This window comes from Rufibacter sp. JT20002, assembly GCF_056491185.1.
Genome location: NZ_JBSZJY010000001.1, coordinates 2247672 through 2305342 on the forward strand (window position 1 = coordinate 2247672; position 57671 = coordinate 2305342).

Annotated in this window: 50 protein-coding genes (2 of these 50 cut by a window edge); 25 read left to right on the top strand and 25 right to left on the bottom strand. The window is 50.1% G+C overall.

Features of this window, described 5'->3' with window-relative positions:
- Positions 1–405 carry the 5' end (the start) of an MBL fold metallo-hydrolase gene (locus ACW9SV_RS09005; protein WP_479556404.1) on the bottom strand. It extends 693 nt beyond the left edge of the window, so 405 of the gene's 1098 nt are visible here — the first part of the coding sequence; its start codon is at positions 403–405; its stop codon lies off the left edge, out of view.
- A gap of 18 nt (positions 406–423) precedes the next feature.
- A complete protein-coding gene (locus ACW9SV_RS09010; RefSeq protein WP_479556405.1) occupies positions 424–669 on the bottom strand; it encodes a hypothetical protein in 246 nt (81 codons plus the stop codon).
- A 259-nt stretch (positions 670–928) separates the two neighbouring features.
- Between ACW9SV_RS09010 and ACW9SV_RS09015 the strand changes: the two genes are divergently transcribed.
- Positions 929–1189, top strand: coding sequence for a hypothetical protein (locus ACW9SV_RS09015; protein WP_479556406.1), 261 nt, complete (start codon positions 929–931; stop codon positions 1187–1189).
- Between the two features lie 90 nt (positions 1190–1279).
- On the opposite strand, the gene ACW9SV_RS09020 is transcribed toward ACW9SV_RS09015, so the two are convergent.
- Entirely contained in the window at positions 1280–4834 is a 3555-nt protein-coding gene (locus tag ACW9SV_RS09020; protein ID WP_479556407.1) for a BamA/TamA family outer membrane protein, read from the bottom strand.
- A gap of 271 nt (positions 4835–5105) precedes the next feature.
- On the opposite strand from ACW9SV_RS09020, the gene ACW9SV_RS09025 reads away from it, so the two are divergent.
- Positions 5106–5657 (top strand): hypothetical protein, encoded by a 552-nt coding sequence (locus ACW9SV_RS09025; RefSeq protein WP_479556408.1) that lies wholly within the window; start codon positions 5106–5108, stop codon positions 5655–5657.
- A gap of 154 nt (positions 5658–5811) precedes the next feature.
- Here ACW9SV_RS09025 and ACW9SV_RS09030 read toward each other — a convergent pair whose 3' ends face one another.
- From ACW9SV_RS09030 to ACW9SV_RS09040, 3 genes are all read right to left on the bottom strand, one after another.
- Complete coding sequence (locus ACW9SV_RS09030) at positions 5812–6291, bottom strand: very short patch repair endonuclease (protein ID WP_479556409.1); 480 nt, start codon at positions 6289–6291, stop codon at positions 5812–5814.
- A 287-nt stretch (positions 6292–6578) separates the two neighbouring features.
- Positions 6579–6848, bottom strand: a complete 270-nt coding sequence (locus ACW9SV_RS09035; RefSeq protein ID WP_479556410.1) for a hypothetical protein — start codon at positions 6846–6848, stop codon at positions 6579–6581.
- A 112-nt stretch (positions 6849–6960) separates the two neighbouring features.
- Positions 6961–7233, bottom strand: coding sequence for a hypothetical protein (locus ACW9SV_RS09040; RefSeq protein ID WP_479556411.1), 273 nt, complete (start codon positions 7231–7233; stop codon positions 6961–6963).
- 195 nt (positions 7234–7428) lie between these two features.
- Between ACW9SV_RS09040 and ACW9SV_RS09045 the strand changes: the two genes are divergently transcribed.
- On the top strand, positions 7429–9045 hold the full coding sequence (locus ACW9SV_RS09045) for a hypothetical protein (protein WP_479556412.1): 1617 nt from the start codon (positions 7429–7431) through the stop codon (positions 9043–9045).
- 53 nt (positions 9046–9098) lie between these two features.
- On the opposite strand, the gene ACW9SV_RS09050 is transcribed toward ACW9SV_RS09045, so the two are convergent.
- Positions 9099–9698 carry a DsbA family oxidoreductase gene (locus ACW9SV_RS09050; RefSeq protein ID WP_479556413.1) on the bottom strand — a complete coding sequence of 200 codons (600 nt, stop codon included), beginning with the start codon at positions 9696–9698 and terminating at the stop codon, positions 9099–9101.
- Between the two features lie 436 nt (positions 9699–10134).
- Here ACW9SV_RS09050 and ACW9SV_RS09055 point away from each other — a divergent pair, with 436 nt between their 5' ends.
- The 3 genes from ACW9SV_RS09055 (at position 10135) to lpdA (ending at position 16135) form a co-directional block, all read left to right on the top strand.
- Positions 10135–12900, top strand: coding sequence for a 2-oxoglutarate dehydrogenase E1 component (locus ACW9SV_RS09055; protein WP_479556414.1), 2766 nt, complete (start codon positions 10135–10137; stop codon positions 12898–12900).
- Positions 12901–12987: 87 nt separating this feature from the next.
- A complete protein-coding gene (gene odhB / locus ACW9SV_RS09060; protein WP_479556415.1) occupies positions 12988–14625 on the top strand; it encodes a 2-oxoglutarate dehydrogenase complex dihydrolipoyllysine-residue succinyltransferase in 1638 nt (545 codons plus the stop codon).
- A gap of 106 nt (positions 14626–14731) precedes the next feature.
- Complete coding sequence (lpdA, locus tag ACW9SV_RS09065; protein WP_479556416.1) at positions 14732–16135, top strand: dihydrolipoyl dehydrogenase; 1404 nt, start codon at positions 14732–14734, stop codon at positions 16133–16135.
- Between the two features lie 93 nt (positions 16136–16228).
- Here lpdA and ACW9SV_RS09070 read toward each other — a convergent pair whose 3' ends face one another.
- Both ACW9SV_RS09070 and ACW9SV_RS09075 read right to left on the bottom strand, forming a co-directional pair.
- On the bottom strand, positions 16229–17710 hold the full coding sequence (locus ACW9SV_RS09070; RefSeq protein WP_479556417.1) for an OmpP1/FadL family transporter: 1482 nt from the start codon (positions 17708–17710) through the stop codon (positions 16229–16231).
- 19 nt (positions 17711–17729) lie between these two features.
- Complete coding sequence (locus ACW9SV_RS09075; protein ID WP_479556418.1) at positions 17730–18812, bottom strand: hypothetical protein; 1083 nt, start codon at positions 18810–18812, stop codon at positions 17730–17732.
- A gap of 202 nt (positions 18813–19014) precedes the next feature.
- Between ACW9SV_RS09075 and proS the strand changes: the two genes are divergently transcribed.
- The 3 genes from proS to ACW9SV_RS09090 all read left to right on the top strand — a co-directional run bounded on the left by proS (position 19015) and on the right by ACW9SV_RS09090 (position 21721).
- On the top strand, positions 19015–20493 hold the full coding sequence (proS, locus tag ACW9SV_RS09080) for a proline--tRNA ligase (protein WP_479556419.1): 1479 nt from the start codon (positions 19015–19017) through the stop codon (positions 20491–20493).
- A gap of 179 nt (positions 20494–20672) precedes the next feature.
- Complete coding sequence (locus tag ACW9SV_RS09085; RefSeq protein ID WP_479556420.1) at positions 20673–21254, top strand: LOG family protein; 582 nt, start codon at positions 20673–20675, stop codon at positions 21252–21254.
- Between the two features lie 116 nt (positions 21255–21370).
- On the top strand, positions 21371–21721 hold the full coding sequence (locus tag ACW9SV_RS09090; RefSeq protein ID WP_479556421.1) for a putative quinol monooxygenase: 351 nt from the start codon (positions 21371–21373) through the stop codon (positions 21719–21721).
- Positions 21722–21909: 188 nt separating this feature from the next.
- On the opposite strand, the gene hemH is transcribed toward ACW9SV_RS09090, so the two are convergent.
- Positions 21910–22938, bottom strand: a complete 1029-nt coding sequence (hemH, locus tag ACW9SV_RS09095) for a ferrochelatase (protein WP_479556422.1) — start codon at positions 22936–22938, stop codon at positions 21910–21912.
- Between the two features lie 494 nt (positions 22939–23432).
- Here hemH and era point away from each other — a divergent pair, with 494 nt between their 5' ends.
- The 5 genes from era to ACW9SV_RS09120 all read left to right on the top strand — a co-directional run bounded on the left by era (position 23433) and on the right by ACW9SV_RS09120 (position 26778).
- Positions 23433–24323 (top strand): GTPase Era, encoded by an 891-nt coding sequence (era, locus tag ACW9SV_RS09100; protein WP_479556423.1) that lies wholly within the window; start codon positions 23433–23435, stop codon positions 24321–24323.
- 178 nt (positions 24324–24501) lie between these two features.
- Positions 24502–25815: a ribosome biogenesis GTPase Der gene (der, locus tag ACW9SV_RS09105; RefSeq protein WP_479556424.1), complete on the top strand. Its 1314-nt coding sequence runs from the start codon at positions 24502–24504 to the stop codon at positions 25813–25815.
- 68 nt (positions 25816–25883) lie between these two features.
- Positions 25884–26078: a hypothetical protein gene (locus tag ACW9SV_RS09110; RefSeq protein ID WP_479556425.1), complete on the top strand. Its 195-nt coding sequence runs from the start codon at positions 25884–25886 to the stop codon at positions 26076–26078.
- 266 nt (positions 26079–26344) lie between these two features.
- Positions 26345–26539 (top strand): hypothetical protein, encoded by a 195-nt coding sequence (locus tag ACW9SV_RS09115; protein ID WP_479556426.1) that lies wholly within the window; start codon positions 26345–26347, stop codon positions 26537–26539.
- A 44-nt stretch (positions 26540–26583) separates the two neighbouring features.
- The gene (locus tag ACW9SV_RS09120; protein WP_479556427.1) at positions 26584–26778 is read left to right on the top strand and encodes a hypothetical protein; all 195 of its coding nucleotides are present in this window, start codon (positions 26584–26586) and stop codon (positions 26776–26778) included.
- A 137-nt stretch (positions 26779–26915) separates the two neighbouring features.
- Here ACW9SV_RS09120 and ACW9SV_RS09125 read toward each other — a convergent pair whose 3' ends face one another.
- The 5 genes from ACW9SV_RS09125 to ACW9SV_RS09145 all read right to left on the bottom strand — a co-directional run bounded on the left by ACW9SV_RS09125 (position 26916) and on the right by ACW9SV_RS09145 (position 30775).
- Positions 26916–27485 (bottom strand): hypothetical protein, encoded by a 570-nt coding sequence (locus ACW9SV_RS09125; RefSeq protein ID WP_479556428.1) that lies wholly within the window; start codon positions 27483–27485, stop codon positions 26916–26918.
- A 155-nt stretch (positions 27486–27640) separates the two neighbouring features.
- Complete coding sequence (murQ, locus tag ACW9SV_RS09130; protein ID WP_479556429.1) at positions 27641–28447, bottom strand: N-acetylmuramic acid 6-phosphate etherase; 807 nt, start codon at positions 28445–28447, stop codon at positions 27641–27643.
- Positions 28444–29295, bottom strand: a complete 852-nt coding sequence (locus ACW9SV_RS09135) for a BadF/BadG/BcrA/BcrD ATPase family protein (protein ID WP_479556430.1) — start codon at positions 29293–29295, stop codon at positions 28444–28446. The genes murQ and ACW9SV_RS09135 overlap by 4 nt, the downstream gene beginning before the upstream one ends.
- A gap of 54 nt (positions 29296–29349) precedes the next feature.
- Positions 29350–29580: a cytochrome b5 domain-containing protein gene (locus ACW9SV_RS09140; protein ID WP_479556431.1), complete on the bottom strand. Its 231-nt coding sequence runs from the start codon at positions 29578–29580 to the stop codon at positions 29350–29352.
- A 46-nt stretch (positions 29581–29626) separates the two neighbouring features.
- A complete protein-coding gene (locus tag ACW9SV_RS09145; protein ID WP_479556432.1) occupies positions 29627–30775 on the bottom strand; it encodes a formimidoylglutamase in 1149 nt (382 codons plus the stop codon).
- 155 nt (positions 30776–30930) lie between these two features.
- Here ACW9SV_RS09145 and ACW9SV_RS09150 point away from each other — a divergent pair, with 155 nt between their 5' ends.
- The 5 genes from ACW9SV_RS09150 (at position 30931) to ACW9SV_RS09170 (ending at position 39000) form a co-directional block, all read left to right on the top strand.
- Positions 30931–32697 (top strand): AMP-dependent synthetase/ligase, encoded by a 1767-nt coding sequence (locus ACW9SV_RS09150; RefSeq protein ID WP_479556433.1) that lies wholly within the window; start codon positions 30931–30933, stop codon positions 32695–32697.
- A 284-nt stretch (positions 32698–32981) separates the two neighbouring features.
- Positions 32982–33416, top strand: a complete 435-nt coding sequence (locus tag ACW9SV_RS09155; RefSeq protein WP_479556434.1) for a MarR family winged helix-turn-helix transcriptional regulator — start codon at positions 32982–32984, stop codon at positions 33414–33416.
- Positions 33417–33530: 114 nt separating this feature from the next.
- Positions 33531–35933: a 3-hydroxyacyl-CoA dehydrogenase NAD-binding domain-containing protein gene (locus ACW9SV_RS09160; protein WP_479556435.1), complete on the top strand. Its 2403-nt coding sequence runs from the start codon at positions 33531–33533 to the stop codon at positions 35931–35933.
- An 85-nt stretch (positions 35934–36018) separates the two neighbouring features.
- Entirely contained in the window at positions 36019–37197 is a 1179-nt protein-coding gene (locus tag ACW9SV_RS09165) for an acetyl-CoA C-acyltransferase (RefSeq protein ID WP_479556436.1), read from the top strand.
- 15 nt (positions 37198–37212) lie between these two features.
- Positions 37213–39000, top strand: coding sequence for an acyl-CoA dehydrogenase family protein (locus ACW9SV_RS09170; protein WP_479556437.1), 1788 nt, complete (start codon positions 37213–37215; stop codon positions 38998–39000).
- Between the two features lie 246 nt (positions 39001–39246).
- Here the strand turns inward: ACW9SV_RS09170 and ACW9SV_RS09175 are convergent, their stop codons facing one another.
- From ACW9SV_RS09175 to ACW9SV_RS09185, 3 genes are all read right to left on the bottom strand, one after another.
- Positions 39247–40698 (bottom strand): hypothetical protein, encoded by a 1452-nt coding sequence (locus ACW9SV_RS09175; RefSeq protein ID WP_479556438.1) that lies wholly within the window; start codon positions 40696–40698, stop codon positions 39247–39249.
- A 715-nt stretch (positions 40699–41413) separates the two neighbouring features.
- On the bottom strand, positions 41414–43510 hold the full coding sequence (gene recG / locus ACW9SV_RS09180; RefSeq protein ID WP_479556439.1) for an ATP-dependent DNA helicase RecG: 2097 nt from the start codon (positions 43508–43510) through the stop codon (positions 41414–41416).
- Positions 43511–44045: 535 nt separating this feature from the next.
- Positions 44046–44201 (bottom strand): hydroxyisourate hydrolase, encoded by a 156-nt coding sequence (locus ACW9SV_RS09185; protein ID WP_479556523.1) that lies wholly within the window; start codon positions 44199–44201, stop codon positions 44046–44048.
- A 230-nt stretch (positions 44202–44431) separates the two neighbouring features.
- Here ACW9SV_RS09185 and xth point away from each other — a divergent pair, with 230 nt between their 5' ends.
- On the top strand, positions 44432–45205 hold the full coding sequence (gene xth, locus ACW9SV_RS09190; protein WP_479556440.1) for an exodeoxyribonuclease III: 774 nt from the start codon (positions 44432–44434) through the stop codon (positions 45203–45205).
- Positions 45206–45337: 132 nt separating this feature from the next.
- Here the strand turns inward: xth and gldD are convergent, their stop codons facing one another.
- The 4 genes from gldD to mutY are packed head-to-tail and all read right to left on the bottom strand — an operon-like array spanning position 45338 to position 48904.
- Positions 45338–45937, bottom strand: coding sequence for a gliding motility lipoprotein GldD (gldD, locus tag ACW9SV_RS09195; RefSeq protein WP_479556441.1), 600 nt, complete (start codon positions 45935–45937; stop codon positions 45338–45340).
- The gene (locus tag ACW9SV_RS09200) at positions 45924–47279 is read right to left on the bottom strand and encodes a transporter associated domain-containing protein (protein WP_479556442.1); all 1356 of its coding nucleotides are present in this window, start codon (positions 47277–47279) and stop codon (positions 45924–45926) included. Before ACW9SV_RS09200 ends, gldD begins: the two co-directional genes overlap by 14 nt.
- A gap of 26 nt (positions 47280–47305) precedes the next feature.
- The gene (locus ACW9SV_RS09205) at positions 47306–47785 is read right to left on the bottom strand and encodes a single-stranded DNA-binding protein (RefSeq protein ID WP_479556443.1); all 480 of its coding nucleotides are present in this window, start codon (positions 47783–47785) and stop codon (positions 47306–47308) included.
- 45 nt (positions 47786–47830) lie between these two features.
- The gene (gene mutY / locus ACW9SV_RS09210) at positions 47831–48904 is read right to left on the bottom strand and encodes an A/G-specific adenine glycosylase (protein ID WP_479556444.1); all 1074 of its coding nucleotides are present in this window, start codon (positions 48902–48904) and stop codon (positions 47831–47833) included.
- Between the two features lie 192 nt (positions 48905–49096).
- On the opposite strand from mutY, the gene ACW9SV_RS09215 reads away from it, so the two are divergent.
- The 3 genes from ACW9SV_RS09215 to ACW9SV_RS09225 all read left to right on the top strand — a co-directional run bounded on the left by ACW9SV_RS09215 (position 49097) and on the right by ACW9SV_RS09225 (position 52172).
- A complete protein-coding gene (locus ACW9SV_RS09215; protein ID WP_479556445.1) occupies positions 49097–49402 on the top strand; it encodes an HU family DNA-binding protein in 306 nt (101 codons plus the stop codon).
- A 60-nt stretch (positions 49403–49462) separates the two neighbouring features.
- Positions 49463–50347, top strand: a complete 885-nt coding sequence (locus tag ACW9SV_RS09220; protein ID WP_479556446.1) for a tetratricopeptide repeat protein — start codon at positions 49463–49465, stop codon at positions 50345–50347.
- 220 nt (positions 50348–50567) lie between these two features.
- Positions 50568–52172 (top strand): Rne/Rng family ribonuclease, encoded by a 1605-nt coding sequence (locus ACW9SV_RS09225; protein WP_479556447.1) that lies wholly within the window; start codon positions 50568–50570, stop codon positions 52170–52172.
- Positions 52173–52287: 115 nt separating this feature from the next.
- Here ACW9SV_RS09225 and ACW9SV_RS09230 read toward each other — a convergent pair whose 3' ends face one another.
- The gene (locus ACW9SV_RS09230; protein ID WP_479556448.1) at positions 52288–52980 is read right to left on the bottom strand and encodes a porin family protein; all 693 of its coding nucleotides are present in this window, start codon (positions 52978–52980) and stop codon (positions 52288–52290) included.
- A gap of 62 nt (positions 52981–53042) precedes the next feature.
- Between ACW9SV_RS09230 and gldB the strand changes: the two genes are divergently transcribed.
- Both gldB and ACW9SV_RS09240 read left to right on the top strand, forming a co-directional pair.
- Positions 53043–54038 carry a gliding motility lipoprotein GldB gene (gene gldB, locus ACW9SV_RS09235; RefSeq protein WP_479556449.1) on the top strand — a complete coding sequence of 332 codons (996 nt, stop codon included), beginning with the start codon at positions 53043–53045 and terminating at the stop codon, positions 54036–54038.
- Between the two features lie 64 nt (positions 54039–54102).
- Complete coding sequence (locus ACW9SV_RS09240) at positions 54103–55305, top strand: glycosyltransferase family 4 protein (protein ID WP_479556450.1); 1203 nt, start codon at positions 54103–54105, stop codon at positions 55303–55305.
- Between the two features lie 64 nt (positions 55306–55369).
- On the opposite strand, the gene ACW9SV_RS09245 is transcribed toward ACW9SV_RS09240, so the two are convergent.
- Entirely contained in the window at positions 55370–56818 is a 1449-nt protein-coding gene (locus ACW9SV_RS09245) for a serine hydrolase (protein WP_479556451.1), read from the bottom strand.
- Positions 56819–57257: 439 nt separating this feature from the next.
- Positions 57258–57671, bottom strand: partial view of an endonuclease III gene (gene nth / locus ACW9SV_RS09250; RefSeq protein ID WP_479556452.1) — the 3' portion only. 264 nt of this gene lie beyond the right edge of the window; only the last 414 of its 678 coding nucleotides appear in the window; its start codon lies off the right edge, out of view — the gene reads right to left on this strand; it ends in the stop codon at positions 57258–57260.

Sequence of the window (57671 nt, forward strand, 5' to 3'; positions counted from 1 at the left end):
CTTAGGATACATGAACGACAGGTACGCCATGCCGCCGCCGCCCACACTGGAGTCTGGCGGTGGGTAGCTGGACAAGCCCGTAAGGTACGGCAGCTCCAACGGGTGCGCGTACACCGGCACCTGCCAGATATCGGCTAGGGTTTGCAGGGCGCCTACGTGGTCAAAATGGCCGTGGGTGAGCAGAATGGCCTTAGGCGGGTTGCCTTTGCCAAACTTGTCCTCGGCGGCCTTCCTGATCCTGTCGGCGGAGCCATACAATCCTGCATCAATCAGCACCCAGGATTTGTCTGGGTTCTCAATGTAATACAGGTTCACGAAAACAATTTCCATGCCCATGACACCTGGTGCCACCGTAAAGCAGGAGTGCTGCTTCTGCCGCAGGACATTGGTTAAATGATCTTGCATAGTGCTATCTAGGGGATATTAGCTATCCAGACGGCCAAATACGCTTAATTCGTCACCAGTGTCGTGCCTTGAGTTTTCATCTTCATCAGTAGATTTGCCGCCCTGGCCCCCTTGGCTGTTGCCCGGCTGCTGACCGCCTTGCTGGAAGCTGGCATTGCCTTTGGCCTCACCACCAGGCTCTTCAGAGGTTTTTTTTAAGTCGTCAGCAGATTGTTTTCCGTTCGGCAATTTCTCGTCTTCGTTATACTTATTGTCGTTTTCCATGGTGTAGTATGGTTAATGGTGTAAAAACAGATGTAATCCGGGTAAACCGGCTTGTGTTTGTACGAGTAGATAAAAAAGAGGGTGTCTTTCAGATGACAAATTCTGTTTAGCGAAGTTGGAAAAGTCAGAATTGGTGCGTAAACTAGTCATAACAATACACCGTAGGTACCTGTTATTTAAGCGAGGAGGTTGGGAAACCAGTGGCGAAGAGAGTCATGTACCGCCGGAATTTTTCTCACCTGTTTATAGTTATTAAGACATGGTAAATCTGATCTATCCACCTAACTATATGGCGGTTTACGCAAAATGCATTGACGCCACCCTGCCAAGCTTTGATCCGGAAGAATGGATTAAAGAAGGGCATGTTTATGTAGTAAAACATTTCACAGAGCCGTTGAATCAGGAAGAAGGCATGGCTGTGACCATTATTGACGAAGAGGGCGAAGAGATTCACCCATCACCGTCGCACTGGAGTTTCTCCTCAAGCCGTTTTGAGTTGTTCTCCATCTTCCTGAACTAATGTTTCATGGCTCTTTTCTGCAAAAGAGCGCAAAAACAGAAAGGGCTGGCCCATAAGGCCAGCCCTTTCTGTTTTTAGGAGCATATACGCTTAGAACTGGAAGCCGGCTCTCAGCAGGAACTGGCTCTGTTCTGGCGAAGTGGCGTACCCGGCAGAGATCACCACCTGGTTTAAAGGCGAAAGCCAAACGCCGCCCCCGTAGCTTTTGTGCCATTTGTTTGAGTCTTCATTTTCCATCCAAACCCGCCCAATGTCATGGAACCCGAACACGCCCAGAGAGGCCGGGAAGAGGTACGTGGTGAAGCTGAACAGGCGCAGGCGAGCCTCTGTGTTGTTATAGAAGCTGCTCTGCCCGCTGAAACGGTTACGGCGGTAGCCACGCAGCATGGTAGGGCCGTCCAGGAACTGGGCCTGAAAGAACTCAAATCCATCTCCAAAAGTATGGCCGCCGCCAAAACGGGTTGCCAGCGTGAGCTTCAACGGAATGCGCAAGGTCTGGTAAATGGCAAACTGCGAGTGCACCCGGGCCACATCAGAGGAGCCTTCGTTGAGTCCTTTTAAAAGATCGGCGGCAACCTGCAAATGGATTCCTTTGGCCGGCAAAGCTGCCACGTCACGCGAGTCTAAGGTGTACTCCAGCCTGGCACCCCCGTAAGATTTCGGCTCATAGAACCCCTCAAACTGATCGGTGCCTTCCAACTGTTGGGCCAGGAAACGACCAGGGATGTAGTCCACGTTCACGTTCTGGTAAACCGGGCCTACAAAGACGGTTTCGTATTGGCTCAGCTTTCTGCCTATCAAGGCATTGGCGTACAATTGCGAAGACTGGAAGCGGTAATTGTTGATGTCGATCTCCTGGTTGAAAGGAGTTTCGTTGCCTAAACCGAAGAAGTTCTCGGCGTATCCGGGGCTTTTCCAGTTCACGTTCAATTTCAGGTCAAGACCCATGCGCAGCCTTGGGAAATGCGCGGCATAGTCTACCAGAAACGACTTGGTGTTGAACGCGTAGCTGCCCACCAGGCGTTGCATCATGCCATACGGCTCTTTGTTGAAGCCTTGGGTTTTAAGTAAGGCACCACCACCTAGTAAGAAACCATCGTCACGGTTATACTCAATAGAAGCTAGTGGGCCCAGGTAGTTGTACACGAAACTCTTGCGGTTATACTCCGGTGTTTGGCGCAGGCGGGTAAGGTTGCGGGCTTCTGGCCCTAACTGTAGTTGAGCACCGTCCCGTTTGTCATAGACATAGGTTAGCCGGCGTAAGCCCTCCACGCTGGAGCTGTCGGTGATTTTGTCTTGCCCATCACCGCCAATGATCCTGACCCTAATGCCTTCTTCGCCATGGCCTTGTACCCTGAATTCGTCAGCACCACCTAACCCGTACAACCGAATTTCACGGGTTTCGCCAGGGATAAAGCGGCGTCTGTACAGCTCATTTTCCGGCGATGCGCCTTCCTTTTTGTAGATGGTAACTACGGTAATTCCACTGGGTTCGCGCTGTACCTCAAACCTTTCCTCAAGATCGGTGCCTACCACGTCTACTTTCTGGGCCAGGAACTCATAATAATCCTCAGCATCACGCCGGATGTAGGCACGGCGAGCTTTCAAGGTATTGGCCAAGCGTGCCCCGGAGATTTTCTGGATCTCGGGCGGAAGTTGGCGCACAGCTTCTTCAATGGCCTCGTCGGTGAGGCTGGCTCGTACAGAATCGGCCATGGCAACCCAGTGGGAGCGCTCCAGTCCGGTTAAGAAATAGCGGTCAAAGTAGCGGTTGTTGAAGTTGAAGCCTTTGATGTCGCGCAGGCTCTCGTCAAACCCCTGTACTTTTGGCAAAATCCAGCGCCGGCTGGCAATGTTAGGGATTACCCCTTGGTTCACGAAGAAGGCTTGGTCGCGGTCGCGCGGAACGGGCTTGTAGAGTTTGCCTTTGCCCTCTTTCTTGAACTCGGCCCAGCGCCACTGGTCATCATGGCGGTCCCAGTCGGCAATGAAAAAGTCTAAGAGGCGGGCCCGTAACAAGCTTAATTGGTCTACCTCGTCGTTCTGGTCTTCCAGGGTGTTTTCCAGGACTTTGTCAGTGCCTACCACGTTTTCGGAGTTCCCGAAGCTGGCGACGTCAGACACATCCTCATCTGGGCGTTCCTCAAACAACCCGATGGTGTTGGCAAACCCCTTCAGGTACCTGCCAAAGCGCGGATCATCTGGAATGATGAAGTACTGCGGATTGGTGTGGTACACGCCCACCGCATCTGATAACTTAGGAACCACCAGCGAACCATACGGGTGCGAAGCCGAAATTTGGTCTTTCACCACATCGGCGGCCAAGGTTTGGCGCAGCATGCGTGGTAAGGCAGCATCTGGGTATTTCTCCACGGAGCGTAAAACATACTGACGGCCGGTGCTGTCTTCCAGGCGCAGAGACACGGTCTGGAAACCACCACCGCGCTGTACTACTTTCAGGCCGCCGTGCTGGGTGCCAATATCAAAAACTGGTAACGTTACCGGGGTTTGCCACTCTGGGCGGTAGTTTTCTCCTAAAAGCCACTCCCGGAATCCACTGCCTTTGTACACTTCACTGGCGGGGAGTGTCGCTTTTTGGCCGGCAAAGCTTAGGTTCATTCGGCGGGTTTGCTCTTCTTGTTGCTTGAGCGTTGGTTTGCGGGAAAGCAGCGCCCGGTAGGCTACCTGCCCTTGGGTGCTTTGCGCATCTGGGGCAGTCCATACCTCCACCCAGGTTTCTCCGTTGGGGAAATACAGCAACTTCACAAAGCCCGCCGATGCTTTGGAGAAAGCAGGAGTGATTCTGCCAGGGGATTTGATTTTGTCCATGCCTACCCCAGTGCTCACGTAATGGATGCTGTCCTGCATTCCGTGGGTTAACCCCGCGGAGTTGCCCTCAGCGTGCACCAAGCCTTTGTGCTGCGAGTACATCTGGGAAAGCTGGCGGTGCATAAGACGATACTCCAAACCTGACATTTCTGGAGAGATGCTCATGGCCACCAACAGGTTTTTCTCCTCGTTGCTGCGCAGTACATCATCTAAAGCCGCCAGCGTGGCGGTACCCCCGGTAGTAGGGCAACCCCGCTGTTCTTCCTCGTCGTCCATCCGGCGGTTGGGCAGCAGCCACTGGGTATCCAGCAGAAGCAAATGCACATCATCAGTAAGAGGAACCTCGGCGGGACCAGGGCAGTAGTTTTCCGGCTGAATCAGCTTTTCGTTCTGCAGGTATTGGGAGATGAACCGTTCCTGGTTTCTTACCTCTTGCACCAGGCGTCCTTTGGCATCGTGCTCGCCCGGCATGAGAATGATTTTCCCCTCGTAGCCTTGCAGGTAATTCAGCTGGGTTTGCAGTTGCCCTTCCAATTCTTTGCGGTTAGGCGCGGAGATGCTGGGGAGCGTGGCAGGCTGAAACGGGTTGCCCATGAATACCACCGCACTGTTCTTGCCAGCAGTCTTAAGTTGTTCTTGCAGCAGCGGCAACGGCGCAACTGGTTTCTGGCCGGGAGACCATCTGCCGGTTAACAGCACCGTGTACGCCGGAGATTCAGACGCCAAAGAAGGCAATTGCGCCCATCCAGAGGCAGGCGACAAGAACCAGGTAAATAGTAGAAGCAGGATTACCCAAGCGGGTAAAGGTTTTCTCATGTTCATGTTGTTAGATGCTGGCAGCTCCTTTGTTTCAGGTTTGTTTTAGCAAAAGCAAGGCTGAAACAGGAACAGCCCTCTTGTAAAAGTTGGGGATATCCAGGCACGTTTGCCGCTGTTTACGCAGTTTGGGCTAGTTTGGGTTAAGAATATTGTGTATTTCCTATTTCTAGTGAACCCAATAAGCCTAGCCAAGCGAATAGATGCAGAAATATGAAGATCAGGGAATAAGTAGCCCCATTTACTTGTTCTACTTGTGAGATTTGATTTTATGCCCACGTTAGAAAAAGACCTCCGAAAAGCCATTCAGGCCTTACCCGCTACCCGAAAAGACAAACTGTTGTTCCAGTTGCTAGCTACCCAGCCCGTGTTGCAGGAGCAACTTAAGTTTGAGTTACTGGAAGGCCCCGAGGGGTTGGAGCTAAGAAGGGACGCCCTGCGTGAACAGGTGCAAGCGGTGGCCAAAGGCTTCTACTACAATGCTTCTGAATTGTTGATCTGTTTACGACAGTTGTGTCCGCCCTTGAGCCACCACGCCAAAGTAACCGGTGATGTTTACGGGGAGATAGAACTGTTGCTGTTGCTTCTGCAAGAGGTGTTGGTGCATCAAAAGCAGCTACTGCAGGTGCTTTCCGGCGGAACCGAAGCTTTGGGGCAATTCTTGGCCAAACGTGCCGAGGAGATGCTGCAGAAGTTAGACAAGATGCACGAAGACCTGCACGTGGAGTTTGCCGATGGGGTAAACGAAATGTTGCCCAAACTTCACGCCTCAGCAGCCGGATACTCTGCCAGGAAGCTAGGTTTGCCTATAGAGTGGAAGTAATAGGCCCAAGTAATTAAAAGACTGGTCTACTCATAAAGCAGCGCATCAGCTCTTTTGCCTGTGTTTTCTGGAAAGTAGGCCTTAAATAGATGCGTTCAAAGCTGAGCGGCAAAATGCCTCTAAGCGGTTTAGGGCAGAACTCTTTATAGAAAGTCTACGCCGCTTCTAACCAATAGCTTTCGGGTACCCCGGCGTGCAAGGCTTTGATGGCAAATAAGCAACCGTCTAAATCCTCCTGCAACTGACAGGCCCAGATTACTAACACCTGCCAACCGGCGGCCCTAAGCTTTTCCCGGTGTTGGGCATCCCGCTCCTGGTTTCGGGTGAATTTGGCTGACCAGAAAGGAGTGTTGGTTTTGGGCATGGCCGGTAAACAGTGCGGACAGCGGTGCCAGAAACAACCGTGAATGAAAATAGCCAACTTGCGGCCCGGATAGCAGACATCCGGCTTGCCCGGCAACTGTTTCCAGTGTAAACGATAGCCCCGTAAGCCGCTATGCCAAAGTGCCCGGCGCAAAAGCAATTCTGGTTGGGTGTGCTTTGCCTTGTTCCCACGCATGTATCGGCTGACCCGTTCCTGGGCGGTTAAAGGCGTCGTCTCTGCGGTGGCGTATTTTCTTTTCTTCTTAGGCATGCTGGCGGCGTGTACAAAGAAAACACCATTGCCTGGAAGAGAGTGCCTTTGCTGCCCTCTTTCTTCCTGTTTTTGACGAACCAGCCCTAAAAGGAAAGAAGCTACTTTAGCGCGGGTTTTAGAAAACGACTTTAAAATTGCCTCTGCCTATTTTAGTAACTTATTGACCCGTGATTTTGACACAGGTTTATAGAATCGGGTTAAAAAATAAGATTTGATACTTAAGTAAACAAAAAGCCCCGCTTATACAGATAAGCGGGGCTTCTTCTTAAAAAGATGTTTTCTCCTTACGGGCGAACTTCTTCAGCGTCTTGGAACTGGTTGCTGTTGCCGTAAGATACCAATACAATGGCGCCAATGGCTACTGCCGCAACAGACAGCACCAATTGAATAGGGCTCATCTTTTGTCTTACGGTCAATAACATGCGGCCAGCATCTGAAAGTAAGTCAGGTAGCACGTCGTGGTTGCCTTGGTACACACTTACAATAGATTCTACGGTTCTGGCAAAATCTTTTGGTTGTACTAACTGGGTCGATGTATTCGGTGTTTGTTCCATAGTTTTCTCTAGAATTGATGCGTTGATACATTAAAAATCCCGGCTTGCACCAGTGGGCAGGCCGGGATTTTTATACGCAAATAAAATGGCTTAGGTCAATCTTTTTTGAAAGTTATGACACACGGCCGCCTGCGCTTTGCACGGCCTCGTTTATTTTCTGAATGATTTTGTCTGGGCTGAACATCATACTGGCCGGAAAACTTACCTGTACATTGTTGATCTGCAAAGTCTGAGAGTTCTCTTCGTAGGCGTAATCGGCGGTAACGCCTTGCTTTGAAACACGTCCATTATTACCTGCCAGTTCAATACCAGCGGCGCCTAATTTGCTTCTAAGGTTGTTGTACAGTTCTGGGGTAATGCCAGTGTAGGTAGCACTGTTTGCCATAAGGGTAGAATTAAGGTTGTAGGTAGAATTGTTAAACGCTTGGGGCAAAGGCAAGGTTAACCTTGGTCCCAAAGACTTAAAGGTATATGTTTTCTGCCGGTTTCCCGTAAAAGAAGGAAGCAGACTTTCGTACTTCGGGCTGAACCTTTCAAGTCTAATTAAGGTAAAGCTGAACTCTAATTGAAAAATGCTTACATGAAGAGAAGAGTTTTACTGGCATTGGTGGGAGTGCTTTTCCTGTACGGATTAGTGGACTTGTTCTTTGCCGACCCTGCTCCTAATGGAAGAAATTCTTCGCCGGTTCTTTTTGGCAACGCCAGCCCGTTGCAGCATCCGCAGGATAGTGTCATGGCCACTGCCGGAGCTCATTACCAGATCAGCAAGGTGGGAGAGTTCTTTCTGGGTAAGCATTACCGTCCGGTGTGGGCCGTGCCTGTCAAAGCCAAGATCTTTCATATGAGCGAGGCCGAGGGAGGCCTCACCATTGAAAAACTGGGTGGAGGCATGCAGACAACCAGCCTTACCCTCACCGATTCCTTAGGCCGCCGGTTTGCCCTGCGCTCCTTAGACAAAGATCCAATTCAGGTGCTTTCCCCTTTCTGGCGCAAAACGTTTGTGGGATCTTTTGTGCGGGACCAAGTATCGGCTACCAACCCGTACGCGGCCTTGGTGGTGCCTCCGCTGGCCGAGGCGGCCCGGGTGTTCCATCCATCCCCGCGGCTGGTGTATGTGCTTCCCTCAGACCAAGATTTTAAACAATATTCAAACCTTTTCGGGAATAAGCTTTTTCTGGTGGAGGAGAAATTTTCTTCCAAGGCGTCTTTGGCCAAACAGTTTGGTGATGCGGTTGATTTGGTAGACACCGAGGAAATGCTCAGGCGTAGATTCCAATCCAGCAGGCATCGTATTGATCAGTGGGCGTTTGCCCGTGCCCGCCTCCTGGATCTGCTGCTTAGTGACTGGGACCGGCACGAGGGCCAATGGGACTGGGTGGCGTATGCCCAGGAAAACGAAATCTGGTATAAGCCTATCCCCAAAGACAGAGACCAGGCGCTCTGCCTGTATGACGATGGAGTTATCCCCTGGCTGGCTACCCGCAGATTCGCGGCTCGCAAGTTTGAATCCTTCCACCCGGCTTTCAAAGATGTTTTTGGCTTAACCATTAATGCTTCCTTTCTGGACTCCAGGGCGTTGTCTGAGGTGTCTCTGGTTGATTTCAGGAGGCTAGCCCGGGAAATGCAGGGGGCCTTGTCTGACTCTGTGTTACGAGTTGCCGTAAAGCGCCTTCCGCCGGCGGTGTACAAATTGGTAGGAGAGGAGACTTTTCAGAAACTAAGAAGTCGCCGCCAACTTTTAGTGCCCACCGCCGAGGAGTATTATAGGATTTTGGCCAAGGAAGTAGCGGTGGTAGGAACAGATGAACCAGAGCGGTTTGTGGTGCAGCGGCTCTCACAGGGGAGGACCGTGGTTGAGGTGTACCGGTTGGGCGAGGGAAACCTGAATAACGCCAAAGTGTACAGCCGCACTTTCTTCGCCAACGAGACAGACCAGATCAACCTTTACGGCCTAAACGGCGATGACATCTTTGATATAAGCGGTACTGCCACGAAAGGAAGTTACGTCTACGTTTACGGAGGCGCGGGAGCAGACCAGGTCACCGATAAGTCAAACGTGGAAGGCTGGCGTAAGAAGACCGTTGTGGTGGATGACGAGCAAGGTGTGCAGTTGCATGCCGGGCCAATCACCGATGCCCAGCTTTCAAGAACCATCACTGACGTGCCTTCTTTTGTGCGGGTGCGCCTGCGCGAGTAAAAGCCGTTCTGTTTTCAAGGTGCTTTTCTGAAATTGACGCCTAAAACATTCTTTTAAGCTGCGTCCAAGGTCTTAAGTACCCGCACCAAATCTTCGGCCCGTAACATGCCCCTGATGGTGTGCTCCCCAATCACCATGGTGGGCACGGCGGTAATCTTCTTTTCTTCAAACGCGTGTTTAAGCGCTGCTTCATGTGCCTCCTTGTACCTGCGCGAAACCAAGGCCTCTCTGAAAGCCTCTCTGTCCAAGCCTATCTCTGCTGCTAATTGAGTTAATACGTCAATGTCTCCTATGTCCTGACTTTCCTGAAAGAAAGCGGTAAACATGCGGTGCGTATAAGCGTTCCCTTTGCCTTGCTCTTTTGCGAACTGAAAGCCTTCAAATGCCAAATGCGTGTACGGCTGCGGAGAGATACTGGGAAGTTGAATTTTTACTCCCATTTCTTCGGCCATGGGATAGACCGAGTTTTGCCAAGTGGTTTGCAGGTAGCTCTCTTCCGGGCGCAGGGTTGGAGTAGGTTCAGGCCTTAATTCAAACGGCTTCCACTCTACCTTTATCTCCTTCCCTAAGATTCTTTGGGCTTTCACTACCTCTTCTTCGGCCAGAAAGCAAAAAGGGCATACATAATCTGAATAGACGGTTATAGCAGGCATATAGTAGATGTTTGACTTTCTTCTACTCTGCCTTTAAATCGAAAGATGCTTTATGATCTTAATATTTAGAGGTTTGTTGGTTTATTAATCGCCTTTTGTAGGAACGTGCATTTAGAAGATTAACCAATCTTTTTATAAGAATAGGGTTAAAGCCAGCGTTCCAAATTGAATATTGGAAAGAAAAGAAGAAAAAGAAGGGAATAAAAAGGTGACTTTAGATAAAGGTTTGTCTCTTATCTATTTATCTATAATTTCGCCAAAATCAAATTTTTACTCGTACTCCCAACATGAGAACCGTTCGTACACGCAGATACAATGCCATGTCAATGCTAAATTGATAATGAATTATATATATTTGCTTATGCGATTATTAGGTTATGTGTATTGCTGAGGATTTTATAATTTGCCGAAACTAAGGTAAGCACTATCAATTTTTATGGATAAATACTCATATATAGCCAACGCGCACGGTGCGTACATTGATGAGCTGTACAAGCAGTATCAACAAGATCCGGGTTCAGTGGATTTTGGTTGGCAGAAATTTTTTGAAGGATTTGACTTTTCCCAGACCTACCCTAACGGAAACGGTCAGGCAACCACAGCGGCGGCTCCTACGGCTGCACCAACCACTGGGGCAACTGCTTCTGCTAGTGAGATAGAGAAGGAAATTCAGGTGCGTAATCTGATTTACGCCTACCGTTCCCGTGGTCACCTGCGCTCTAACACTAACCCGGTTCGTCCGCGCAAAGACCGTAAGGCCTTGTTAGACCTGAAAGACTTCGGGCTGTCTGAGGCTGATTTAGACACTAAATTCCAGAGCGGGTCTGAGCTGGGCTTAGGCGCAGCTACATTGCGCGATATCTTGGCTACCCTGAAGAAAGTATATGAAGGAACCATCGGGTTTGAGTTCATGTACATCCGGGATCCAGAGGTTTTGACCTGGTTTAAGGAAAAAGCCGAGAAAGAGTCAGTTGCTTTCAACCCATCAGTAGATTATAAAAAACGCATCCTGTCTAAATTGAATGAGGCAGTGGTGTTTGAAAACTTCCTGCACACCAAGTTCTTGGGTCAGAAGCGTTTCTCGCTGGAAGGTGGCGAAACCACTATTCCGGCGTTAGATGCTATCATTGACAAAGGCTCTGAGCTAGGCGTGGAGGAAGTGGTAATTGGGATGGCGCACCGCGGTCGTTTGAATGTACTAGCCAACATCATGGGCAAAACCTACGAGCAAATCTTCTCTGAGTTTGAGGGAACTGCCGTGCCTGATTTGACCATGGGTGACGGTGACGTGAAATACCACATGGGCTTCTCCAGCGAGGTAAACACCCCGTCTGGCGGAAAAGTGAACCTGAAACTGGCGCCTAACCCTTCGCACTTAGAAGCGGTGAACCCAGTAGTGGAAGGTTTCGTGCGCGCCAAGCTGGACTCTATGTATGGCCGTGACACCAATAAAATCCTTCCAATCTTAATCCACGGAGATGCAGCCGTGGCCGGACAAGGCATTGGCTATGAGGTAACCCAGATGGCGAACCTGGAAGGCTACAGCACCGGCGGTACCATCCACTTCGTGATCAACAACCAGGTTGGTTTCACTACTGACTTTGAAGACGCCCGTTCTTCTATCTACAGCACCGATTTAGCTAAAATCATTGACGCTCCGGTTCTGCACGTAAACGGTGACGACCCTGAAGCGGTGGTATTTGCCGTGCGTTTAGCAACTGAGTACCGTCAGCGTTTCCACAATGACATCTTCATAGACATGGTGTGCTACCGCCGCCATGGCCACAACGAGGCAGATGAGCCTAAATTCACGCAGCCTCAATTGTACAACCTCATCTCTAAGCATGACAACCCTCGGGAAGTTTATAATAAAGAGTTGATCAGACGCGGTGAACTGGACGCGAAAGTAGCCGAAGAGATGGACAAGGAGTTCCGTCAAATGCTGCAAGACCGTCTGGACATGGTGAAGCAAAAGCCATTGCCGTACAACTACCAGGTATTGGAGAAAGAGTGGCAAGAGCTTCGTCGGTCAAGACCAGAAGACTTCAACCAGTCGCCAGAAACCTGTATCTCCGCTGAGGCGATTGAGAAAGTGGGTAAAGCATTGACTACGCTGCCAGAAAACTTCAAGCCGCTGAAGCAGATTGAGAAGCTGACCAAAGAGCGTCAGGACATGTTCTTCAATAGCCGGGCTCTGAACTGGGCTTCGGCTGAGTTGCTGGCCTATGGCTCTATTCTGTTAGAAAATAAAATTGTGCGCATGAGCGGCCAGGACGTGCAGCGGGGTACTTTCTCGCACCGTCACGCGGTGTTGCATGATGCCAATACCAGCGCCGCTTACACCAACCTGAACCACATCCAGGAAAACCAGCAGAAGCTGCACATCTACAACTCTTTGCTCTCTGAGTACGGTGTGCTAGGCTTTGAATTTGGCTACGCCATGGCGAACCCGAATGCCCTGGTACTTTGGGAAGCGCAGTTTGGTGACTTCGCCAACGGCTCGCAGGTAATGATTGACCAGTTCATTTCGTCCACAGAGTCTAAGTGGCAGCGGATGAACGGCGTGGTGATGCTGTTGCCGCACGGTTACGAAGGCCAGGGGCCAGAGCATTCCAATGCCCGTCCTGAGCGCTTCCTGCAGTTAGCCGCTGAGTACAACATGTACGTAACCCAGTGTACTACCCCGGCTAACTTCTTCCACATGCTGCGCCGTCAGTTGGCAACGCCGTTCCGGAAGCCATGTATCCACATGTCGCCTAAGTCTATGCTGCGTCACCAGAACGTGATGTCACCGTTGGAAGACTTTATGCAAGGCTCGTTCCAAGAAGTGCTTGGTGATAACTTCGCCGAGGCTAAAGCCGTGACCAAAGTGTTGCTGTGTACCGGTAAAGTGTACTACGACCTGTTAGAGGAACAGCAGAAAACCAACCGCAAAGATGTGGCCATCATTCGTCTGGAGCAGCTGCATCCGTTCCCGCAAGTACAGCTTGACCGTGAACTGAGCAAGTACCCGAATGCCCAGATTTTCTGGGTACAGGAAGAGCCGTACAACATGGGTGCCTGGACCTACATTCTGAGCGTGATGCGCAAAGGCATTGATGACGTGGTTTCCCGTAAGCCAAGCTCATCGCCAGCTACTGGTTACAACAAAATCCACCAGAAAGAGCAGCGCGCGGTAGTAGAAAAAGCATTCAGTATCTAAGTAAAAGGTATGTCCGTTTAGGGCCTGTTTCAGAAAAGCAGGCCCTAAACGGACTTTTAACAACATAACTTAATCTAAAAAGAGATTATGGCATTAGACGTAAAAGTGCCGGTAGTGGGCGAATCCATCACGGAGGTAACCATTGCCAAGTGGCTGAAACAAGATGGCGACCAAGTGGCCATGGACGAGGTGATTTGCGAACTGGAATCAGACAAAGCCACCTTTGAATTGCCCGCTGAGGCTGCCGGAATTCTAAGAATCAAAGCCCAAGAAGGCGATACCATTGCCATTGGAGAGGTAATCTGCTCTATTGATGGCGCCGGACAAGGTGCTTCTACGCCTCAGCCTACCACTGTTTCTACAGAGCACAGCCTGACTGAGTCTAAATCTGTGACTGACCCGCAAAGCACGGTAGCTGCTGAAAATACCCCAAGCCAAGGCACTCCTAACCAACCGCAAGGTGGTGGAGCTGGCCAAACGTTGGATGTGAAAATCCCAACCGTAGGAGAGTCTATCTCTGAAGTAACTATCTCCAAGTGGCTGAAAGCTGATGGTGACCAGGTGTCAATGGACGAAGTTCTTTGCGAACTGGAGTCTGATAAAGCTACGTTTGAACTTCCTGCTGAAGCGGCTGGTGTTTTGAGAATCGTTGCTCAGGAAGGTGATACCGTTGAGATTGGTGCTACCATCTGTCGCATTGAAGTAGGTGCTGGTTCTGGTGTTTTCACGGCTCCTGCTCCACAAACGGTAACATCAGCGCAACCTGCTCAAGCTGCTTCTGCTGCATCTTCAGGTGCTACCACCTATGCCAGCGGTACGCCATCACCTGCCGCCGGTAAAATCCTTTCGGAAAGAGGCATCAACGCTGCTGACGTGAATGGTACTGGCCGTGACGGACGCATCACCAAAGAAGATGCCCAAAACGCGCAGGCTCGTCCGGTTGCTCCGGCACCACAACCTGCCGCTGCTTCTGCTGCCCCGGCGGTGAAAGAATCTGCTGCTCCAGCTCCTGCCGCTCCAGGTTCACGCAACAGCCGCCGCGAGAAAATGACCAGCTTGCGTAAAACAGTTGCTCGCAGATTAGTAGCGGTGAAAAATGAGACGGCCATGTTGACCACCTTCAACGAGGTAGACATGAAGCCAATCATGGACATCCGGGCCAAATACAAAGACAAGTTCAAAGAGAAGCACGAAGTAGGCTTAGGCTTCATGTCGTTCTTCGTGAAAGCTTGTACTGTTGCTCTGCAAGAGTGGCCAGCGGTAAACGCCCAGATTGACGGGGCCGAGATTGTGTACAACGATTTCTGCGACGTGTCTATCGCGGTGTCTGCGCCTAAAGGATTGGTGGTTCCGGTTATCCGCAATGCCGAAGGCTTGAGCCTAGATGGTATTGAGAAAGAAGTGGTGCGTTTGGCCAAACGTGCCCGCGAAAATAAATTGGGCATTGACGAGATGACTGGTGGTACGTTCACAATCACCAACGGTGGGGTGTTCGGGTCCATGATGTCAACGCCAATCATCAATGCACCGCAGTCAGCTATCTTGGGTATGCACAACATCGTGAACCGCCCAGTAGCTATCAACAACCAGGTGGAGATCAGACCGATGATGTACCTGGCGCTTTCGTATGACCACCGCATCATTGACGGTCGTGAGTCAGTGAGCTTCCTGGTGCGCGTAAAAGAGTTGCTGGAAGACCCAATGCGTTTATTGCTGGGAGTCTAAACTTGCGCTTTACGCGTGAATTCGTAAAAATGAGTTAAAAACGAAAGGCTCCGTGCTGCTGGACAAGAGCGGGTACGGAGCCTTTCTTCACATAAAAAGAAAGAACATGAAATACGATGTAACGGTAATCGGTTCCGGTCCTGGGGGCTACGTGGCAGCTATCCGCTGTGCGCAGTTAGGTCTGAAAACTGCTATTATTGAGAAATATTCAGCTTTAGGTGGTACTTGCCTCAACGTGGGCTGTATTCCTTCTAAAGCGTTGTTAGATTCATCTGAGCACTTCCATAATGCTGCGCACACATTCAAGACGCACGGTATTGAGCTGGATAACCTTAAGGTGAACCTGGAGCAGATGATTGCCCGCAAAAGCGATGTGATCAAGTCTAACAACGACGGCATTGCTTACCTCATGAAAAAGAACAAGGTAGACGTGTACAACGGCCTTGGTTCTTTCGTGAACAAAAATACCATTAAGATTACAGGTCAGGACGGAGCTGAGCAGCAGATTGAAACCGACAAGGTTATCATCGCCACTGGTTCTAAGCCAGTGAATTTGCCGTTCTTACCGGTTGACAAAAACCGCATCATTACGTCTACCGAGGCGTTGACCTTGAAAGAAGTACCTAAGCACCTGATCGTGATTGGCGGCGGGGTGATTGGTCTGGAGTTAGGTTCTGTGTATGCCCGTTTAGGCGCGAAAGTGTCTGTAGTGGAATACACCGATGCCATCATCCCTACCATGGATCGTTCCCTTGGAAAAGAATTGCAGCGTGTACTAAAGAAGACTCTAGGATTTGAATTCTTCTTCGGGCACAAAGTAACGGGCGCTGAAGTGCAAGGCGAAGGCGTGGTGGTAACCGCTGAGTCTCCAAAAGGCCAAACGGTAACGTTTGAAGGCGACTACTGCTTGGTATCTGTTGGTCGTAAACCGTACACCGAGGGCTTGGGCTTGGAGAACGCGGGTGTGCAGTTAGGCGAGCGCGGTGTCATTGCCGTAGACGATCACCTGCAAACCAACGTGCCCGGCATCTACGCCATTGGTGACGTGATCAGAGGAGCCATGTTGGCGCATAAAGCCGAGGAAGAAGGCGTTTTGGTAGCTGAGATCATGGCGGGCCAAAAGCCGCACATCAACTACAACCTGATCCCGGGAGTAGTGTACACCTGGCCAGAAGCGGCAGGCGTTGGCTTCACCGAGGAGCAACTGAAAGCAAATGGTGTGGCGTACAAAGCTGGTTCTTTCCCATTCAAAGCATCGGGACGGGCTAAAGCGTCTATGGACACTGATGGTTTCGTGAAGGTGTTAGCCGATGCGAAAACTGATGAGATCCTGGGCGTGCACATGATTGGACCACGTGCCGCGGACATGATAGCGGAAGCCGTAGTAGCCATGGAGTTCCGGGCATCTGCGGAGGACATCGCCCGCATGAGCCACGCGCACCCAACCTATACCGAAGCCATGAAAGAAGCTTGTTTGGCGGCCACTGAGAACAGAGCCATCCATATCTAAACTTACATTCACTAAAACAAGAAGGCCTCTCCTGTGCTCAGGAGAGGCCTTTTGCTTTTTGCCTGTTTTTAGAAAATTAGCTCTGAAACAGCGTTAGAAGTTCCAGCCAACGGTAGCCACAAACGAGGTGTTTTTGTGTTGGTTTCTGACAGTTGGGGTTAAAAGACCTTCAAACTCAGATCCGGCCACATCAAACTCAGCGTTCACGTAAGGCGAGTACACACTGTTGTACTTGCTGTACACCAAGGCGCCGTCAAGAAAGAAATTGTTCTGTCTGATGCCAAGGCCACCGGTGTAATAGGTCCTGGCCTGGTTCACATCACTGCTCTTAAACGGATCGCCATAAAGGGCGTACCCGGCTCTTACTCTGAAGATGTTGAAGCGGCCTTCCGCGCCTATGCGATAGTTGATAGCCTTGTCATAAGCCGTTCTGATGGCTTGGTTTTCGGTCTGGAAAGACTCATCGGCATCTAATCTGGCGCTACTGTAATCAACATACTCCACATCGGCGGTAATGAATCCGTTTTTGCCTAAGAACACCGCTGCGCCACCACTGGCTCTGAAAGGAGTAGTGAGGCTATACTCATACTCTCCCAAATCAGTTGAAAACGACTGGTTCAGAGAAGCTCCTGATTCTGGAGCTTGGGTGAAGTTAACCGACAGGTTGGTGGTAAACTGATCGGTCAAGGTGTACCAAGTGGGCGTTTGAACCGAGAAGCCTAGACGAAGGGCATCGTTAGGTTTGTAGATAGCCCCAATCCGTAAGCTTAAGCCAGATCCCTCGGTGGTGAGTTCGTCGCGTAAGTTTAGGTTGGTGATATCGGTGGCTGGTCCTTGCTCGCTGTAATTTCGGGTTTGTTTGAAGCGAACCGTGGTCAAGCCCAAGGAAGCCCCTAGGAAAATTTTATCGCGGAAGCTGGCGCCGTACGCAAAGTCCCACTGGTTCTGAGACCCTCTGGACTCTATGTTTTCACTGAAGGCATTTGTCTCAACCCAGTTAGGATAGTAGAAGCCATTTGCGTCTTCATCAATCAAATAAGTTTCATAGGCCAGTTCCTGAAGAGAGTTAGCTGGTAACCCGAAGGCGTTTGCCCGCTGAGCAGCATATTCTCCAAACTTCATGTTTTCCTCTGGACCAGTGGCCTGATAGAATGTGCGCTGGTTAAAGTTGTTCAGTCTGGTGAACCCAATTCCGAAAGAGCTGGAACGCCAGTCGCCTTCCTCGTCATCGGCTTTGCGGGTAGAGAACACCGCTGAAAGCCCCGGGATGTTAAGGTTGTTGCGGCTGTTGGTGGTGGCAGAGCCGTAAACTGAGCTGTTTACGTCAATGGAGTTTACACCGGCGGAGACCGTAATCTCAGAGCGTCTGAACAAACCTAAACCCGCAGGGTTGGTAGAAAAGGAGCCAGCATCGCCGCCAAGGGCTACGTTAGCGCCGCCAAGTCCCATGGTGCGGGCGGTACCGCCAAATTCTGTGCGTGAGTAACGGAGAGCATCTACCTCATTCTGGGCAAAGCTCTTCCCGGCACTGCCTAGCAACGCTAGGCAGGCCAAAAGAAAGCTATATCGTTTCATGTAAGTTTAAGAAGGGGGATTAATTTCTGCCTCTACGACCGCCGCCGCCGCCTGAACTGCTTCCTCCACCCATGCTACCAGAAGAGGAAGATGAGGATCGGGTTGGTTCATACGACCGGCTTGGTTCATAAGAGCGGGTACGGGTTTCGGTTTGGGCGGGAGTGTACTCTGACCGTTGACGTCTAACAGCAGGCTGAGTTCCTTCACCGCTGCCGCTAGTGCGTATTCTTCTTTCCTGTGACGGAGCGCTAATCTCCTGGCTTCCTGCCGGAGCGGCTACTTGTCTGCGGCGGGTTTGTCCTGTGCCATCAGCGTTGGCTACACCCGATCTGGAAGAAGAACGGGATCTGTACCCTGGCTCTACTGCCGTGGCGTTGCTAGATCTGGTAGTGCCTGGTGCCGCAATGCTGCCACGTCCGCCACGGGAGATGTTAGGATTGCCGGTTGCGCCATTGTAGCTTCTGTCATCTCTGCGGCCATACGCCACCCGGTTTGCTACCGCTCTGCCACCATAGTAATTGTCATAGTAGCCACCGCCATATAATCCGCCGTAACCATATCTGTAAGGATTGTATCCGTAGCCATAGCCATAGCCCCAAGGGTTGTAGTACCGGCCAAAACCTAAGCCAATACCGATTGACAAACCTGGTCTAGGCCAGAAAGGATCATACAAGGCCATGCTTGCCATGCTAGGTCCGTAGAATGGGTCGTAGAAAGGATCCATCCAAGGGTCCATCATCACCGCTCTGGAGTAGTAGCGACCTGGATAGTAGAACGGAGAAGCGTAAGCGTAGTACGGATTCCCGAACGGCGCATCATAGTAAGAATACTGGTAAGGGGTATTGTCTCTGCGTTTCTGGGCATAAGACTCAGGGTCGCTCACGCGCTCTGTAATGTCCCTTGAAACGTCATCACCCTCTAGCTCCTCAGATTCAGAGGCGGGTTGGTCCTGAGCCACGGGCTCCACATAAGTTACTTTGTCTGCGGAGGAGAAGTACACGTCATCGTTCTCGCTGGTTTGCAAGTTAGATGAAGTGCTACACCCTGCTGCCAAAAAGCCCAGCAGAGGCAGTATAAGCAGTTTATTGGTATAATATTTCATTGGAGTATAGTAGTTGGTTATGGATGCTAGATCAATTCACGAGCCCAGTCACACGAGTATCCGGTTCGCCAACGTTTCTATTCAGATATATTAACGTATTTTTGATCCGAAAAGGTGTAGAATCGCTCAAGAAAATAAGCAAATTCTATGCCGTGTTATTAGAGATTCGCTATATATTTCTTCTTTATCAAAGATACAAAAAATGAGCAAAGGGTTGCCTAAACGAAGTGAGGATTATTCTCTCTGGTATAATGAGTTAGTGAAACGAGCCGGACTGGCTGAAAACTCAGCAGTGCGCGGCTGTATGGTGATAAAACCGTACGGGTACGCCATTTGGGAAAAGATGCAACGGGTATTGGATGACATGTTCAAAGCTACTGGACACTCTAACGCGTATTTCCCCCTATTCGTGCCCAAGAGTTTGTTTGAGGCCGAAGAGCAGAACGCCGAAGGCTTTGCCAAAGAATGTGCCGTGGTGACCCACTACCGCCTGCAAACCGACCCGGACAAGCCCGGAAAACTGCGGGTAGACCCCAATGCCAAACTGGAGGAAGAACTTATTGTACGCCCTACCTCAGAGGCCATCATCTGGAGCACCTACAAAGGCTGGATTCAAAGCTACCGCGACCTGCCGTTGCTCATTAACCAATGGGCAAACGTAGTGCGCTGGGAAATGCGTACCCGTCTGTTCCTGCGGACTGCTGAGTTTTTGTGGCAAGAAGGCCACACCGCCCACGCCACCGCACAAGAGGCTATTGCTGAAACCGAGCAAATGCTGCACGTCTATGCTGATTTTGCCGAGAACTTCCTGGCCTTACCGGTTGTACGCGGAAAGAAAACCCCGAATGAGCGCTTTGCCGGTGCTTTGGATACCTACTGCATTGAAGGTTTGATGCAAGACGGGAAAGCCTTACAAGCTGGAACGTCCCACTTCCTGGGTCAGAACTTCGCGCAGGCGTTTGACGTGAAATTCGCGACCAAAGAAGGCGGACTGGAGCACGTATGGGGAACCTCCTGGGGCGTAAGTACCCGTTTGATGGGTGCCCTGGTGATGGCGCACTCCGATGACGAAGGCTTGGTGCTGCCTCCAAAACTGGCGCCTATCCAAGTGGTGATCGTGCCTATCTACAAAGGCGAAGAGCAATTGGCGCAAATCTCTGAGAAGGTTTTAGGCCTGAAAAAACAATTAGAGGCTAAAGGCATCTCTGTGAAATTTGACGATCGTGACACCGAACGCCCTGGATTCAAGTTCGCCGAGTGGGAGCTGAAAGGCGTGCCGGTACGCATCGCCATTGGTGGACGTGACCTGGAGAACGGCACCGCCGAGGTAGCCCGCCGCGACACGAAAGAGAAAAGCTCGCAGCAGTTTGATGACCTGGTGAACCTGATTCCTGCATTGCTGGATGAGATTCAAGCCAACATCTTCCAACGTGCCCTGGACTTCAGAGAAGCCAACACCACCAAAGTTGATTCTTACGAGGAGTTCAAGCGTATCCTGGACGAGAAACCAGGTTTTGTATTAGCCCATTGGGACGGCACGCCTGAGACAGAGGAACGCATCAAAGAAGAAACCAAAGCCACTATCCGCTGCATCGCGTTAGACTCTCCAGAGGAAGAAGGCGTGGACATGGTGACTGGAAAACCTTCCAGCAGACGCGTGTACTTTGCCAGAGCTTATTAAAAGTTAAGGAAAGCCTAGCTGCTTTCTATTGTTTTTGAAAAGGGAGCCACGTTGAAAGTGGCTCCCTTTTTATTTTTAACGTTGTTTCAGAAAAAGAGCGAAAAAACTGAACGTGAAGAACAAGCGCTGATATAGGCACTTTCGTACTTTTGACGCATCTAACGCTTAACCCAACTCTTATGAAAAGCATCGCCATCTTTTGCGGGGCCAGCAGCGGCCACAATCCAGTTTACCGTGAAGCCGCCCACGCCTTAGGAACCTTGTTTGCCCAAAAAGGAATCCGCTTAGTCTATGGCGGTGGTAAAGTAGGGTTGATGGGCGTGATTGCGGATGCTGTCTTGGCCGGAGGAGGCGAAGTGGTAGGGGTGATTCCGCAGAGCCTGGTGGATATGGAGGTGGCGCATACCGGCCTCACCAAACTGCATGTGGTGCAAACCATGCACGAGCGCAAAGCCCTGATGGCCGCTGAGTCAGACGCCTTCGTGGCCATGCCCGGTGGTTTCGGGACGTTTGATGAGTTCTGCGAGATTGTGACCTGGAACCAGTTGAAGATTATCCAAAAGCCTGCTGCCTTGTTCAACGTGAATGGCTACTTCAATCCGTTCCTGCAGATGATGGACCACAGCGTCACCGAAGGTTTTGTAAAGGCCGAGCAGCGCAACAACATTATCATCGCTGATAAAGGCGATGCCTTACTAGACCAAATTATGAACCATTCACCCATCATCACTGAGAAGTGGGTAGACTTCAAGCGAATTTAAGTTTCCCGTTCTAAGTGCTTTTTTCAGAAAAGAGACGTTAAGGGCAGTAAACCAGAGCCAGCTATTCAATCAATATGAGGTACTTGCTAGTATTATCATTCTTGCTGCTGTCAAGCATGAGTGTATTCGCCCAGAAACAGGAGATGATTATCCGGTTGTCAGAATTAGAGATTGATTCTAAGTACCTGAAAGAATATAACAAGATTCTGCAGGAGGAAGCTGAGGCATCTGTACGTTTGGAACCAGGTGTCATTTGCATTTTCCCGATGTCTCTGAAGGAGAATCCGAACCAGATTAGAATTGTGGAAATATACGTTAACAAAGAAGCGTACGAATCGCATTTAAAAACTGCGCATTTTCAGAAGTACAAGACCTCTACCCTTAAGATGGTGAAAAAGCTTGAGCTGATAGATATGGATGCGTTAGATGCGGACACCATGAAAAAGATATTTCATAAGTTGAATTAAAATCAACCTTCAAGAACTTAGGTTGAAATGTGAAACTTATCACAGTTTCTAGCAATGGAAAAAGCCATGCTCCAGCCTAGGGTTTCGCATACTTTAGGTAGAAGTATTGAAAACAGGAGTTTAAAAGAGAAGGCCAAGCAGATGCTTGGCCTTCTCTTTTAATAAATCGTGCTATTTGATACAGAAACTTACGCTTCCAGTACCATCTGCGTCACAGCATTTATCCAGGTGGGATGCGTATTGCAGCTTTCTACCAATTGCCAGTGCTCTCCGCCCGCGGCCTCAAATTCCTCCTTGAACTCCTTGCCTACTTCAATGGTGGTTTCCAAACAATCGGCTACAAACGCGGGGCTGAACGCCAAGACGCTTTTCACACCGGCAGCTGCCAAGTCTTTCAAGATGAAATCGGTATACGGTTTCAGCCACGGGTCTTTGCCCAGGCGCGACTGAAACGAGACGGTGTACTTGTCTTCCGGGATGCTCAGGGCTTTGGCTAATTGACGAGAGGTTTCAAAGCACTGGGCGCGGTAGCAGTAGCGGTTCCGGCTGTGGTACGTGTTGCAGCAAGCGCCTAATTGGCAATAGCCTTTGGTACTCGCTTTCAGGATTTGGCGCTCTGGCAAACCGTGGTAACTGAACACAAAATGGTCATAGTCGCGCTTGGCCATGTGCTCACGGGCAATCTCGGCGAATGTGCCAATAAAGCCCGGGTGGTTGCAGAACGTACTAATGAACCTTATGTCTGGAATCACTTCCCATTTGCTCACAATCTCCATTACTTTCTCCTGCACAGAACCGGTACTGGCCGAGGCATACTGAGGGAACAGCGGCAGCACCACAATACGGTCCACCACTTTCTCTTGCAACTCTCTCAGAGCGTTCTCAATGCTGGGACTTTGATACCGCATGCCAAACGCCACATGGTAATCCTTGCCTAGTTTTTCCTGCACCAATCGCTGCAAGTCCAGTCCGTGGAACAGCAGGGGAGAGCCGCGCTCGGTCCAGAGTTGGGCATACACCTTCGCTGATTTAGGAGCTCGGAACGGCGCTATGACGCCGTTCACCAGCACGTATCTATTGGGCGCGGCAATGTCCAGCACCCGTTTGTCTAATAAAAATTCGCGCAGGTATTTGCGCACGTGCGGTACGCTGGGAGAGTCCGGCGTGCCGAGGTTCACTAATAATACTCCTGTTTTGCCAGTGGCTCCACTTTTCATACGCTTTCAATTGAGCTGCAAAGATACGGATTTGCGAAGCAGTTGGCACGGGCCAAATAAATGATATCCATCATTTTCCTATAGATAATAACAATGAGGTATAGAGGAGGCTGCTTCCTTTTTACGCCTGTTTTCACCAAACCAGACGTAAACCTACTAAGTGCGAAAGGCGGGTAAATGTTTCAAGTTCCTGTTGAGTTGTTGCAAAGCCAAAACGCAAGTACTGTCGCTGTCGCGAGCCTTCGGCTCGTGTCCGGAGCATATTGAATTAAGTTCAAGGACAAGTGGACCAATCAGGATTACGTGCGGACACGAGCCGGATGCTCGCGCCAGCGCTGGAATTATACTGTTTTTATGAAGCTGTTTTCCTGAAAAGGAGCCAGAAACGTAAGCGCAAAGGCTTCGTAATCAGAAAGACAATGGGTTTAACTCTGATTCAGAACTCATTTAAAAGCGTTACCTTTGCAAATTGTTTTAAAAAGGAGGTGATAAAAATGACAGAAAAACCACACAAAGCAGGATTTGTAAGCATCATAGGCAAGCCTAACGTGGGCAAGTCTACCTTGATGAACGTGATGGTAGGCGAGAAACTGTCCATTATCACCTCAAAAGCGCAAACCACCCGGCACCGCATCATGGGGATTCTCAACTCCGAGGATTTCCAGATTGTGTATTCAGATACGCCCGGCATCATTCAGCCGCAGTATGAGCTTCATGAGTCTATGATGCGTTTTGTGCATTCTTCTTTAGAAGACGCCGATGTTATTTTGTTTGTAACCGACATCTACGAAAAGCACGATGAAAGCGAAGTGGTGGAGCGTCTGCGCAAAGCCAAGGCCCCTATTCTGCTGCTTATCAACAAAATTGACCAAGCCACGCAGGAAGAGGTAGTCGCTAAAATAGAATACTGGAAAGAACAACTTCCGGCGCAGGAATACATGCCCATCTCGGCGTTGCACAGCCAAGGCACGCCTGGCGTGTTTCAAAAGATTCTGGACCTGCTGCCTGAGCACCCGGCCTATTATCCCAAAGATGAACTAACCGACAAGCCAGAGCGTTTCTTTGCGGCCGAGATGATACGGGAGAAGATTTTCCTGAACTACAAGAAAGAGATTCCTTACAGCTGTGAGGTGGTCATTGAAGAGTTCAAGGAAGACGAGGAGATCATCAGAATGCGCGCCGAGATCAGCGTGGAGCGCAAAAGCCAGAAAGGCATTGTCATCGGAAACAAAGGTGAAGCCCTGAAAAAAGTAGGCACCCAGGCCCGCATAGACATGGAAGAGTTCTTCGGCAAAAAAGTGTTTCTGGACCTGTACGTGCGCGTGAATGAAAACTGGCGCGCCGACAAACGTCTTCTGGACCGTTTCGGCTATAACAGCATTTAAATAGACGCTAGTAGCTAGATATTAGACCATAGAATTAATGTAAGTCTAGCATCTAGAATCTAACTACTAACATCTAATAAAATTCCCTAGCGGCGCCACGAAGGCGATACCGCAGGTTTAACCCGCGTTTTGGGAGCGATTCCCGAAAAGGAGCCTCAAAACGCACATTCCAATTGATATGGCACAAAATACAATCGCCATTGTAGGACGCCCCAACGTGGGCAAATCAACCTTGTTCAACCGCCTGGTGGGCCAGCGCAAAGCCATCATGGACAACGAGAGCGGCGTTACCCGTGACCGCCATTACGGGCACGGCAACTGGACAGGCAAATACTTTACCGTTATTGACACCGGCGGCTACGTGCGCGGGTCTGACGATATTTTTGAAGAGGAAATCAGGAAACAGGTAGAACTGGCCATCAAAGAAGCCGATGTGATCCTGTTCATGGTAGACGTGGAAGCAGGACTCACTGGTTTGGACCAAGAGTTCGCCGATGTGCTGCGCCGCACCGATAAGCCGGTGTACATTGTGGCTAACAAAGCTGATACGCACTCCCGCGGGCACTTGGCCGGTGAGTTTTACGCCTTGGGTTTTGAGGGCGATATTTTCCCTGTCTCCAGCCAGAACGGTTCGGGTACCGGTGACCTGTTGGATGAGGTAGTGAAGCACTTCCCCGAAGAAGGCATTGAGAACCCAGAGGCGGGTATTCCGCGCATTGCGGTGGTAGGTAGACCAAACGTGGGTAAATCCTCGTTCGTTAACCTGCTGTTGGGCGAGGAGCGCAATATTGTAACTGACATTGCTGGAACCACCCGTGATTCTATCCACTCGCACTACAACGCATTTGGCAAAGAGTTCATCATTGTAGATACTGCCGGGCTCCGGAAGAAAAGCAAAGTACACGAAGACATTGAGTTTTACTCTGTGCTGCGTTCTGTGCGCGCGCTGGAGGAAAGTGACGTGGTAATAGTGATGCTGGATGCCACTCGTGGTATTGAAGCGCAGGACATGAACATCATTGGCTTGGCAGATAAAAACCGTAAGGGTTTAGTGATTCTGGTGAACAAGTGGGACTTGGTGGAGAAAGAAACCAACACCATGCGGGACATGGAGAACGCCATCCGGGAGAAGATTGCGCCAATTGCGTATCCGCCGATCGTGTTCATCTCTGTATTGACCAAACAGCGCGTGCACAAAGCCATTGAAACAGCTATCCAAGTGCATGAGAACCGCTCCATGAAGATCCCGACTTCTAAGTTGAATGATGCCATGCTGAAGGAGATCGAGCGTTATCCGCCGCCATCCATCAAAGGCAAATTCGTGAAAATTAAATACGTGACGCAGTTGCCTACCAATACGCCTACGTTTGCGTTCTTCTGCAACCTGCCGCAATACATCAAAGAGTCTTACACGCGGTACTTAGAAAACCGGTTGCGTGAGCATTTTGGTTTTGAAGGAGTGCCCATTAATTTAGTGTTCAGAAAGAAGTAAGGGGCCAACCCCTTATTTCTTTCTCCGCGACTTACCTACTACCTAAACCCTGATTACCATTAACTTTTATGAGAACTGTTTTATTTGTAGCAGCAGCCTTTGTGTTGACTTTCTCTGCATGCCAATCTAAAGAAGTACAAGAGACTCCTGTTTCTACATCAGAATCTGTAAATGAAACCACAGCAACTGATGTTGCAGAAACTACTGCTGCTCCTATTGATACCGTAGGTTTGTCTAAAGACACTCTTTCTTCTGATATCTAACCTAATTTAAAAGCAAAGGCTGCAGAGCCAACGTGATCATTCTTGGCGCGAACCACTCCTGATGTAGTTCAGGAATGGTTCGCGCCTTGTTTGTTTAGAAGAATCTGATTGCATTGTAGTTATATCTCGCCGTAGGAATATATCCATTTCTCCATACACCCGTACACTACCCCAAAGAGCTTCAAATCTCGTTTCGTTGGTTTCCTGCAAAGGCCCGAAAGAACGAGAGACAAAGAGCAGATTACCCGTTCAGACAAAATAAAACTATGAAAAAGACATTGTTTCTGTTTGCTTTTTTAGGAGGCCTTGTAAGCTTTTCGGCGTGTGACTCTAAAACCGAGAATAACATGGAAAAGCAGGCAGAGAAAGTTGAAACCCACGCCGAGATGGCTGGTGATTCTGTGTTGGCCAGACAAGCCAGAGAAGCCAAAGACAGTATTGATCAGGTAGATCCAGAATAAGGACCCAGATCAGGAAAGACCATACCGTTCTACAAGATAAAACTATGAAAAAGACATTGCTAGTGATGGCTACGGCCGTAGGTATCATGACATTCACTTCTTGTGACTCAGCTAAGGAAAACCAAGTGGAAGACCAGACTGAGCAGCGGGAAGACATAGAAGATGACGCTGACAACCCTGGCCCAGAGGAAGGTGCTGAAGAACGGGAAGACAGCGTAGACGCGGTTGACCCGAGTTAATTTCTCTTCCTGTCCCTAAAAAGAAAGAGCCGATCTCTCACCAGAGGTCGGCTCTTTCCTTTTATACTTGGTCGGTTGTTTTTCAGGCTTAAACTGCTGCTTCGTTTTAAGACTGTTTTACCTAAAACCTAGCCTAATCAAGGCCCCAGTCTTCTCTGGATCATCTTATCTACCAGAAGGAAAAGTTGCGGGGGCGCCAGCGTACGCCACGGGATCTTGTCCAGGTCTCCCCCGAAGTTGATATAGTAATCCAGGTGAAACTGCTGCATCTCCTGCACCACAAATTCCTGAAACCCGATGGCCGCAATCCAGCCTTCCTCTACATCCTCAAACCACTCCTCGTAGTAGGCATCGTCTGAGCCATGGAAATTGAACACGTTCTCGCCAATAAGAATGTAGTGGTTAATGCCTTCGCCTACCATCAGATCCAGCACGTTGCGCTTGAGGGTCATGATGTCATTGTTGAGGGTATCGTTCCACTCGCCAATCAATTCAATGATGGCGTAGTTGTCATGGTAATCCACGTACAGGATCTTGATGAAGAGCGTCTCAGAATCAATGTCATCCCACTGCGGATGGATGTAGTACCCGTAGATGGTGTGCGTGTATTCGTTCTCGCTGTTTTCAGCCCCGTACAGCGGAGAGCGTTCGTCTTCTGAAGCCGAGTAGGCTTCTATCCAGTTATAGAATGGTTCAATGGTATGCATGGCAATAGGGCAGTATAGTATGACTGCCGAAATGCATAACGGAGAAAAGGCCCCTAGGGATGATGGAATGGCATAAAAAAGATTCGCCGGAGGCCGGCGAATCTTCTGGTATGTTTTGGAACCGTTTCAAGGAAAACAGGCTTGGAACGGAGATATTAATGCTCGGCGGCCGCGGTTATGGCGGCACGTACGCTACCGTGTAACTCCAGTAACTCTTTCGCTTTTTCTTCAGAAGTGTTCAACTCTTCCATGATCATGCGCACGCCCCGGTCTACCAGTTTGTGGTTGGTCAATTGCATGTCAACCATCTTGTTGCCTTTCACCCGGCCCAGTTGAATCATGGTAGAAGTGGTCAGCATGTTCAAGGCCAGTTTCTGACCAGTGCCGGCTTTCATGCGGGTACTGCCGGTCAAGAACTCAGGGCCGGTCACTACTTCTACCGGGAACTTCGCTACCGCAGCTACTTTGCTGTCTGCGTTGCAGACAATACAGCCGGTGGTAATGCCGCGCTCATTGCACGCCTGCAAGCCGCCAATCACATAAGGCGTCCGGCCCGAGGCGGCAATGCCTACCACTACGTCTTTCTCGTTCACGCCGTAGGCATCCAGGTCAATGATGGCCTGCTGGTCATCGTCCTCGGCAAACTCCACAGCTTTCCGGATGGCTGTATCGCCACCCGCCATGATGCCAATAACCAGGTCAAACGGTACCCCAAACGTAGGTGGGCACTCAGACGCGTCTACCACGCCCAACCGGCCACTAGTACCCGCGCCAATGTAGAACAGGCGGCCGCCCTCCTTCATTTTAGCTACGGTGGCTTCTACAAGTTTCTCTAACTGCGGAATGGCTTTCTCCACGGCCAGAGGCACGGTCTTGTCTTCTTTGTTGATGTTCGTGAGGAGTTCCTGCACGCTCATCTTTTCTAGATGGTTGTAGTGCGATGCGGTTTCAGTAGTGCTCATGCTGTGATTTTCTGTTGGTGGTACAGGCTCAAACCTGCAATAGGGCTTTCTAAAATCTGACCTACAATGATGTTATACTGCTGGGCTACCGTACGCAGGATGTCTCCGAAATAGAAGGCAATGGAACCTACAAAATGGGTTTCTTTCTGCCGGTAGTCAGGATACTTTACTACGGTTTTCTGGAAAAAATCGGCGAAACACTGGCAAATCATTTGGTAGATGAAGGGGTGCTGCCGATGGTCAAACAGGAATTTGGCGTATGCTGCCATGTAGCGGTTGGGGTACGGTTTGCGGTACACATGGTCTACAATCTCGTCACGGTTAGTGTTGTAGCGCGCCATGAATGCATTGTGAATGTCTTCGGGCAGTTCCTGGTTCAGGAAGGCTTGTACCAGCAATTTTCCCATGTAACCACCACTGCCTTCATCGCCCAAGATAAAACCCAGGTTAGGCACGTTCTGCACAATCTTCTCTCCGTCATAGAGGCAGGAATTGGAACCGGTTCCCAAAATGCAGGCAATGCCTTCTTTGTCTCCGCAAAGCGCGCGGGCCGCCGCTTCCAGGTCATGGTGCACGTGAATCTGCGCACTAGGGTAAAGCTCCGCAATGGCCGTCCTTACCACTTCCTGCTTGTCTTTGGCACTGCAGCCTGCCCCGTAGAAGTAAATCTCTGAAGGGTTCTTGCCCTCTAGTTGCGACAAGAGGCTTTCTTTTAGCATCTGTGCAATCTCAGGGGTATTTTGGTAGTAAGGGTTGATGCCCGCTGTATGGGCCTGGGCAATCACGCCCTCAGTATGGAGTAAACGCCAGGCAGTTTTAGTAGAACCGCTGTCAGCAATCAGAATCATAGGTGTTTTTTGAAAAACGAAGACCAAATCTCAGAAAAACCGCTCAAAACAGAGCTATTTTTTTAAGATTCCTATCACTGTAAACTTATCAAATACATATTCGGTGTGCGGGGCATCAGCTAGTTCCTCGGTTAAATCCTGGCCTGCCCAGTGCTCATAATGGTTTCCGCGCCGCCACAACCTTGACTTGGTGACGTCATAGATCTCGCCCTTGTACGCCACCCAAATCTCGTCTCGGTCCTGGCCGTTTCTGAGGGCTAACTGGGCGCGGGTGTATTCTTGCATGTTGGTGAGGAGGAAAGGGGGTAAGTTGTTGAGTGTATGCTAACCCTTACATGCGGGACTGCATGAGAATCCATCTGTTGGGTACTTCGCCGTCGGCGGCGGTGAGGTAGTCCTGGTAGCTGCAAGGCACAAATAAGGGTGGCCGCATGCCCGAAAGGTCGTCTACCTGCATCCACCATTTCTCGGTGTGTCGGTTTTTGTAGAAGAACATTTTGTTAGGGTTGTCATGAAACCCCACCGAAAACTTAAGGAACTGCCTGCTGTTGAAATCAAGGGTGCCCTGGCGTTGATAGAAACCTTCAATGCTGTACCAAACCATGGTAGCCAGCGTGGTGGCGGTTAAAGAACGATGGTCAAACTCAGGGCGGTAGCCATAGAAGCCCAGTGAACTGAGTTGGTCGTTCTGGCCGGCGTACCAGCAGAGTTGGCAAGCCTCTTCACCAGTAAGCCCGAATGGATTTGCTTGTTGTTGCCCTGGGGCATCCTGGTGCTTGATGGCCGAGACATCAAAACTGATCAGGTCGGCTTGCCTGATGATGGGTTCCATCTCCTGCATCTGTTGCCGTACCTGGCCCACCCGGTATAATTCAAAATGAAGTTTTTCAAAGGCCGCCAGCGTAGAAGCATCGCTCAGGTAGGCTTGGTGACCTATATGGCTGAACCCAAATAAATAGTTAGGGTCGTGCAGCAGGATACGGTGCAGGTGGTGTTGGTCGGGGATGGTTTCTTCTACAGAGCCCATGTCCAGCTGGCTGTCTATCATGACCAGGTTAACTGATTTAGACAAGTGCTCGTACCCCAAGAACTGACCATAGGTAAGATCATGGGAACCGCCCAGGAGAATAGGAAATTTGCCCGAGTCTACTAATATTTCAATTACCTCTTTCAGGCGCAGGTAGGTGTCTTCCAGGTGAATGCCGGGCAGCAGGTTGCCTAAATCCATCACCAGCCACGAGCCGGTGCCTTTCATCAGACGGTATAGTTCCTGCCGTATTCTGTTAGGCCCTTCGTAGGTGAGATTGGTAGCGCCGGTGGTGCCGCGGTATTCTGGTAGGCCAATCAGAACCACTTCTGCAGAGCGCCAATCCGGGAACGAGTGGATGAAAGGGGCTAAGTACCCCCCCACGGTCTTGGGTTTGTCAGCCTGCCCGAAGAGTTCCTCGGGAAGAGGTTCAAAAAAGATGGAAAGGTTCATGTAAGGCGTGTGGCAAAAATCAAATTTAAACAATTATCAGCCATCTGGCAGAAGCATTTTTAACAATTCGGTTGCCTAAGCACTCACCTGTTTTGTTTTTTTTAAATAGTTTTTACGTTATATTAACCCAACAAACAACTAAGAAGCGCTATCCTATGAAAGTAACCCGGGTTTTTGATTTGTTAACCAACCAGTTAGAGCAGTTTCCTCAACCAGACTGCCTGGCTGCCAAAATCAATGGAGAGTGGGTGAAATACAGTACCCAGCAACTGCAGGATACAGCCAACAAGTTGAGCCTGGCCTTGATTAAGTCCGGGATCAGGAAAGATGACAAGGTGGCGCTTATTTCCATGAACCGCCCGGAGTGGACTTTCTGTGACTATGGCATTCAGCAGACCGGCGCGGTGAGCGTGCCCTTGTACCCTACCATTACCGTAGAAGATTACCGGTACATCCTGAAAGACTCTGAATCCAAAATCATCCTGGTTTCCACGGAGGACCTCTATAACAAAGTCAAAGAAGCAGTTACTGAGCTACCCGGCGTGCAGGAGATTTACACCTTTGACCGCGTGCCCGGTGCCAAGCATTGGTCTGAGTTATTGAAACTCGCCGAGGGCGAAGATCCGGCTACGCTGGAGCCCTACAAAGCAGATGTAAGACCATCAGATCTGCTTTCTATTATTTACACCTCCGGTACTACCGGTGCCCCAAAGGGTGTGATGCTGTCGCACAATAACCTGGTGAGCAATTTCACCAACGTAAAGCCCTTTGTGCCTGTAAACCAGGAGCACCGCGCCTTGAGCTTTTTGCCGCTCTGCCACATCTATGAGCGCATGGTGTCCTGCATCTACTTCTCGGTGGGCGTGTCTATCTACTTTGCCGAGAGTATTGAGAAAGTAGGCGATAATCTCAAAGAAGTGAAACCACACATCTTTGTGACCGTGCCGCGTTTGCTGGAGAAAGTGTATGACAAGATTGTGGCCAAAGGCGGCGAACTGACCGGCGTGAAAAAAGGCCTGTTCTTCTGGGCGCTGGCCTTGGGGCAGAAATATGACACCCGCACCTCGCCGGGCTTCTTCTATGATACCCAATTGAAATTGGCGCGTAAGCTGATCTTCTCCAAGTGGCAGGAAGCGCTAGGCGGAAACGTGAAAGTGATTGTGTCCGGTGGGGCGGCCTTGCAACCTCGGTTGGCCCGTGTGTTCTGGGGCGCCAACATCCGCATCATGGAAGGCTACGGTCTTACCGAGACGTCTCCGGTGATTGCCGTGAACCGCTACGAACCCGAAAACAACGTGATCGGCACTGTTGGTCCGGCCATTAACAACGTGGAAATCAAGATTGCCGAGGACGGCGAAATTCTGACCCGTTCTGAGAGCGTGATGGTAGGATACTACAAACGCCCAGACCTGACTGCTGAGGTCATTGACCCAGACGGTTGGTTCCATACTGGCGACATTGGCGAATTGGTAGAAGGCAAGTTCCTCAAGATCACCGACCGCAAGAAAGAGATGTTTAAAACATCGGGCGGAAAGTACATCGCACCGCAGTTGATTGAAAACAAATTGAAAGAATCCTTGGTGATTGAGCAGGTGATGGTAGTGGGTGAAGGCGAGAAATTCCCCGCCGCGCTCATTGTACCTGCCTACGAAGGCCTGCAGGAGTGGTGCCGCATCCACAACATCCCCTACACTTCCAATGAGGAGATGGTGAAAAAGCCCGAGGTCATCGCCAAGTTCCAGAAGGAGATAGACAAGGCAAACGAACACTTGGCGCAGTATGAGAAGATCAAGAAGTTTGTGCTGCTGCCAAAACTCTGGAGCGTGGAAACCGGCGAGATGACTCCTAAACTCAGCATCAAGCGTAAGGTGATTACCGCCAATAACCGCGAGTTGATTGACAGCCTATACCGCACGGCGTAAGGCACGTATACACAGAAGAGGAGATGCCTGTCAGCATCTCCTCTTCTTTTTTACAGCGGCCCGTTTAGGCTTGGTTTTCAGGAAACAGCGTGTAAACGGCTCTGTTCTGAAAGGGCGTAAAAAGCAATCTGTTAGCGAATTGTTAACCAACCAGACAAAAAGCAGGTGCTAAGTAGTAGAATATGGGATAGAGGTATCTTCTATTAAGAAATTAAAAAATTATTCTTTTATAGTATGCAAGCATAACAATTTTTTCTAAATTTGGTAAGAGACAGACACACCACATGAAAGCAAACGAGACGGTTGACTATAATATCAAAGTTTGTTGGCACGCCATCGCGCGCATGTACAATGCCCAGGCAGTGAAGAATGACATCACTACTTCTATCGGGTTTGTGCTACTGAATATTGATCCTGAGAAAGGAACGCCCGCCACCAAGATTGCGCCTTTGTTGGGGCTGGAGGCCAGAAGCCTCACCCGCATTCTGAAAAGCATGGAAGAGAAAGGACTGATCTACAAAGTGGCCGATGAGCAGGACAAGCGTTCGGTACGGATTCTGCTCACAGAGCAAGGGTTGGAGAAGCGGGAGATAAGCCGGGTAACGGTACGCCAGTTTAACCAGAAGGTGCGGGAGATGATTCCTGAGAGCCAACTGCAGGTGTTCTTCCAGGTAGTAGGGCAGATCAATAACCTGATAGAGTCAAAGAAAGTGTTCTGATGCCATGGCTGGTTTTAGGGTTGGTTTAGAAAATATGCTTTAAAACCGCAGCGTAGTAAATCTGAAATATTCGTGTGTCTTGGTACGCACTTCGTGATACATAAAAGAGTAACTATGAAGAGAATTATTAAGAAAGTGGCAGTGTTAGGTTCGGGCATTATGGGCTCGCGCATTGCCTGCCACTTCGCTAACATTGGCGTGCAGGTGCTGCTGCTGGACATGGTGCCGCGCGAGTTGCTACCCGAGGAACAAGCCAAAGGCCTCACCTTGGAAAACAAATTGGTGCGCAACCGTATTGTGAATACTGCCCTGCAAACCGCCATCACCTCCAATCCTGCCCCCCTCTACAAGAAAACAGATGCCCGGCTCATCCAGACCGGGAACTTTGATGACGATCTGCCCGGCATTGCTACCTGCGACTGGACCATTGAAGTGGTGGTAGAGAATCTAAAAATAAAGCAAAGCGTGTTTGAGCGCGTGGAGCAATTCCGCAGGCCCGGCACCTTAATTACCTCCAACACCTCGGGTATTCCCATCCACCTGATGCTGGAAGGCCGTTCCGATGATTTCAGAAAGCACTTCTGCGGCACGCACTTTTTCAATCCGCCCCGCTATCTCAAGTTGCTGGAGATTATTCCCACTGAGCAGACTGATCCAGAAGTCACCAATTTCCTTTTAAACTATGGAGATCTGTTCCTCGGCAAAACCACCGTGCTGGCCAAGGACACCCCGGCGTTCATCGCAAACCGCGTGGGGATCTACGGCATCATGCAGGTCTTGCACGTGATGGAGAAACTCGGCCTGAATGTAGACGAGGTAGACCGCCTGACAGGCCCTGTTGTAGGACGTCCTAAATCTGCCACCTTCCGGACCTCGGATGTGGTAGGTCTGGATACGCTAGCCAAAGTTGCGCAAGGCCTGTACCAAACCGGCGAGGCTGATGAAGCTCGTGACTTGTTCCAGCTGCCCGGTTACATTCAGCAGATGTTGGAGAAAGGTTGGTTAGGCGATAAAACACGGCAAGGCTTCTACAAGAAAACCAAAACCGCTGAAGGCGCCACCGAGATCCTGACGCTGGATTTGAAAACCATGGAATACGGACCTAAGCATAAAGTCCGGTTCCAGAGCATGGAAATGCTGAAGCCTATTGAAGACCTGCGCAAGCGCCTCAAAGCCTTCAGCCAGGCGCAGGACAAAGCCGGCGAGTTCTTTAGAGAAACTTCGTACGGTCTGTTCCAGTACGTGACCAACCGCATTCCGGAGATCTCTGACGAACTGTACCGCATAGACGATGCCATGCGCTCCGGCTTCGGTTGGGAATTAGGTCCCTTTGAAACTTGGGATGCCTTTGGCGTACGCGAAACTGTGGCCGCCATGGAAGCCGCCGGCTACAAACCCGCCCACTGGATTTACGAAATGTTGGAAGCCGGGCACGAAACGTTCTACCGTAGCCAGAATAACCAGCGCCAGTATTATGACATTCCTAGCAAAGACTATAAGCAGATTCCAGGTACCGAGAACTTCGTGTTGCTGGATGTGCTGCGTGGTACTAACGTAGTCTGGAAAAACGCCGGTTGCTCTATCATAGATTTAGGTGATGGTATCCTGAACGTGGAGTTTCATTCTAAGATGAACGCCATCGGCAGCGAGATCATCCAAGGCCTGAACAAAGGGATTGACCTGGCTGAGCAGAACTTCCGGGGCGTGGTGGTAGGCAACGAGGCCGCCAACTTCTCTGCTGGAGCCAACTTGGGTTTAGTGTTTATGTACGCCTTGGATCAGGAGTACGATGAGCTGAACCTCATGATCAAGCAGTTCCAAAACACCATGATGCGCATGCGCTACTCGGCCATTCCGGTAGTGGCCGCACCGCACGGTTTGACGCTGGGCGGTGGCTGCGAGCTGTGTCTCCACGCCGATAGAGTGCAGGCCGCTGCCGAGTCCTACATTGGCTTGGTAGAGTTTGGCGTGGGCTTGATTCCCGGCGGAGGCGGAACAAAGGAAATGACCTTGCGCACCTCGGCTGCTTATGAAGAAGGTGATACCGAATACAACTCGCTTCGGAACGTGTTCATGACCATTGGTACCGCCAAAGTCTCCACCTCAGCCGCCGAAGCGTACGACCTCGGCTTTATGCGCCACGGCGACGGCATTACCTTGAACACCAACCGTCAGCTCGCCGAAGCCAAAGCCGAAGCCATTCTTCTGGCCGAAGCCGGTTATACCAGGCCCACGCCTAAAACCAACATCAAGGTACAGGGCCGCGGCGGTTTAGGAATGTTCATCACCGGTGCTCATGCCATGCACGCCGCCGGTTTTATCTCGGAGCACGACCGCAAGATTTCTGAAAAACTGGCTTACGTGATGTGCGGCGGTGACTTGTCTATGCCATCTGAAGTCTCTGAGCAATACTTGCTGGACTTGGAGCGCGAAGCTTTCCTCAGCCTCTGCGGCGAGCGCAAGACCTTAGAGCGCATCAAGAGCATTTTGACCACAGGTAAGCCCCTGCGGAATTAGCGTTAACGTTTAATTGTTTCAGGAGAGAAGGGAAGTCGCGTTCAGTGCCCTTTTTCTCCAAAACACCTCAAAAACAGAAAAGAAAATGCAAACTGCCTATATAGTTGCCGGATTCAGAACCGCCGTTGGGAAAGCGCCCCGCGGAGTATTCCGGTTTACCCGGCCCGATGATTTGGCCGCTGATGTGATTAAGCATCTGCTGGCCTCGGTGCCGCAATTAGACCCTGCCCGTGTAGACGACCTTCTGGTAGGAAACGCAGTGCCCGAGGCGGAGCAAGGCCTTCAGATGGGGCGCATGATTTCCCTTTTATCCTTGCCCATCAACGTGCCTGGCGCCATCATGAACCGTTACTGCGGCTCGGGTATCGAGACCATCGCTACCGCGTCTTTCAAGATTCAGTCTGGCATGGCCGATTGTATTATTGCCGGTGGCGCTGAGTCAATGAGTCTGGTGCCGGTGGTAGGCTGGAAAACCTCCCCCAACTACAAAATCGCGAAGGAGCACCCAGAGTATTACCTCAGCATGGGCTTAACTGCCGAGGCCGTGGCGCATGACTTCAAAGTGAGCCGTGAAGACCAGGATGCCTTTGCTTATGCCTCGCACCAGAAAGCCATCAGAGCTATTGAGGAAGGCCGGTTCAGAGACCAGATTGTGCCTATCAATGTAGAAGAAACCTTCTTGGATGAGAACGGCAAAAAGAAAACCCGCTCTTACGTGGTAGACACTGATGAAGGTCCGCGCGCCGATACGTCTATGGAGAAGCTAGCAAAGCTTCGTCCGGTTTTCGCTGCCAATGGTAGTGTGACCGCAGGTAACTCTTCCCAAACTTCTGACGGTGCTGCCTTCGTGATTGTGATGAGCGAGCGCATGGTGAAAGAATTGAATATTGAGCCAATTGCCCGCCTAGTGTCTTACGCCGCTGAAGGAGTGGATCCGCGCATCATGGGCATGGGACCGGTAAAAGCCATTCCGCGCGCCTTGAAAAATGCGGGCATGAACCTGCAGGACATCGACATTATTGAAATGAACGAGGCGTTCGCGTCTCAATCTATTGCCGTGATGCGGGAGTTGGGCATTGACCCAGATAAGCTGAATCCGAACGGTGGAGCCATCGCGTTGGGTCACCCGCTGGGTTGTACCGGAGCCAAATTGAGTGTGCAGCTTTTCAGTGACCTTCGCCGCGAGAACAAGAAATACGGCATGGTGACGGCCTGTGTGGGCGGTGGCCAGGGAGTTGCGGGTATCTATGAATTTTTAAAATAAACAGCATCTAAACATATGGAAACTGTAAGCAGAACATTAAAAGGCGGGGAGTTCATCATCAAGGAAACCAACGCCCAGGATATCTTTATCCCCGAAGATTTCTCTGAAGAGCAGCGTATGATGGCCGAGACGGCCCAGCAGTTTGTGCAGACGGAGGTGCATCCTTTGGTAGAGCGCATGGACAACCATGAGGAAGGCTTATTGGAAGGTCTCATGAAAAAAGCCGGCGATCTAGGCCTGTTTGGTGTGGCTATTCCGGAGGAGTACGGCGGGCTTAACATGGACTTCAACTCGTCTTTGCTGGTAACTGAATCGGTTGGTCCAGGACACTCGTTCCCAGTAGCCTTTGCGGCGCATACGGGCATTGGAACCCTGCCTATCCTGTACTTCGGTACGGAGGAGCAAAAAATGAAATACGTTCCTAAGCTGGCTACTGGCGAGTGGACGTCTTCTTACTGCTTGACTGAGCCAGGCTCTGGGTCAGATGCGCTGGCGGCTAAAACCAAAGCGGTGCTGGACGTGGAAGGCGAGAACTACATCCTGAACGGCCAGAAAATGTGGATCACCAATGCGGGCTTCGCCGATGTCTTCATTGTGTTCGCGCAGATAGACGGCGACAAGTTCACCGGGTTCATTGTAGAGAAAGGCACCGAAGGCTTAAGCTTGGGCAACGAAGAGCATAAGATGGGCATCAAAGGATCTTCCACCCGTCAGGTGTTCTTCACGGATTGCAAAGTACCTAAAGAGAACGTGCTGGGCGAAATTGGCAAAGGCCATTTGATTGCGTTCAACATCCTCAACATCGGTCGTATCAAATTAGCGGCTGCTTGTTTGGGAGCTTGTAAGAGCGTGGCAGATCTATCGGTGAAATATGCCAACGAGCGTATCCAGTTCAAGATTCCAATCTCTAAGTTCGGGGCTATTCGTCACAAACTGGCTGAGCAGGCTATCCGCATCTTCGCGGTGGAGTCTGCGCTGTACCGGGCCGGGCATGACATCCATAACAAGGAGCAGGAACTGCTGGCCGCTGGTAAAAGCTACAACGAAGCCGTATTGGAAGCCGCTCGTGAGTTTGCCGTAGAAGCCGCTATCTTAAAAGTAGACAGCTCCGAGGTATTGGACTACGTGGTAGACGAAGGCGTGCAGATCTACGGAGGCTACGGCTTCTCCGCTGATTATCCTATGGACCGCGCCTACCGCGATGCCCGTATCAACCGAATTTTTGAGGGTACCAACGAGATCAACCGCATGCTCATTGTTGACATGGTCTTGAAAAAAGCGATGAAAGGCGAGCTGGATTTGATGGGACCTGCCGCTGCCGTACAACAGGAGCTGATGGAGATTCCAGATTTCGGCGATGAAGACACCACCCTGTTTGCCTACGAGAAAAAGGCCATCAGTAAGTTCAAGAAAGCCATGTTGCTGACCGCTGGCACTGCCGTACAGAAGTTCATGATGACCTTAGACAAAGAGCAGGAAGTCTTGATGTACATCGCAGATATGGCCATCCAGGCCTACATCGCAGAGTCTACTTTGCTGCGCGTAGAGAAGCTGGTTATGCGTGATGGGGAAGAAGCACATGCTGTCCACTTAGACATGGCCCGTGTGGTGATTAATGACGCCGCCGACCGGATCAACAAAGCCGGTAAAGAAGCGATTGCCGCTATGAGCGAGCCCGGCGATGAGCAGAAACTATTGCTGATTGGCTTGAAACGCTTCACCAAACTGGAGCCATTCAACACCAAAGAAGCTCGCCGTCGTATTGCCGCTCAGATGATCAAAGCAAACGAGTACGTGTACTAATCTGCGTTTCAGGCCTGTTTAGGTTTAAACATTTATAAAAGCAGAAAGCCCCGCCGTTTGGTGGGGCTTTCTGCTTTTATGACTAAATAATCGTCTAGCTCTATGTAGGGGCAATCCCTTGTGGTTGCCCTTTCTGTGGGAAACGCTAAGGGCAACCACAAGGGATTGCCCGTACACCACCAATATTTAAGTACAAGGCTCTATTCTATCTTTAGCCTATTTTCTACAAATCAGCTCTAAATGCATTTAATCTTTGAAGGTGATCCGGCTTAGGCGTAAACCTGCCGATGCTTTGGATGGTCTGTTCACGGCGGTAATGGTGCGCTCGTCTAGCCAAGTGGTAAAATCTTTGACAAAGGCCACTTGCTTGTCATTGGCTACGTTCAGGCCAACGGCCTTTGGTGCTTCTGAAGAGCCCGTTAACAGATGGATGGAACGGGTATAAAGATCTGTTTTGCCTTTGATGGTTTCCAAGGTAAGCAGCTGCAGACGGTTTCCAACCAAGTGCGCATTGTACGAGATGCCGGCAAAACCCTCGGCGGAAGGGGCTACCTGATCTTTGATGATGACCGAATTCCAGGTGGGGTGCAGGTATTCATCATAGGCAAACAAGAGAAGCTCCTTGGCGTGGTAATCACTGTTCTCGCCCCCCTCGGTGTACTTTTTCTCAGCCATTACCAGCGTCTGGCCTTCGGTGCTGATCAGGATATCAGAAAGATAGATGTCTTCCAGGCGTTTGGCCCCGGTGGCTTTGTTGAGCTTTTCGGTAAACTCGGGTGTAAACCGGAACTCGTCGGCGAATCGCATGTTACCGGCGGCGTAATCAAACCGTACCATTTTCAAGCTGTGGTACTCGCCTTTCTTTTCCTCGGCTACCAATACCGCCGCGTAAAGACTGCTGTCCTGGTGTAGCTGGAAGTGCGTGTCCATGACATACACCTTCTCTCCGTTGAACACTCCGCCCAGCATTACCTCCATCACTTTGATCTCATTGTCGCGGTTGTTGTAGCGGCGCACACTCAGGCGCATGGAGTTGTTGGTAAGAATGCTCACGAATTGGTTTCCGTGGTTATCAATTTGTACTTGGGCACTTACCTGAGGGCCCGCGCCGGCTAAATCATACGTTCTGTCCTTGATCTTGGTGAGGGAAGCGTCATAGACGGCTGCCTGGATAGAGCGGAGCTCCTCGTTTCTGGTGACAAAATGATGCATCACCAGTTTAGAACCATCGGCGGAGACGGCTACCCCCAGCCGCCGGCTTTTACTGGGAGCCTCCAGCAACTTACTGGTGCTGATTTCCTTGCCGGTGTTCACGTCAAATAATCTGCCGTAAAGGGCTTGGCTTCCCTGCTCGGCCTGTACTCTGTGGGTGATCAATAAAACCGTTTGCTTGTTCTGAGAAAAGGCTTCTACGGTTTCCTGGCCTAGGAGGGTGACTGGGGTGGTCCAGGCTGGCTTCAGGTCAGCGCCGTACCGGATTACGGAATACGTGTTGTCAGATTTCCGGCTGAGGATCACGAAATCGGTAGGGCTTACCTTAAAGGCCTTTTTAGGAATCCGTTGGTTGTACTGGTCTCCGGCAGCCTCTGGGGCGTAGGTGAAAGCCGCTGATTTTATTTTCTGGGCCTGTACCGGGCTTATCTGGGCAAGCAGACCTATCAACAGGAGGAAGGAGGAAAACAGGTATTTGGTACGCATAAAATTGTATTGAAATTTTTTACAATATACCGCTTAAAGCTGCTTCTATCATGTTTTGCGGAGAAGAACCTCACAGGAAAAATTCAATTACCAGAAAATGTTCTGCAAAATAATTGAATTAAGAATTTATAGAGTACCTTTGCAGCCGATTAAAAAAGACTGACAAACGGCAAATAATTCATTCAAATAAACAAATAGTTTAATTTTTTAATATAAAAAAATAGCTATACGAGTTATTATGAACCTGTGGATAACTTTTAGGACAAAAAGTGAACCCAGAAATAGTTAGCTCGTAAACCCCTAGGCTTGTCAAAATAGTGATAAGAAGAGAAGGACACTGCGCTGGAAATCTGTTGATAATTTGGTAACAAAAACATGATTTTCTGATGAAGGAACTTGGTGGCTGACACACGTACTTTGGCTTGAATAGTTATTGAAACACATTTAATAGTTCGCTTATGAAGTTTATTTTTAAGATGCTTTTTTTAGTGGGAATGATATTAGTTGGAAAATTTCTGAAAGAGGATTCAGCCAACGAAATCAGCAAGAAAGGGAATATCACAACTGAGGACGTTTATTCAATGAATATCCAGGAAACGACGCCTTTCACTCATCAAACCAAGAGTACAGCACAACCAATTAAAAAAGGAGATACTACCGCAGAAATTTCTACTTACTCACTCTATTAATATTTCTAAAAGATCCAGACTTAGGCTTAACTGATCCGGCTCCAGTTTACGGCGTTGGCACTCAGTGACCGGATGTGCCGCAACAGGTTGGCATGCTCCGGAAGGCTTAAGTCCGGATCTTTTTCTATGATCTGTAGGGCTGCATGACGGCTCTCTTTCAGGATTTTGGCATCTTTTGCTAAATCGGCGATCAAAAGATCCAGCACGCCGCTTTGCTGGGTGCCCATCAAGTCTCCCGGACCACGAAGCTTCAAGTCTATATCGGCAATCTCAAAGCCGTTGTTAGTGCGCACCATAGTTTCAATGCGCGTTTTCCCCTCTTTGCTCAGTTTGTAGCCCGTCATTAAGATGCAGTAACTTTGCTCAGCGCCCCGGCCAACGCGGCCCCGCAACTGGTGCAACTGGGCCAGGCCAAACCTTTCGGCGTTCTCAATTACCATCACGCTGGCGTTGGGCACGTTCACGCCTACCTCTATCACGGTGGTGGCCACCATAATGTGCGTCTCGTGCTTTACAAAGCGCTGCATCTCAAAGTCTTTGTCCTGCGGTTTCATCTTGCCGTGTACCATGCTTACCCGGTACTCTGGAAAGGCCCGGGTCACGCTTTCGTAACCGTCCATCAGGTCTTTGTACTCCAATCCTTCAGATTCTTCAATAAGCGGGTACACAATGTAGACTTGTCGACCCATTTTGATCTGCTCCCTGATGAACCCAAACACCTTGAGGCGGTTGCTGTCATAGCGGTGCACGGTGATGATCTCCTTACGGCCGGCGGGCAGCTCGTCAATCACGGAAACTTCCAGGTCGCCGTACAAAGTCATCGCCAGCGTACGGGGGATAGGGGTGGCCGTCATGACCAGCACGTGCGGGATGATGCGTGGGTTCTTCTGCCAAAGTTTAGAGCGCTGAGCCACCCCAAAACGGTGCTGCTCGTCTACAATGCACAAGCCCAGATTATGAAACTGCACCTCGTCTTCCAGCAGGGCGTGGGTGCCCACAATCATTTTCATCTCGCCGCTGCGCAGTTGCTCGTGCAATACCCGGCGGTCGGCTTTTTTGGTGGAGCCGGTAAGTTTGCCTAGTACAATGCCCAAGGCATCGGCGTATTTCTTGAGCCCTTGGTAATGCTGGTCTGCCAAGATCTCGGTGGGGGCCATGATGCAAGCCTGCGCCCCGTTGTCGGTGGCCAGGAGCATGGTTACAAATGCCACGATGGTCTTGCCGCTGCCCACATCGCCCTGCAGAAGACGGTTCATCTGCTTGCCCGAGTTTACATCCTGGTAAATCTCCCGCACTACCCGTTTCTGAGCATTGGTGAGATCAAAGGGCAAGTGGTTCTTGTAGAACTCGGTAAGCGTAGGTGTTTTGCTGAAGATCTGCCCAGCTAGTTCGGCTTTGCGCTTGGTGCGGGTGCGCAGCAGCTTGAGCTGGGTATAGAAAAGCTCCTCAAATTTCAACCGGAAGCGAGCCGCCTGCAGGGTGTCCCAGTCTTTAGGGAAATGGACTTGTTGCATGGCCTCGCGCTTAGATACCATCCGGTAGTGGTCTACCAGTTCTGGGGTAAGAGTTTCTGAAAGGTGCGTAGGTGATTGCTTCAACAGATCGGCCATCATCTTCCCGATGACCTTGCTGTCTACCCGGTGGTTCTTGAGTTTCTCGGTGGTGTGGTAAACGGGCTGCAGAAAGCTCTGGCCTTGCTTCACTTCGGTGGCCTCTTCCAACTCGGGGTGGGCCATGTTGAACTTGCCGTTAAACAAGCTAGGCTTCCCAAAGGCAATGTACTCCTGATTTACTTTCAGCTGCACGTTCAACCATTTCACGCCTTTAAACCAGACCAGTTCCATCTCGCCCGAGGGGTCTCTGATGATGGCTGATAGGCGCTGTTTCCGACCTTCGCCCAACAAGTTCTTCTCCAGAATACGGCCCTTGATCTGCACGTAGGGCATGTCCTCATTGAGGTCAGCGATGGCATGGAACTGCGTGCGGTCCATGTACCGGAAAGGGTAATGCTGGATGAGATCGCCGTAGGTGAAAATGCCTAGCTCGGTCTGCAACAACGTAGCGCGCTGCGGGCCAACCCCTTTCAGAAACTCAATTTTGGTATGGAAAAAGCCTGATGACACGTAATGGAGAAGCAGCCGTGTTTGGACCTGTTTTCCGGGAACATGCCCGGAAAAGGAAGGAAAGCCGCCCTGTAAAATTACACAAAAGATGGGAGGCAGGCTAATGAGATTAGCCTATTTCATCCCGATGTTAAGAGTACATTACTTGTTTGGACGAGGTGAAATTAGGTGTCTAAACATGTACCAAAGTATAGAGGATTTCGTATGTAGCTATATCTATTCACTAAAGAAAGGAGCTAACATCTGTGCTAGGCTGTTACTGGTTAACGGTAAGCACCTATCACGCTGGGCGAGCGTTAAGCCATGGAGTGGCAAGTAAGGAGCCTCGGTGTATACCGGGGCTTTTTTTGCCTGTTTTCTGGGAATCAGCTCACAAACGGTCTTCTCGCCCCAGCCGCAAGCAGTAAGAGGAACTCCATTGCGGAAGTTCCTCTTACTGGCAGTATGCCTTTGCTGAAGCGCTTAATTCCCCCTATTGGTGCTGTACCCGTAGAGAGAGAGTGATGGGCGCGTGGCAATGGTCCTTGTCTTTGATTTACAACACCACTTCAATAAACGGGTAGAAGTTTTCTACTTTCTGGGCCTTGAAACAATCGGCTACCAGAAAGGTAAGCCGGTAAATGCCTTTCTCTGATTTCTGGTAGTCCAGAAAGTCTTTGATGCGGTCTTCCCCGTTTGTGGTTTCAAACAGAGTTGGTCAAGTTCCTTAAATTCACTTGGGTCAGCGGTTCTGATGTGGTATGATGGGGAGATTATTTAAAGCTATGTAAGGGAAAGGCAGAATAAGTGACGTTGGGGTTGAGCCATAAGCTTAAAAGCAGGCAAGTCTTTCTTTATCCCGCATAGCCTTCTTGCGGCCGTGGTCGTATGTTACGGGAAGTTTCCAAGAGGCGCCGCCGCCTGCCTTCAACTACTAAACCCATGAAAATAGCAACCTACAATGTCAATGGAATACATGCCCGCTTGCCGGTTTTGCTACGCTGGCTACAGGAAACCGCGCCAGATGCGGTGTGTCTGCAGGAGTTGAAAACCCCTCAGGAAAAGTTTCCAGAACAGGCGTTGCTGGATATCGGCTATCAGGCTGTCTGGCACGGGCAGAAAAGCTGGAACGGTGTGGCAATCTTAGCGAAAGGGCAAAAACCGGAGGAGGTTGGCCGAGGGTTAGCCGGTGATCCCGAGGATGACCAAAGCCGCTACTTGGAAGCCAAGGTGAATGGGGTGTTGATAGGATGCCTATACCTACCCAACGGTAATCCGGCCCCCGGACCTAAATTCGATTACAAACTGCGGTGGTTTGATCGGTTTAAAACCCGTGCCGCCGAACTACTTGCCTCTGGCGCTCCCGTCGTACTGGCGGGCGATTACAACGTGATTCCTACTGAGCAAGACGCCTATAAGCCCGAGCGGTGGGTGGAAGACGCTCTGTTCAGGCCCGAGACCCGGGCTGCGTTTGAGGAGCTGAAAGCCCAAGGTTGGACTGATGCGCTCCGGCACCTGTATCCAACCCAGACCATCTATACTTTCTGGGATTACTTCCGGAATGCCTATGGCCGAAATGCCGGCCTCCGGATTGACCACTTGCTGCTAAGTCCACCGCTAATGGGTAGTCTGGTTTCCGCCGGGGTAGACCATGAGGTAAGAGGATGGGAGAAATCCAGTGACCACGGTCCGGTCTGGGTTGAGCTGAGTCTTTGAAAATCGGCTTATAAACAGAACAGGTTGCTTGATTGGTAAACTCCATCTCAAGCAACCCGTTGGGCATACAAAAAGTAACAGGTTCATTTCATTTTAGGCCTGTTTTCTAAGAAATGACCTGCAAACGGTGTCTTATTTTACCTGCGCAGTCCAGTGAAGGGTGTTCAGCAGGTGTACAGCGTCTTTCTTCAGGTACTCAATCACCGGGGCCAAAGAGTCGTTAGACGTGGCCGTCCGGAAGTAAAGTGCACCTCTGAAAAAGTGCTTCGTGCTATCGGTGAGGTAGAATTGGAACTGGCTGGGCACCTCGCCCTCTAGTTCAAAAACGCTGGCAGTAATGCCGGTTGGGGTCTTGATCTGGCTTTCCTCGATGGCGTAGGCCTTGATCTGGTGCCGTGAGGTGAGCTTACGGGCATCCTCTACCAAGCCGTTGAAAACCTTGGGGTCTTGGTTGAAGTTTTTGTACGTAATCTGAATATTGGCCTTGAAACGCGGGTAGTAGATGTCAATCCAATGCGGTTCGGCAATGCGCGAGGAATCTTTCAGTATCCTCGCGTAGACAGAATGCTCAAACGTGTAGGGGTGCTGCTCTTGTAACTGCGTGTACTGCGGATCGGGCAGGTCTATGCGGTTAAAGCCTTTGGGTTTAGGGGTGTAATCTTCGGCGCAGCCCGCCAGAAACAAAAAGCCACATACCAGGGCTGCAACATAGAAGAGGTTATTCTTTTTCATTATGCGATTGGGGGGCAGCCTCGTGCACCCGTACTTTCTTTATTTTTTTATTATCGGCGGCTTCAATACGGAAGAGGTAAGGCCCCAACTGTATCTCTTCGCCGGAATGCGGAATGCGGGAGAAAAGGCGCAACATCAGGCCTGCCACAGACTCCACGTCTCCTTTGATATCCTTGAGAAGCTCTGCCGGCGGATCTACTATTTTGCAGAAATCATGTAGCGAGGTGCGTCCTTCAAACAAGAACGTGTGTTCGTCCAGCTGCGTATAGTAGTGGTCTTCTTCCTCGTCCAGCTCGTCATGGATTTCGCCCACAATTTCCTCAATTACATCTTCTAAGGTGATAAGCCCGGTGGTTTCACCGTACTCGTTTACCACAATTGCCATGTGCACCCGACGCTCTTGGAACTCTCGCAGCAGTTCGTCTATTTTTTTGGTTTCCGGTACAAAGTAAGGGGTTCTGATCAGGTTTTGCCACACAAAATCTGGGGCAGCGTTCAGGTAGGGCAGCAAATCTTTCACGTACAGAATGCCGTCCAACTTGTCTAGCCCCTGAATGTAAACCGGAATGCGGGAATAGCCGCACTGGTGCACCTGTTTCAGAAGCGCCGGGAAAGGCAAACGCCGGTGCAATGCAATCACGTCTACCCTGGACCGCATGATCTGCTTAACGGTGATGGAGCTGAAGTTGACGATGGCTTTCAAAAGGCCTTTTTCCTGTGGGGAAGCCGGTTCGGTGGGTGCTTGTTCTAGGGAAAGCGACAGTTCTTCGGTAGGGGAGGGCGTGCCGAAAGCTACCCGGGTGCGGCCCACGATCTGCTGAAGAGGCAATACAAGGGCGGCAAAAGGAGCGCCAATTGTGTAAATGGCCCTTAATACGGAAACCATTACCGGAGTAGAAGAGGCTTCCTGCTTGTTTTGGCCCCATTTAGAGAAAAGCATCCTGAAAATCCCCAGTACGACAACCAATATTCCCAGGTACGCACCCGCTATTGGCCAGGCCGTAGACGTTTGGGGAAAGAGGTTCGCTAATAGCCAGAACCCGCAGATGCCCGCTAACAGGTACAGTGTTGAAGCCAAAAACACTCCGCCTAAAACCACCCTTTCTGGCTCTTCATAGAAAGAAGGCAATGAGGTTGTTTTATGACTAGAGGTAGAGTTGTGGCTGGTGCTTAGGAACTGTTGAAAGGCCGCTAAGGCTGCTGTGATGGTCAGGTTGCCGCATAAGAGCAGCGCAAAGAGGGCAAGAGGGAGAGCCCAATCCGTGGCAGGAGAAGCCGGAAGGGATAAAGTTAAGAGAGAGCCCCAACTGGAGGGCTCTCCTAATGGAGGTATACTTTCCAAAAGTTAAAATTTAATCCAACAATAGGTTAGAAAGGCAGATCGTCTGGTTCCTCGTCGTACGCTACAGACTTGGAGTTCCCGCCTTTGCTCTGGCCAGTGCTTCCACTGCTGGTATTTACGCTGGCAGAAGACGGTTCGTTGCTGTAGCTTCCGCCACCTTGCCCACCACCTTCAGGGCGTCCACCTAGCATGGTCATGTTATCGGCTACAATCTCAGTGCTGTACCGCTGAACACCATCCTTGTCCTGGTAGCTGTTCGTCCGGATCCTTCCCTCAATGTAAACCGACTGGCCTTTTTTTACATACTTTTCCGCCACCTCTGCCAGACCGCGCCATACCACAATGTTATGCCACTCGGTGCGCTCCTGGCGTTCGCCGTTCTTGTCTTTGAACGTTTCAGAAGTAGCCAAAGGGAAACGGGCTACTGCCACACCGCCTTCTAAGTGGCGCACTTCCGGGTCTTTGCCGAGGTTGCCGATTAGGATAACTTTATTAATGCTTGCCATAGATTAAAATCTGGTGGTTTAAAGTTGATTTAGCTTATAAAAATACTAAAAAAAATGCTCATTTAAAAAAGAATGTATCAAAATAGGCTTGGGAAGTTCTTCTATTTCGATAATAGAATATAGCTGTAAACCTATAGATTCTTCCGTTTCCTCCCTTAAACGGGAAGGAAGCGAAACCAGATGAAATTGGGCAAATAATTTCTGATGACTTAAAACATGTTTATAGACTTTGCCGGTGCTGTTCAGGAGAACGTCAGAAATGCCGAAGGTCTCGTGCACCAGTTTCTGGAAGAGCTCCGGGTCTGGATGTAGGGTATCGGTCTCCAGTGAAAAGAAGTCATACAAGCCCTGCCAAATATCATTGCCGGGGCGCTTTCTCAGGTAAATCTTGCCTTCGTGCTGCAAAACCAAATAATGGAAATAACGCTGCCGGCTGCTTTTGGCTTTTTCTTTTACGGGTAGCACGTTCACCATGCCGTGTTGAAAGGCAAAGCACTCTTGCTGTAAAGGACAGAACAAGCAGTCTGGTGCAACCGGAGTGCACTGGATGGCCCCAAATTCCATAATGGCCTGGTTGTAGGTGTCTGGGTTGTCAATGGGGATCTGCTGATTGGCTATTTCTTCAAATACCTTTTTGCTGGCCGGGGCGGCAATATTCTCATGCCGGCCAAACACCCGGGCCAGTACCCGGTACACGTTTCCGTCCAGCACCGCCACGGGTTCACGGTAGGCAAAGGATGCAATAGCGGCGGCGGTGTAGGAGCCAACTCCCTTTAGTTGAAGCAGTTCTGTGTAACTGCCAGGGAATTCCCCGTTAAATTCAGCCACCACCTGCTTGGCTGTGTAGTGCAGATTCCGGGCCCGGGAATAATACCCCAAGCCCTGCCAAAGGCGCAATACTTCATCTTCGGGGGCGTTTGCCAAGTCATGGACCGTGGGGAAACGCTCTATGAATTTAAGGTAGTACGGGAGCCCTTGCCTCACGCGCGTCTGCTGCAGAATAATCTCAGAAAGCCAGATTGCGTAAGGATTAGTAGTTTCGCGCCAAGGCAAAGGACGGCGGTGCCGGTGGTACCAATCTATAAGAGTATTACTAAATGAAGAAGGGGAGCTTGCCATGAAAAGGCTTTAACGTATTGGTTTGCTGTTCTTATGCAACGCTGGGTAGAACAGAATTTTTACATAAATTGTTTTACTTTCCGAAAAGGCGGACTACCTTTGTGCCCCGATTTCAGGGGTGCCGAAGAGATTCGGCATAACGTTTGTACAAACATATTCATCTTTACTCAATTACTTTAAAAGATTAAACAAGTGACTAAAGCAGAAGTTATATCAGAAATTGCGGATAAGACAGGGATTGAGAAATCTGATGTTGCGGCCACCGTTGAAGCGTTCTTCAAAGTGGTGAAGGATTCCATGGCCGATGGTAATAACATTTACGTGCGTGGCTTTGGAAGCTTTGTGAACAAGAAGCGCGCCAAGAAGGTAGCCCGCAATATCTCCAAAAACACCTCTATCATCATTGACGAGCACTTTATCCCTTCCTTTAAGCCGTCTAAGACGTTTGTTGCTAAGATCAAAAACAGCAAGAAAATCAAAGAAACGGTAGTTTCTTAGTTTTTTGTACCTTTGCAGCCTTAACTATTTGCTTCATAATAATTTCCGGATAACAAGTTTATGTCAAAAGGTCGGATAGCCCTCATTCTTTCTGCCGTGGTGCTGGCTGTTTTGATGGCGTTGTTACCGAAAGTAATTATCAATAAAGATAAGAAAGGCGAGTTTGCCGCTAACGGAGCCAATGCCAATGCAGCCCAGCCTGCCCATGACCCTAACCATGAGGGCCATGAAGACCACGCCGCAGAAGCCGCCGCTCCCGCAAATGCGCACGTTGCAGCTTCCCCCGCCCAGTTGAAAGAGATTGCCACCTTGCGCAATCAGTTCAACCGGGAAAGCAATGCACAGGCCAAAGGCAAACTGGCAGATGAACTGGCGCAGAAATACGCGGCCGTTGCCAAGCATGACAGCGCCGGTTATTTCTACGAGCAGGTAGCCCAGGTAAGACCAGGGGAGAAGAGTTTCCAGAAGGCGGCTGATCAATACTTTGAGGCCTTCACCTTTGCCGCTACGCAGGAACGCTCGCAGGAGCTGGGCGCAAAAGCGCAGGGGTTGTATGAGCTGGTGTTGAAAAACAACCCAACCAACCTGGATGCCAAAACCAACCTGGCCATGACCTACATCTCGGGCAGCACCCCAATGCGTGGTATCACCCTGTTGCGGGAAGTGATCTCTGCTGACCCTAAGAACGAGAAGGCCCTGTTCAACCTGGGCGTACTGTCTATCCAGTCTAATCAATATGACAAGGCGGTAGAACGGTTCCAGGAACTGCTGGCAGTTAGCCCTAACCACGTGGAGGGCACTTTTTACATGGGTGTGGCGTTAGCCGAGACAGGTAAAAAAGCTGAAGCGCAAAAAGCTTTCTTAAAGGTTAAGCAGATAAGCGATAATTCTGAGGTGCAAGCCTCCGTTGATAGTTACCTGAAGCGCCTGAATGGCGCTGAATAAAAGAAGAGTAAAAGAATTTTTTCACACATAAAAAATCAACACTATGCCTTGCGGTAAGAAAAGAAAAAGACATAAGATCTCTACTCACAAAAGAAAAAAGCGTCTTCGTAAGAATAGACATAAGAAAAAATAAGGTTTAGCCTTTGATTCTGAGAGCCCACATTGCCATTTAAGGCAATGATGGGCTTTGGTATATTCTTCCACCTAAGCATCTAATACATTGAGTAACGAATTAATTATTAATTCTACTCAAGATGGAGAACGAATAGCCCTTCTTCAGGACAAGCGACTGGTAGAGTATCACTTCGACCGGAATGATACCAACTACTCAGTAGGAGACATTTTTTTAGGCACCGTGAAAAAGGTGATGCCTGGTCTGAACGCCGCGTTCATTGACATTGGCTACACCAAAGACGCGTTCCTGCACTACCATGACTTGGGAGAGAACATCAAGACTCTCAACAAGTACGTGAAGATGGTGCAGACCCAGAAAAACACTTCTGCCAAGCTTGGACCTGTGAAGTTTGAGCCCGAAATAGACAAACTGGGCAAAATGGCCGATGTCCTGAAAAAAGGGCAGCAGGTCTTGGTTCAGATTGTAAAAGAGCCAATATCTACCAAGGGGCCTAGGCTCTCTTGCGAGATTTCCCTGGCTGGCCGCTACCTGGTGCTTGTGCCCTTCTCTAACACGGTAAGCGTGTCAAAGAAGATTGTAAGCAAAGAGGAGCGTACGCGTCTAAAGCGCCTCATTACTTCCATTAAACCGGAAAATTTTGGGGTGATCATCCGTACCGTGGCCGAGGGCCGCGAAGTGGCGGAATTAGACAAAGACCTCCGCACCATGCTGGCTACCTGGGAAGAAGGCATTGCCAAGTTGCGCACCGCTAAGGAACGCGACAAGGTGATTGGGGAGCTAGGACGCTCCTCCTCCATGTTGAGAGACATCTTGAATGAAAGTTTTGACAGCATTGTGGTGGATGACGCCAAACTGCACGACGAGATCAAAACTTACATTGAATCCATAGCCCCGGATAAGCTGAAGATTTTGAAGCATTACTCGGGAAAGGTGAAAACCTTTGAACAGTTCAACATTGAAAAGCAGCTGAAATCCCTGTTCGGGAAGACAGTAAGCATCCCCGGCGGGGGGTACCTGGTAATTGAACACACCGAGGCCCTGCACGTGGTAGATGTGAACAGCGGAAACAAATCCAACTCCGAGACGGATCAGGAAGCGACCGCGCTGAATGTGAATCTTACTGCGGCAAAAGAGGTAGCGCGTCAGTTGCGCCTCCGGGACCTGGGCGGAATCATTGTAGTGGACTTCATTGACATGAAGTCAGCCGAGAACCGGCAAAAAGTGCAGGATGTAGTGAAGGAGGAAATGAAGAAAGACCGGTCTAAGTACACGGTACTTCCCATCTCCAAATTCGGACTCATGCAGATCACCCGCCAGCGCGTACGGCCTGAGCAGAACATTGTAACCGGCGAGGTATGCCCTACCTGCGGAGGCAGCGGCAAAATATCCGCCAGTATTCTGGTAACCGATGAGATAGATCAGACCATTGAAGATCTATTGACCCGCCAGAATCAGAAAAACATTACGCTGTATGTGCATCCGTTCTTGCACGCGTATTACACCAAAGGCATCCTTTCCAAACAGCGGAGATGGTTCCTGAAGCACTTCAAGCGGGTGAACGTGATGAAAGATACGGCCCTGGCCCTCACAGAATTCAAAGTGATGGATGAACACGGCGACGAAATTGAGCTGAAATCAGCTTACACTGAAGTAAATGGGTTACAAGACCGTGCGGTAGAAACAGAGTAACCGTTTCTATTGCCAGCGATATAAAAAGAAAGCCCCCGTTGTGAAACGGGGGCTTTTTAGTACCATAAGGTTTCTGCTTTGAGCCCCGTTTCCAAAAACAAAGGCGAAAACAAGACTAGAACTTAATCCCAAAATCAAGGGCGAAAGAGCTGCTCTTGAGTTCTACCTTGTTGTCGCTGAAGATACCAGCGTAGTAGTCATCATCTACATCGGTGAGGCCGCGGTGGTAAGATAATCCTCCGAACAGTTTGGTGCTTTCGCCCAATTGCCACTCGGCTCCGGCGCCCAGAACAGCCCCTATCTCAAACGTGTTGAAACGCTTGGTGAAACGGTCGCCCTCGGCGTCAACCTTCTTGTCGTTTACTTTGGCCGCCAGCAAGGTGTTTAAAGACGTGCCCGCCTGGAAGTACAAGCGCGTTTCAGGGGCTACCTCGTTGGTGAAGAGCTTCAGAGAGATTGGAATTTCCAGGTATTGTAAGTTGATATCGTCTGAACCAGACATAACCGTGGAAACTCCGTCTGTAGACTGGGTGTAGTTGTATGATACTTCGCCACCCTTTACGTTATAGATCAAACCAGTGCTGAAGGCGTAGTTTGCCCCAAAGAAATAGTCGCCAATGACGCCCATGCCAAACCCTATGCCCGCGCCTTCATTTTTAAAGTTATACTGGTCTTTAGCAATGGTACGGGTAGAGGTAACCGAAGGGGATACTTTCACCCCAATCTCTATCTGCGCAGACGCTTCCTGCGAGAAAAATAAAAATGCGGCCAGAACCAAAACCAGGGGAGTAAAACGAATCATCTTCATAGGGTAAGAGGGTATTAAGAATTAGTACGTTAAATTTGCTTAAAGATAAAGGAAGAATAAGGATGCGAGGCTATTTATTGCTGCTGTTTACTGTTGTATTGTTTTTTGGTTGTTCAAAGAAAGAAACGTGTGAGATTCCGGAAGAAGTATCCCGTATTCCGGTAGACATAAAGATTGACCGGTTAGAGAGCCAATTCTTCAAGATAAAAACTGTGCCAGAGATGCAGGCTTTCCTGCAACAACAGCCGCTGCTTACCCAGAGATTCCTGTTGCGCGACCGCTACCCGTCTGAGGAACTCATGGCCCAAAACCTGCTTCGGCTTGCCACTGATACCAGCATCCATAAGTTGGCCCAGCAGAGCGATGCCACCTTTGGAGACATGAAAAATGTGGAACAGGATCTGGAGAACGGCTTAAAGCACGTGAAATTCTATTATCCTTCGTTCCACATCCCTAAGGTGCAGACGTTCATCTCGGGTCTCAGCCGCGATTTGTTGGTCAGCGATAGCCTGATGGTTTTAGGCTTGGATTTCTTTATCGGTAAGAAAGCGGCTTACCGCCCACAGGCCCCGCAGTACATTCAGGAGCGTTACGAAAAAGAGAACCTGGTGCCGTCTGTGATGCTGCTGGTCTCCAACAAATTCAACAAGACTGATTTTGTGAACCAGGAGATGCTGGACGAGATGATTGACTACGGCAAGTCTTATTATTTCACCGAGAAAATGCTGCCTTGCACCCCAGACTCTCTCATCATCTGGTATTCTGGCCAGGAGCTGGCCGATGTCAAATACAACGAGGGCAAAATCTGGGCGCATTTTATAGAGAAAGGCCTGCTGTATGAAACCAGTCAGTTCATCATAAGAAAATACGTGGGCGAACGGCCCAACGTGCCTGAGATCAGTGAGCGTTGCCCTGGCCGCGTGGCCACCTGGGTGGGTTGGCAGATTGTGCGCAAGTACATGGAAAACAACCCAGACGTGACCCTACAGCAGCTCATGGAAGAGAAAGACGCTCGCAAGATCCTGGACCGTTCAAAATACAAGCCGCAGAAAAAATAAGCTTTCGTGTTTAGGGGCTGTTTGCTGAAAACAGCCCCTAAACGTTTCCCTGCTCTCCGTTGCCATGCACATAGCGCTTTTTCACCAGTACCACCATAACCCTGACTGCCCGGCTACCTGCCGGCATTACACCTTTATGGCAGAGCTGGCGAAGCGGCACAAAATCACCTTAATCACCTCCAACGCTTGGGAAAGTAAACGCCTCACCCACCTGTATGAATGGGTGCCTCCGGGGGTAGAACTGGTGTCCATGGATGTGCCTTATTCCAATAGAATGGGAGTAGTACAACGGCTGCAGGCATTTGGCTCCTTTGCGACCCACTCATTGGTAAAAGGCCTGCGTATGCCCAAGCCCGATGTCATCTGGGGCGTTTCCACTCCTTTAACTACGGCCTGGGCAGCCGCGCAAGTATCCAGGTTTAGAAAGGTGCCTTGGGTGTTTGAGGTGCAGGATCTATGGCCTTCCTTCCCCATCCAGATGGGCACAGTACCGTCTACCCTTGCGCAGCGCCAGTTGTACCGCATGGAAGCCTCCTTGTACCGGCAGGCTGCCCACATTATCCCGCTTTCTGCTGATATGGAAAGGTATATCCTTGGCAAAGGCATCTCTCCCCAAAAGGTGACCACACTGGTAAATGGCACGGAAGTCCCTGCGCAAGCTATTTCTTTGGCAGAACAGCAGGCCTTGCGGGAGAAGTTAGGTTTGCAGGGGAAGAAGGTGGTCTTGTATGCCGGAACCTACGGGCGTGCCAATGATATACCCTTAATAGTAAAGGCCGCCGAGCTGCTGCAACATCAATCTGATCTCTGTTTTGTTTTCACAGGCCAGGGTTTTGATGCCCCTTTACTGAAAACGGTCTCTAAACAGCAAAGCAACATCAAGCTGTTACCTCCTTTGCCCCGCCATGAAATCTTCCGGCTCTTTTCTATCGCGGATGTATCAGTAGTGTCTTTTATTGATTTGCCGGTTTTGGAGGCAAATTCACCCGGGAAACTGTTCGATAGTTTAGCAGTAGGCACCCCCGTGATCGTCACTAATCCAGGCTGGACCAAAAAATTGGTGGAAACGCACCATTGTGGCTGGTACGTGCCCGCTGGAGATGCTCAAGCTCTAGCTCATTCTCTGGAGCAGAGGTTATATCAATCTGAGGAAATGGGTACCATGCGCCAGAATGCAGCGCGAGTGGCCCGGGAGCAGTTCGACCGTCTGCAGATGATTCCTGTATTGGAAAACATCTTCGAGCAGGTGACGCAGCATAGGTTTTAATCCGTTCACCCTTGGAAGAGCAACGTTCCACGTGAAGGAAGGCCAAATTCCCTTAGCCGGATGCTTATTCCTTCATGGCGATGTCAATAATCTTCTGACCGGTATCTCCCAAGTAGGTTTTCACCATTTTCTCATAAGATCTGTACCCTTCATCCACATTGGTCATCATGATCAAGCCTCTCTTCGATTTGGGTAGAATGAAGAACAGCGCGGCGGCTCCGTGATCCGATCCGCTGTGCGATAAGGCGTATTCTCCGTTCCCCAGATCATACACCTCCATGCCCAGCCCGAAGTAGATGTTATCCTTGGTTTTTACCTGGTGCGATACCATTTCAGTATAGGTCTCTTTGGAAAGCCCCGCACCATTCATCATCGAGATCAGGAACTTGCTGTAATCTTCCACCGTGGTTAAAAGGTCATCGGCGGCGTTGGCACTGGTGTTCTTGTAGGTGTCGTAGAGGCCTCCTTTGGTATTATGCCACAGCGCGAACCGCGTTTCATCCACGCCTTTGTCCCAGTAGAATCGGGTATCTTTCATTCCAAGCGGGGTGAAAAGTAAGGAATCTGCTAGTTGGTCCAGGGTTTTGTTAAATTTCTTCTCTAACGCTTTTCTCAAATACTCCATGCCTTCCCCTGAGTACTGGTACTTGGTGCCCGGGTCAAATTGGAAAGCGAGCTTTTTGGATTCATTCAGCCAGCGCCAATTGGGGAAGCCGGTCTGGTGGGTCAGAACATGGCGGGTGGTCAGTTTTTTGCTTCTGGGGTCATGGGCAATATCAGGGTCGGTCCAGTAGGTGGCCAGGGGCTCGTCTAGCTTCCATTTGCCGGCGTTCACTAGTTTCATGGTCACCATAGCGGTGATGGGTTTGGCCAGCGATGCCACGTTAAAGATGGTGTTGTAAGGAGCGGGCGACCCTTTCTTCAGTTCCCCGAAAACTTTAACCTGCTGGAGTTTTCCTTCATTGATAATCCCGATGGCCATTGCCGGAAACTTGTTTTCCTTGAGCCAAGCCTCTATTTCGGCGTCATTGGCGAAGGCCGCTTCTCCTGGTCTAGAAGAAGTCGCGTTTACGTGGTCGTAGCTCAGGCTTCGGATGAGTTTCCAAGCTCCGTTTTCCAGGTTCCAAACGTGCGTGAACCGAGCGGTGCTGGCGAAGGTCTCCGCTTTTCCGGCCTCTTTTTCGTAAAAGCGGTGTTTTCCTGTTTGAATAGCCCCATACAGTACTTGGTTGTCTCTGTACAGGGGGAAAATCTCGGTGCTGCCGGGTATCAATTCCCTCCGCGACTGATACGTGGAAGGCGATTTGCATAAACCATTCTTAAAGCCCGCAACAAACGCTGCCTTTGACGATGTGATACCGCCTTTGTCATGGTAGAACTCAAAATCATTACTGACCACGCTCTCAAACTGGGCAATGTTACAGGTGTTGAACCCCACCTTGAAGAGGAGGCTGTCCTGCACCATGATGGCTTTGTACAACGTTGAGTTGTCCGCTTCCTGTGCCTGACTCATAAAAGGGACGCAAAGAAGGGTTAATGCTAGGGCCAAGACCCCAAGTTTATTAGATACAGTCATCTCCGGAGTCTTCTTAGAATACGTTAGCAAAGGAAGTTTCTACTAGGAGAGACAATCAAAAGCGCTTTTACCCCTGAGAAGGTTTTCAAAAAGAATACTTTAGCTTATTTTTTAGGGTTTCTTACAGAGAGATGAAACCGTTTTGCCTTGATCTTGGGAAATGGCAGGTGATAGGTTTTATGCCTGTTCTTTCAAATGTTTATTGCCAGTAACCTCGCTCTACGCCACAGATTACAGCTTTCAAATGTAAGAACTAAGAGACAAGAAGCCTTGCGGTGTTACCTTGGCTTATAGAAGTTTAGTAAGGCTTTCATTGCGCTTTTCAGGTAGTGGAGTATGGAGATAACCACTTTAGAACCTTAACTTTGAGTGGTTGTTACCCCAATTTGTTTTGCGGATCATCAGGTTTGTTTGGCCAGTTTTTCTCAAAATAGGCGCAAAAATGGGTGAGCGGGCAGCGCTCGCATTGGGGGGTGCGAGCCAGGCAAATGTAACGGCCGTGCAGGATGAGCCAATGATGGGCTTTGGGCACCAGATCTACCGGAATGTTTTTCAGCAGCTCTTTCTCTACCTCTAAGGGCGTTTTGGCTTTGGAGCTTACCAGACCAAGCCGTTTGGAAACCCTGAACACGTGCGTGTCCACAGCCATGGCGGGCATGTTAAAGATAACCGAGGCAATCACGTTAGCGGTTTTGCGGCCCACGCCCGGCAGCAGTTGAAGTTCCTCAATGGAAGAAGGTACCTCGCCGCCAAACCGCTCCGTTAGCATTTTGCCTAAGCCTGCCAAGTG

Excerpts from the sequence above, each read along its gene's own strand:
- ACW9SV_RS09010 (WP_479556405.1), bottom strand. The coding sequence starts at position 669 with ATGGAAAACGACAATAAGTATAACGAAGACGAGAAATTGCCGAACGGA.
- ACW9SV_RS09245 (WP_479556451.1), bottom strand. The coding sequence starts at position 56,818 with ATGAGTCAGGCACAGGAAGCGGACAACTCAACGTTGTACAAAGCCATC.
- murQ (WP_479556429.1), bottom strand. The coding sequence starts at position 28,447 with ATGAGCACTACTGAAACCGCATCGCACTACAACCATCTAGAAAAGATG.
- ACW9SV_RS09050 (WP_479556413.1), bottom strand. The coding sequence starts at position 9,698 with ATGCCTGCTATAACCGTCTATTCAGATTATGTATGCCCTTTTTGCTTT.
- ACW9SV_RS09070 (WP_479556417.1), bottom strand. The coding sequence starts at position 17,710 with ATGAAACGATATAGCTTTCTTTTGGCCTGCCTAGCGTTGCTAGGCAGT.
- lpdA (WP_479556416.1), top strand. The coding sequence starts at position 14,732 with ATGAAATACGATGTAACGGTAATCGGTTCCGGTCCTGGGGGCTACGTG.
- ACW9SV_RS09120 (WP_479556427.1), top strand. The coding sequence starts at position 26,584 with ATGAAAAAGACATTGCTAGTGATGGCTACGGCCGTAGGTATCATGACA.
- ACW9SV_RS09055 (WP_479556414.1), top strand. The coding sequence starts at position 10,135 with ATGGATAAATACTCATATATAGCCAACGCGCACGGTGCGTACATTGAT.
- ACW9SV_RS09170 (WP_479556437.1), top strand. The coding sequence starts at position 37,213 with ATGGAAACTGTAAGCAGAACATTAAAAGGCGGGGAGTTCATCATCAAG.
- xth (WP_479556440.1), top strand. The coding sequence starts at position 44,432 with ATGAAAATAGCAACCTACAATGTCAATGGAATACATGCCCGCTTGCCG.
- ACW9SV_RS09125 (WP_479556428.1), bottom strand. The coding sequence starts at position 27,485 with ATGCATACCATTGAACCATTCTATAACTGGATAGAAGCCTACTCGGCT.
- ACW9SV_RS09085 (WP_479556420.1), top strand. The coding sequence starts at position 20,673 with ATGAAAAGCATCGCCATCTTTTGCGGGGCCAGCAGCGGCCACAATCCA.
- gldB (WP_479556449.1), top strand. The coding sequence starts at position 53,043 with ATGCGAGGCTATTTATTGCTGCTGTTTACTGTTGTATTGTTTTTTGGT.
- ACW9SV_RS09160 (WP_479556435.1), top strand. The coding sequence starts at position 33,531 with ATGAAGAGAATTATTAAGAAAGTGGCAGTGTTAGGTTCGGGCATTATG.
- ACW9SV_RS09230 (WP_479556448.1), bottom strand. The coding sequence starts at position 52,980 with ATGAAGATGATTCGTTTTACTCCCCTGGTTTTGGTTCTGGCCGCATTT.
- ACW9SV_RS09145 (WP_479556432.1), bottom strand. The coding sequence starts at position 30,775 with ATGAACCTTTCCATCTTTTTTGAACCTCTTCCCGAGGAACTCTTCGGG.
- ACW9SV_RS09025 (WP_479556408.1), top strand. The coding sequence starts at position 5,106 with ATGCCCACGTTAGAAAAAGACCTCCGAAAAGCCATTCAGGCCTTACCC.
- ACW9SV_RS09090 (WP_479556421.1), top strand. The coding sequence starts at position 21,371 with ATGAGTGTATTCGCCCAGAAACAGGAGATGATTATCCGGTTGTCAGAA.
- ACW9SV_RS09165 (WP_479556436.1), top strand. The coding sequence starts at position 36,019 with ATGCAAACTGCCTATATAGTTGCCGGATTCAGAACCGCCGTTGGGAAA.
- ACW9SV_RS09035 (WP_479556410.1), bottom strand. The coding sequence starts at position 6,848 with ATGGAACAAACACCGAATACATCGACCCAGTTAGTACAACCAAAAGAT.
- ACW9SV_RS09155 (WP_479556434.1), top strand. The coding sequence starts at position 32,982 with ATGAAAGCAAACGAGACGGTTGACTATAATATCAAAGTTTGTTGGCAC.
- ACW9SV_RS09140 (WP_479556431.1), bottom strand. The coding sequence starts at position 29,580 with ATGCAAGAATACACCCGCGCCCAGTTAGCCCTCAGAAACGGCCAGGAC.
- ACW9SV_RS09115 (WP_479556426.1), top strand. The coding sequence starts at position 26,345 with ATGAAAAAGACATTGTTTCTGTTTGCTTTTTTAGGAGGCCTTGTAAGC.
- ACW9SV_RS09045 (WP_479556412.1), top strand. The coding sequence starts at position 7,429 with ATGAAGAGAAGAGTTTTACTGGCATTGGTGGGAGTGCTTTTCCTGTAC.
- gldD (WP_479556441.1), bottom strand. The coding sequence starts at position 45,937 with ATGAAAAAGAATAACCTCTTCTATGTTGCAGCCCTGGTATGTGGCTTT.
- mutY (WP_479556444.1), bottom strand. The coding sequence starts at position 48,904 with ATGGCAAGCTCCCCTTCTTCATTTAGTAATACTCTTATAGATTGGTAC.
- der (WP_479556424.1), top strand. The coding sequence starts at position 24,502 with ATGGCACAAAATACAATCGCCATTGTAGGACGCCCCAACGTGGGCAAA.
- ACW9SV_RS09030 (WP_479556409.1), bottom strand. The coding sequence starts at position 6,291 with ATGCCTAAGAAGAAAAGAAAATACGCCACCGCAGAGACGACGCCTTTA.
- ACW9SV_RS09135 (WP_479556430.1), bottom strand. The coding sequence starts at position 29,295 with ATGATTCTGATTGCTGACAGCGGTTCTACTAAAACTGCCTGGCGTTTA.
- ACW9SV_RS09015 (WP_479556406.1), top strand. The coding sequence starts at position 929 with ATGGTAAATCTGATCTATCCACCTAACTATATGGCGGTTTACGCAAAA.
- ACW9SV_RS09075 (WP_479556418.1), bottom strand. The coding sequence starts at position 18,812 with ATGAAATATTATACCAATAAACTGCTTATACTGCCTCTGCTGGGCTTT.
- ACW9SV_RS09205 (WP_479556443.1), bottom strand. The coding sequence starts at position 47,785 with ATGGCAAGCATTAATAAAGTTATCCTAATCGGCAACCTCGGCAAAGAC.
- era (WP_479556423.1), top strand. The coding sequence starts at position 23,433 with ATGACAGAAAAACCACACAAAGCAGGATTTGTAAGCATCATAGGCAAG.
- hemH (WP_479556422.1), bottom strand. The coding sequence starts at position 22,938 with ATGAAAAGTGGAGCCACTGGCAAAACAGGAGTATTATTAGTGAACCTC.
- ACW9SV_RS09175 (WP_479556438.1), bottom strand. The coding sequence starts at position 40,698 with ATGCGTACCAAATACCTGTTTTCCTCCTTCCTCCTGTTGATAGGTCTG.
- ACW9SV_RS09150 (WP_479556433.1), top strand. The coding sequence starts at position 30,931 with ATGAAAGTAACCCGGGTTTTTGATTTGTTAACCAACCAGTTAGAGCAG.
- odhB (WP_479556415.1), top strand. The coding sequence starts at position 12,988 with ATGGCATTAGACGTAAAAGTGCCGGTAGTGGGCGAATCCATCACGGAG.
- ACW9SV_RS09110 (WP_479556425.1), top strand. The coding sequence starts at position 25,884 with ATGAGAACTGTTTTATTTGTAGCAGCAGCCTTTGTGTTGACTTTCTCT.
- ACW9SV_RS09020 (WP_479556407.1), bottom strand. The coding sequence starts at position 4,834 with ATGAGAAAACCTTTACCCGCTTGGGTAATCCTGCTTCTACTATTTACC.
- ACW9SV_RS09220 (WP_479556446.1), top strand. The coding sequence starts at position 49,463 with ATGTCAAAAGGTCGGATAGCCCTCATTCTTTCTGCCGTGGTGCTGGCT.
- proS (WP_479556419.1), top strand. The coding sequence starts at position 19,015 with ATGAGCAAAGGGTTGCCTAAACGAAGTGAGGATTATTCTCTCTGGTAT.
- ACW9SV_RS09040 (WP_479556411.1), bottom strand. The coding sequence starts at position 7,233 with ATGGCAAACAGTGCTACCTACACTGGCATTACCCCAGAACTGTACAAC.
- ACW9SV_RS09240 (WP_479556450.1), top strand. The coding sequence starts at position 54,103 with ATGCACATAGCGCTTTTTCACCAGTACCACCATAACCCTGACTGCCCG.